Genomic DNA, 57,671 nt, shown 5'->3' with positions numbered 1-57,671 from the left:
TGCTCTACATCGTGTCGGTCGGCGCGGTGAAGGGCTTCGCCTTCGCGCTCGGCCTGGCGACCGTGCTGGACCTGGTTGTCGTGTTCCTCTTCCGCCACCCGATCATGACGATGTTCGCCCGTACCCGGGCGTTCCTGTCCCCGCGGGTCAGCGGTCTGGGCCGGGCGCTGCCGGCCCGGTCGGCCGAGTCGGGCACCGCCCGCAACCCGCGCGTCAAGGAGGCCTGAGATGGCTAAGAGTGGTCTGGCCGCCCGGCTCTACCGTGGCGAGGCCGATCTCAACATCGTCGGCAAGCGCAAGCTGTGGTTCGGCGTCGCCGGCGCGCTGGTGCTGATCGCGGTGCTGAGCTTCGCGTTCAACGGCTTCAAGCTCGGCATCGAGTTCGCCGGCGGCAACTCGTTCCAGGTGCCGGCCAGCGTCGGCACGCTGGACCGGGCCGAGACGGTCGTCGACGACGCGCTCGCCAAGGAGGCGCCCGGCGTCGAGGTGGTCACCGCGCAGAAGGTCGGCGGGGCCGGCGGCGAGACCTACGAGATGCGCACCGGGCAGCTGAGCCAGGAGCAGGCCAACGCGGCCAAGACCGCGATGGCGCAGGAGTTCGGCATCCAGGCCGACCAGATCAGCGGCAGCCAGGTCTCCGAGGCGTGGGGCAGCCAGGTCACCTCCCGGGCGTTCCTCGGCCTGCTGATCTTCCTCGCCGTGGTGTCGATCTACCTGGTGCTGCGCTTCGAGTGGCGGATGGCGGTCGCCGCGATCGTCTCGCTGCTCACCAACCTGGTCCTCACCTCCGGCATCTACTCGCTCGTCGGCTTCGAGGTCACCCCGTCGACGATCATCGGCTTCCTCACCATCCTGGGCTTCGCGCTCTACGACGTGGTGGTGGTCTTCGACAAGGTGCAGGAGAACACGCGCGGCATCACCGCGAACAACAACCTGACCTACGGCGAGGCGTCCAACCTGGCCCTCAATCAGAGCCTCATGCGTTCGTTGAACACCTCCGTGGTGGCGCTGCTCCCGGTCGGCGGCCTGCTCTTCATCGGCGCCGGGCTGCTCGGCGCGGGCACCCTGAAGGACCTCGGCCTGGTGCTCTTCGTCGGCATGGCGGTCGCGTTCCTGACCTCGATCCTGCTGGCCACCCCGCTGCTGGTGCTGCTGAAGAACCAGGACCCGCGGATCAGCGCGCACAACAAGCGGGTGCTCTCCCGCCGGGCGGCCGTCGCCCGCGGTGAGGTCACCCCGAAGGGCGCCCCGCGGCCCGCGCCGACCGGCGACCAGCCGGTCGACCCGGACGCGGCGCTCGCCGGCGTCGCCCCGAAGGTCGGCGCCCGGCCGACCGGCAAGCGTCCCAGCGGCGCCCGGGGCGGTCGCCCCGGTGGTGGCGGGGGCAACCGGCCGGGCGGCGCGAAGCGCCGCTGACCACCGGCCCGGACGGAATCGACCCGACGGCGTCCGTCATGCTGTTGCCACGGCGTGACGGACGCCGTCGTCGTTTCGAGAGGACATGGGACGCACCATGACGGAGACCCACACCACCGGCGTACGGGGAGACAGCGGCCCGGAGGCCGCCCAGCTGGTCGCCAGCCGGATCCTGGACGTGCCGGACTTCCCCAAGCCGGGGGTCCTGTTCAAGGACCTGATGCCGCTCTTCGCCGACGGCGTCGCGTTCCGCGAGGTGATCGACGGGATCATCGCGTTCCACGGGCCGGAGTCCTTCGACGTGGTCGCCGGCATCGAGGCGCGCGGGTTCGTGCTCGCGGCGGCGGTGGCCTACGCCACCGGCGTCGGGGTGGTGCCGGTGCGCAAGGCCGGCAAGCTGCCCCGCGCGACCCACTCGGCCTCCTACGCCCTGGAGTACGGCGAGGCGACGCTGGAGGTGCACCAGGACGCGTTCACCGCCGGCCACCGGGTGCTGGTGCTCGACGACGTGCTCGCCACGGGTGGCACGGCCGAGGCCACGCTCGACCTGGTGGAGCGGGCCGGCGGCACGGTCTCCGGGTTCACCGTCCTGCTGGAGCTGGGCTTCCTCAAGGGGCGTGAGCGCCTCGCGCCGCGCCCGGTCCATGCCCTGTTGACCGTTTGAGCCCCGTCCGTCGGTCCGGCCCGCCGGCACCGACCGTCCGGCGGAGCGGTGGCGTACCCTCCGGGCGGGTAGCATTGCCCTTTGCCTGACCCGGCGGGCGACCGTCCACCGGCGGCGGAGGCCGCCGGGGGCGCAGCCCCGGTGACCGGCGCGGAACAACACCGGCCCCCGGGTCGGTTGGACCAGACGTCGGCCGGACGGCCGGCGCATCCCGGCGAACGGTGAGGAGGCCGGTGTCCCACGATGTCGTCCCTCCGGTGGAGGGCACGGTGCACCCGACAGGCGACGCGGACGGCTCGGTGACCGAGCACAGCGGCAACCCGCCGGCCCGGGCGACCGGCGCCACCGACGGCACGCCGGACGCGACGGCCGACGGCGGCGCGGTCGTGGTGCCGTTCCCGACCGACGGTGACCCCACGTCCAGCGGCGGCTTCGCCCTCTCCAACGCGCCCACCGGCCGACGGGTGCGCGCCCGGCTGGCCCGGTTCAACGCTCCCTGGCAGACCTCGCAGGTCAGCGAGGTGCTGGAGCCGTTGATCGCGTCGCACCGTGACGCCCATCCCAAGGCCGACGCCCGGCTGCTCCAGCGCGCCTTCGACACGGCCGCGCGCTGGCACTCGGGGCAATATCGCAAGTCCGGCGACCCCTACATCACCCACCCGCTCGCGGTGGCGACCATCCTCGGCAACCTCGGCATGGACACCACCACGCTGGTGGCGGCGCTGCTGCACGACACGATCGAGGACACCGAATACACCCTCGACGCGATGCGCGCCGACTTCGGCGGTGAGGTCGCGCTGCTGGTCGACGGCGTGACCAAGCTCGACAAGGTCAAGCTGGGCGACGCCGCCAAGGCGGAGACGATCCGCAAGATGGTCGTGGCGATGGCGAAGGACCCCCGGGTCCTGGTGATCAAGCTGGCCGACCGGCTGCACAACATGCGGACGCTGACCTTCCTGCCCCGCCCCAAGCAGGAGCAGAAGGCCAAGGAGACGCTGGAGATCCTCGCCCCGCTGGCGCACCGCCTCGGTATGAACACGATCAAGTGGGAGCTGGAGGATCTGGCCTTCGGCACGTTGTTCCCGAAGCGGTTCGAGGAGATCAACCGGCTGATCGGGGAGCACCAGCCGCAGCGTGAGGCGCTGTTGCGTCAGGTGACCCAGAAGGTGCAGACGGACCTGAAGGCCGCCAAGATCAAGGCGGAGACCACCGGGCGGCCGAAGCACCTCTACTCGATCTACCAGAAGATGATCGTGCGGGGGCGCGACTTCAACGACATCTACGACCTGGTCGGGGTGCGGATCCTGGTCGACACGGTGCGCGACTGCTACGCGGCGTTGGGCGTCATCCACGCCAACTGGCAGCCGGTGCCGGGCCGGTTCAAGGACTACATCGCCATGCCCAAGTTCAACATGTACCAGTCGTTGCACACGACGGTCATCGGGCCCACCGGCAAGCCGGTGGAGATGCAGATCCGCACCTACGCGATGCACCGCACCGCCGAGTTCGGCATCGCCGCGCACTGGAAGTACAAGGAGCACAAGGGCACCCAGGTGGTGGGCCCGCCGGCGCACATCGACGAGATGACCTGGCTGCGGCAGCTGCTGGACTGGCAGCGCGAGGCGGCCGACCCGAGCGAGTTCCTGGACGCGCTGCGCTTCGACCTGTCCAGTCAGGAGGTGTACGTCTTCACCCCCAAGGGCGACGTCATCCCGCTGCCGACCGGGTCGACCCCGGTGGACTTCGCGTACGCGGTGCACACCGAGGTCGGGCACAAGTGCATCGGGGCGCGGGTCAACGGCAAGCTGGTGCCGTTGGAGTCGACGTTGTCCAACGGCGACGTGATCGAGATCTTCACGTCGAAGTCCGACACGGCCGGCCCGACGCAGGACTGGTTGGGCTTCGTCAAGAGCCCGCGCGCCCGCACCAAGATCCGGCAATACTTCAACAAGGAGCGCCGCGAGGAGGCGATCGAGGCCGGCAAGGACGCGATCGTCAAGGCGATGCGCAAGCAGGGCATGCCGTTGCAGCGGATGCTCACCTCGGACGCGCTGATGGCGATCGCCCGGGACCTGCACCTCGCCGACGTGGCCTCGCTCTACGCGGCGGTCGGCGACAGCCAGGTCTCCGCGCAGTCGGTGGTGCAGAAGCTGATGGCCTCCTACGGCGGCGAGGAGGGCGCGGCGGAGGACATCGCCGAGACCGCCGTGGCCACCCGGCCGCCGCGCAGCCGGCAGAGCAGCGCCGACCCGGGCGTGGTGGTCCGGGGCGTCAGCGACGTCTGGATCAAGCTGGCCCGCTGCTGCACGCCGGTGCCGCCGGACTCGGTGTTCGGCTTCGTGACCCGCTCCGGCGGGGTCAGCGTGCACCGCGACGACTGCGCCAACGCCGAGGACCTGCGGGCGCAGCCCGAGCGGGTGGTCGAGGTGAGCTGGAAGCTGACGTCGGCGTCCACGTTCCTGGTCGCCATCCAGGTGGAGGCGCTGGACCGGCACAAGCTGCTCGCCGACGTCACCCGGGTGCTCTCCGAGGAGCGGGTGAACATCCTCTCCGCGACCGTGACCACCACCCGGGACCGGGTGGCGGTCAGCCGGTTCAGCTTCGAGATGGCCGACCCGAAGCACCTCGGGCACCTGCTGGCCGCGGTGCGCAAGGTCGACGGCGTCTTCGACGCGTACCGGGTCACCTCGGGCGCCTGAGCGCACACGAGAAACGCCCGCCGGTTGATCCGGCGGGCGTTTCTCAGTGAATCGGGTCAGCCCTGGATGTCGCTCATCGTCACCTTGGTCATGACGATCTCCTTCTTCGGGTGACCGCCGCCGGCCTGCTTCGCGAAGGCGCCGTCGTCACCGGCCGCGGCGACCTGCTTCACCACGTCCATGCCGCCGGTGATGGTGCCCAGCACGGTGTAGTTCGGGTCGAGCTGGGAGTCGCCGTACACGATGAAGAACTGGCTGCCGGTGCTGCCGGGCTGGCCGGAGTTGGCCATCGCGATGACGCCCTCCGGGTACGGCGGCCGCTTGTTGGTCGGCAGGTTCTCCTCGGCCAGGTTGTAGCTCGGCCCGCCCGTGCCGTCGGTGTCCCGCCAGCCCTTGCCGGTGGCGCTCGGGTCGCCGCACTGCAGCACCTTGATGCCCTCGGTGACCAGTCGGTGGCACTTGGTGTTGTCGAAGAAGCCCTTGCTGGCCAGGTGGGTGAAGCTGCCGGCGGTGCAGGGCACCGCGGCCCGGTCGAGCTTGGCGGTGATGGGGCCCAGGTTGGTGTCGATCGTCATCGTCTGGCTGCCCTTGTTCGCCTGCTGCGTCGGCGGCAGCCCGACGTCCTTGATCTGCGCCGGGCGGCCCTCCTTGGGCACCTCGGTGTAGGCGCACTGGGCGTTCCCGGCGGCGGTGCCGGTCTGCTTCTGGTCGTCGTCGTCGCCGAGCGACGTGGCGAGCCAGACGGTGCCGGCCACGACGAGCACCAGCACGGCCGCGGCACCGACGATCGCCTGCGTCTGCCGGCGCTTGCGGGCCCTGCCGGACCGCTCGGCCATCTCCCGCTCGAGCCGGGCCCGCGCCGCCGCCCGCTGGCGGTCTCTCGTGGACGTCACGCTCACTCCTCACCTGCTGCTTATCGGGGGGCGGCGCCGCGCGCCGCCGAGTCAACGGTGGATCAACCGGCGCTGGGGCTGCTCGCCGGCGCGCTGGTCGCGCCCGCGGCGGCCTTCGGCTCGCCGACGGTCAGGCTCTGGATCACCACATCCGTCTTCGGCTTGACCTTGACGCCGCCGCCGTTGTCCACGGTCGGCAGGGCGCCGATCTTCTCCACCACGTCCAGCCCGCCGGTGACCTTGCCGACCACGCTGTAGGCCGGCTTGGCCGGGTTGAAGTCCTTGAAGAAGATCAGGAACTGGCTGCCGTTGCTGCCGGGCGGATTGCCGATCATGGCGACCGTGCCCTTCGGGTACGCCGGCGGCTGCCCCGGGGCCGGCGAGGCCGACGGGCTGGGCTCGGTCGCGTCGGGCACGTTCTCGTCGTAGAACGAGTAGGTCGGGCCGCCGACGCCGGTGCCGCTCGGGTCGCCGCAACGCAGCGCGCCCTCGGTGGTGATCTCGTGGCACTTGGTGCCGTCGTAGAACGACCGGCTCGCCAGGTGGGCGAGGCTCGCGCCGCCGCAGGGGGCGGCGCTCAGGTCCAGGTCGACGGTGATCGGCCCGCCCTGGTTGGTGGTGACCGTCATCGGTCGGGTGCCCGAGGTGGGCAGGTCCTTGGTGGCCGGGGTGCCGACGTCCTTGAGGTTGGTGTTCGCGGCGCCGTCCTGCGGCGTCCAGAGGCAGGTGTCCTCGGCGGCCTGCTTCTTCGGCTCCGAGTCGAACGCGCCGAGCGCCCAGGCCGAGCCGGCCACGATCAGCGCCAGCACCACCGCGGCGCCCACACCGGCCTGGATCTGCCGGCGACGCTTCGTGGCCGCGGCCCGCCGGGCGAGCTGCCGGTCGAGCTTGGCGCGTGCCAGTTTGCGCTGCCGGTCCCTGCTGGAAGCCACAGGTGCTCCTCTTCCTCTGCCTGATCGTCGCCGGCGTCCGGGCGCTGCCCGCCGCCGGAGTCGGGGTGCGCCACGCCACACGCCCGCCAGAGTGTACGGGTACGGACTGTGAATGTGGTGTACGAGGTCCCGCCTGCGCTTATCGGATGTTGTCACTGGGCCGGCTGGGGCCGGTGGGTCGGTGCGGGCGAAACCGGCTCGCCGGTACGACTAGGCTGCTGGGCGAGGACGACGACCGGACGGAGAGGGGACGGACGTGCTCGTGGCGGGCTTTCCCGCGGACGCCTTCGGCACCAACTGCTACGTGGTGGCGACCGGGCCGGGGGAGCAGTGCGTGGTGGTCGACCCCGGCATCGGGGTGCTCGACCGGCTCGACGCCGTGCTCGCCGAGCATCGCCTGCACCCGGCCGCGGTGCTGCTCACCCACGGCCACCTCGACCACACCTTCTCGGTCGCGCCGGTGTGCGGCGCGCGGGGCATCGCGGCCTACGTCCACCCGGAGGACCGGGAGCTGCTGGCCGACCCGTCCAAGGCGCTCTCGATGGACCTCACCGCGCTCTTCGGCGGGCGGCTGCCCTACGCCGAGCCGGACGACGTGGCCGAGCTGACCGACGGCGCGACGCTGTCGCTCGCCGGGTTGGAGATCACCGTCGACCACGCCCCGGGCCATACCGGCGGGTCGGTGCTGTTCCGGATGCCCGGCGCCGGCTCGCCCTGGGAGGCCGACCAGGTCTGTCTCTCCGGTGACGTGCTGTTCGCCGGCTCGATCGGCCGCACCGACCTGCCGGGCGGCAGCATGCCCCGCATGCTGGCCAGCCTCCGGGAGAAGGTCCTCCCGCTGGCCGACGACACCGTCGTCCTGCCCGGCCACGGCCCCGCGACCACCATCGGCCGCGAGCGCGCGAGCAACCCCTACCTCGTCGAGGTGGCGGATTCCGCGCGCCCGGCCGCGCCCACCCGAGGCCTCTAGACCCGCACCCGCGCCCGGCGCGGGATCGCAAGGAGTACGCCATGAGCAAGCCCACGCCCATCTCCGGCTTCCCCGAGTGGACGCCGGCACAGCGGATGATCGAGCAGTCCGTGCTGGACCGGATCCGCGCCACGTTCGAGCTGTACGGCTTCGCGCCGCTGGAGACCCGGTCGGTCGAGCCGCTGGACCAGTTGCTGCGCAAGGGGGAGACCTCGAAGGAGGTCTACCTGCTGCGCCGGTTGCAGGCCGACGCCGACGGGCCGGCCGGCGACGACGCGCTCGGCCTGCACTTCGACCTGACCGTGCCGTTCGCCCGCTACGTGCTGGAGAACGCCGGCAAGCTGCAGTTCCCGTTCCGCCGCTACCAGATCCAGAAGGTCTGGCGGGGGGAGCGCCCGCAGGAGGGCCGCTACCGGGAGTTCCTCCAGGCCGACATCGACATCGTGGACCGGGACACGTTGCCGGCGCACTACGAGGCCGAGATGCCGCTGGTGATCGGCGACGCGCTGCGCGCGCTGCCCATCCCGCCGGTCCGCATCCAGGTCAACAACCGCAAGATCTGCGAGGGCTTCTACCGGGGCATCGGGCTGACCGACCCGGAGGCGGCGCTGCGCGCGGTGGACAAGCTCGACAAGATCGGGCCGGCGAAGGTGGCCGAGTTGCTGGCCGAGACCGCCGGGGCGAGCGAGGCGCAGGCCAAGGCGTGCCTGGCGCTGGCCGAGATCTCCGCGCCGGACGCGTCCTTCGCCGACGCGGTACGGGCCCTCGGGGTGAGCGACCCGCTGCTCGACGAGGGCGTCGCGGAGTTGACCGCGGTGGTGGAGACCGCCGCGGCGCACGCGCCCGGCCTCTGCGTCGCCGACCTGCGCATCGCCCGGGGGCTGGACTACTACACCGGCACCGTCTACGAGACGCAGATGGTGGGCTACGAGCGGTTCGGCTCGATCTGCTCCGGCGGCCGCTACGACAACCTGGCCAGCTCCGGCACCGTCCGGTTCCCCGGGGTGGGCATCTCGATCGGGGTGACCCGGATGCTCGGCCTGCTCTTCGGCGCGGAGGCGCTGTCGGTGTCCCGGTCGGTGCCGACCTGTGTGCTGGTCGCCGTCACCGCCGAGGAGGACCGCGCGGCCAGCGACGCGGTCGCGGCGGCGTTGCGCTCGCGGGGCGTGCCGACCGAGGTGTCGCCGTCCGCGGCGAAGTTCGGCAAGCAGATCCGGTACGCCGAGCGGCGCGGCATCCCGTACGTCTGGTTCCCCGGCGCGGACGGCGACGAGGTGAAGGACATCCGGTCGGGGGAGCAGGTGGCCGCGGCGGCGGGCGAGTGGACGCCGCCCCGGGCGGACCTGGCGCCGCTGGTCGCCGGCACTGGCGCCTGACGACGATTCGACCTACGGTGGCGTAAGTTACGCCACCGTAGGGAGAACGTCGTGACCGTGCTCAGCCAGACCGCCCTGCTCGTCGAACTCGAGCCCGTGGTCGAGAAGAACCTCGACCGGCACCTGTCGCTGGCGAAGGAGTGGTTCCCGCACGAGTACGTGCCGTGGAGCGCCGGGCGCACGTTCGACGGCCCGCTCGGCGGCGAGGCGTGGTCGGAGACCGACTCCACGATCCCCGACGTGGCGCGCACGGCGCTGATCGTCAACCTGCTCACCGAGGACAACCTGCCCTCCTACCACCACGAGATCGCCACGCTGTTCGGGCGCGACGGCGCGTGGGGCACCTGGGTGCACCGGTGGACCGCCGAGGAGGGCCGGCACGGCACCGCGATCCGCGACTACCTCACCGTGACCCGGGCGGTCGACCCGGTGGCGCTGGAGCGGGCCCGGATGGTGCACATGTCCGCCGGCTACCACAACGTCCACGACGACGAGGTGCTGCACTCGCTGGCGTACGTGTCGTTCCAGGAGTTGGCCACCCGAATCTCGCACCGCAACACCGGCCGGGCCACCGGTGACCCGGCCTGTGAGGCGCTGCTGGCCCGGGTGGCGGCGGACGAGAACCTGCACATGGTCTTCTACCGCAACCTGCTCGCCGCGGCGTTCGAGCTGGCCCCGAGCCAGGCCATGCGGGCGGTCGCCGACGTGCTCGCCGACTTCCAGATGCCGGGGGTCGGCATCGACGGCTTCGCCCGCAAGTCGGTGGCGATCGCCCTGGCCGGCATCTACGACCTGCGCCAGCACCGGGACGAGGTGGTGCTGCCGGTGCTGCGCCAGTGGAACCTGTTCGAGGTGACCGGCCTGACCGCCGACGGCGAGACCGCCCGCGACCAGATCGCCGCCCACCTGGACACCCTGGACACCCAGGCGTCCCGCTTCGAGGAGCGCCGCGCCGCCCGAGCCGCCCGCCTGACCACAGCCCGCTGACCCCACCCCCACCCCCACCCCGGCGATCTTGCACTTACTGCCCCGGCAAAAGACGTGATCCGGACATCCGGGGGGCCGAAAGTGCAAGATCGCGGCGTAGGAGGGGAGGGAGGGCGGTTCGGGGTCAGGTGGGGAGGTTGAGGGGGAACAGGAGGCAGGTGGAGGTGGCGTGGGCGACCAGGCGGTTTGCCGGGTCGGTGAGGCGGGCCTCGGCCAGGGCGGTACGACGGCCGCGTTGCAGCACGGTGCCCTCGCAGCGCAGGGTGCCGCTGGCCACGGTGACCGGGCGCAGGAACTTCACGCTCAGGTCGAGCGAGGTGTAGCCGACGCCGGCCGGCAGCGTGGTGTGCACCGCGCAGCCGGCGGCGGTGTCCAGGAGCGTGGACAGGACGCCGCCGTGCACCGTGCCGAGCGGGTTGTAGTGGAACTCCTGCGGCAGTAGCTCGACCACGACCCGGCCCTCGTCGGCCTCCATCCGGGCGATGTCCATCAGGCTGGTGATCGGCGGGGCGGCCAGCTCGCCCGCGATCATCGCGCGCATCAGGTCCAGTCCGCTGCGCCGGCCGAGGTGGGCGGCGCCGGCGACCGGGTCGGACCAGGTGAAGGTGCGGCTGCGCTCCTGCGTCTCAGTCATGGACCCAGCCTCCCAGCGCGTTGCTGAGTCTGTCAATCAGACCTAGCCTGGTCGGCATGAGGCCCGCGGCACTGGACTGGTCGGTGGAGAACTGCACGATCGGGCGCGCGATGGAGATCCTCGGCGAGCGCTGGACCGTGGTCGTGCTCCGCGAGGTGTTCAGCGGCGTGCGTCGCTTCGACGACATGCGGGTGCGCACCGGCGTACCGCGCCAGGTGCTGACCAACCGGCTGTCGATGCTCGTGGAGCGCGGGGTGCTGCGGCGGGAGCCGTACCGGGAGCCGGGCAGTCGGCCGCGGCACGAGTACCGGCTCACCGAGATGGGCCTGGACCTGTGGCCGGTGCTGGTCGCGCTGCTCGGCTGGGGCGACCGCCATCTCGCCGACCCGGAGGGTGCCCCGCTCGCCGTGACGCACCGCGACTGCGGCGCCGAGGTGCGGGTGGCGTTGCGCTGCGCCGAGGGGCACGACGTGACGGCGCCCCGTGACGTGGTGCCGCGGCCCGGGCCGGGCGCCCGCCGTCGCGCCTGAGCGGGCCGGTTCAAGCTCTGACACCCGGTGACGATCTTGTTGCTCAGGTGTTACATCCGGTGGCGGTGCGAATCCGGGCAAACGCATGTCTTGCTTACGATCTTAAATATGTGAATACTTTGGTCAGCCCGGACGGTTTCCCCAGGTCGCCCGGGTTGCCCTCGGGCGTTTTCCCATGACGACGCCCGTTCACCCCCGTTCGGAGGTTGTTACATGCGACCCACGAGGTCCACGCTCCGTCGCGCCGCCGCCGTCGCCGTGGCCGGTACCCTGGTCACCGGTTCCCTGCTCGGCGCACCCGCCCAGGCCGCCCCCGCGTCGCCCGCCTCACCCGACGCCGCCGCCGGCCTGGTCGCCAAGCTCGGCGACCGCGCCGCCGGCACGTACGCCGACGCCAGCGGCAAGATGGTCGTCACGGTGACCGACACCGCGGCCGCCCGCCAGGTGCACGCCGCCGGCGCCGTCCCGAAGCTCGTCACCCGCGGCGCCAACCAGCTCAAGGCCGCCACCAGCGAGCTGGAGCGCTCCGCCAAGATCCCGGGCACCGCCTGGTGGACCGACGCGGCGACCAACCAGGTCGTCGTCTCGGTCGACAGCACCGTCACCGGCGCCAAGCTGGAGCGGGTCAAGGCCGCGGCCGCCCGCACCGGCGGCGCGGTCCGGATCGAGGCCGAGGCCGGCACGCTGACCACCCGGATCTCCGGCGGCCAGGCCATCTACACCGGCGGCTACCGCTGCTCGCTCGGCTTCAACGTGCGCAGCGGCTCGACCTACTACTTCCTCACCGCCGGGCACTGCACCAACCTCGGCTCGACCTGGTACTCGAACTCCGGCCAGACCTCCGTGCTGGGCACCCGGGCCGGCACCAGCTTCCCGGGCAACGACTACGGCATCGTCCGGCACAGCAACTCGGCCAACGCGGCCGGCAACGTCTACCTCTACAACGGCAGCTACCAGGACATCACCTCGGCCGGCAACGCCTACGTGGGCCAGTCGGTCCGGCGGTCGGGCAGCACCACCGGCCTGCGCAGCGGCTCCGTCTCGGCCACCAACGCGACGGTCAACTACGCCGAGGGCAGCGTCTCCGGCCTGATCCGCACCAACGTCTGCGCCGAGGGTGGCGACAGCGGCGGCTCGCTGTTCTCCGGCACCACCGCGCTCGGCCTCACCTCCGGCGGCAGCGGCAACTGCTCCTCCGGCGGCACCACCTACTTCCAGCCGGTCACCGAGCCGCTCAGCGTCTACGGCGTGAGCGTCTTCTGATCCGTACCCCACGAGCGGGCCGCCGGGTGACCGGCGGCCCGTTCCGCGTGTGCGGGCCGCCCGACGGGTACGCCTCGACGGGTGCCGGGGAGCCGGCCGGCCCGCCCTGACAGAATGCGGGGAGCAGTCGTGGACAGATGAGGAGTCGCCAGCCGTGATCCGTACCCACAATGCCGGAAGCCTGCGCGCCGCGGACGCCGGCTCGACGGTGACGCTCGCCGGGTGGGTGGCCCGCCGGCGCGACCACGGCGGTGTCATCTTCGTCGACCTGCGCGACGCCTCCGGCGTCGTGCAGGTGGTCTTCCGCGAGGAGGACGCGCACGCGCTGCGCAACGAGTTCTGCGTCAAGGTCACCGGCGAGGTGACCCGCCGCCCCGAGGGCAACGAGAACCCCGAGCTGCCGACCGGCGAGGTCGAGGTGACCGCCACCGCGCTGGACGTGCTCTCCGAGGCCGCGCCGCTGCCGCTGCCGGTGGACGACCAGGTGGAGGCCGGCGACGACATCCGGCTCAAGTACCGCTACCTGGACCTGCGCCGGGGCGGCCCGGCGAAGGCGATGCGGCTGCGCTCGCGGGCCAACCAGCTCGCCCGCACGGTGCTGCACGAGCGGGACTTCCTGGAGATCGAGACGCCCACGCTCACCCGCTCCACCCCGGAGGGCGCGCGCGACTTCCTGGTCCCGGTGCGCCTGCAGCCGGGCAGCTGGTACGCGCTGCCGCAGTCGCCGCAGCTGTTCAAGCAGCTGCTCATGGTGGGCGGCATGGAGCGCTACTACCAGATCGCCCGCTGCTACCGGGACGAGGACTTCCGCGCCGACCGGCAGCCGGAGTTCACCCAGCTCGACATCGAGATGTCGTTCGTCACCGAGGACGACGTGATCGACCTCGGCGAGGCGATCGTCGCCTCGCTCTGGAAGGACCTGGCCGGGCACGAGATCAGCCGGCCGATTCCGCGTATCACCTGGCACGACGCGATGGCCCGCTACGGCTCCGACAAGCCGGACCTGCGCTACGGCGTGGAGCTGACCGAGCTGACCGACTACCTGCGCGGCACCGCGTTCCGGGTGTTCGCCGGCGCGATCGACGCGGGCGGCTACGTCGGCGCGGTGGTCATGCCGGGTGGCGCGGGCCAGACCCGCAAGGAGCTGGACGGCTGGCAGGACTGGGCCAAGGCGCGCGGCGCGCGCGGCCTGGCGTACGTGGTCCTCGACGCGGAGACCGGCGAGGCGCGCGGCCCGGTGGCGAAGAACCTGTCCGAGGAGCACCTGGGCGGGCTGGCCGACGCGGTCGGCGCGAAGCCCGGCGACGCGGTCTTCTTCGCCGCGAGCACGAACACCCGGGAGGCGCAGGAGCTGCTCGGCGCGGCCCGGATCGAGATCGCCAAGCGGGCCGGGCTGGTCGACGAGAGCGCCTGGGCGTTCTGCTGGGTGGTCGACGCGCCGATGTTCGAGAAGACGGACGAGGGCGGCTGGACGGCCGTGCACCACCCGTTCACCTCGCCGAACGCCGAGTGGGTGGACCGGTTCGAGGAGGCGCCGGACCGGGCGCTGGCCTACGCGTACGACATCGTCTGCAACGGCAACGAGATCGGCGGCGGCTCGATCCGTATCCACCGGGGCGACGTGCAGCAGCGGGTGTTCGACCTGCTCGGCATCACCCCGGACGAGGCGCAGGACAAGTTCGGCTTCCTGCTGGAGGCGTTCAAGTACGGCGCCCCGCCGCACGGCGGCATCGCGTTCGGCTGGGACCGGGTCTGCATGCTGCTGGCCGGCGCGGACTCGATCCGCGAGGTGATCGCGTTCCCGAAGACCCGTGGCGGCTTCGACCCGCTGACCGGCGCGCCGACCCCGATCACCGGGCAGCAGCGCGCCGAGGCCGGCATCGACGCCAAGCCGAAGGCGCCGGCCGCCCCGCACGCCGGCACCGCCGGCCCGGCCGCGCCGGTGGCCGACCCGACCTGATCCTCGCGTCGTCGATGGGCCCGCGTCATGATGACGCGGGCCTTTTCGATCATCAGGGGGACGGATGAACCTGCTCGTGGTGGGTGCCAGCGGCTTTCTCGGCGCCGAGGTGTGCCGGCAGGCGGTCGCCGCCGGGCACCGGGTGGTCGGCACGCACCACTCGGCCGCCGTCGCGGTGCCCGGCGTCGCGCCGCGCCGGCTCGACGTGACCGACCGCGCCGCGGTGCGCGCGCTGCTGACCGGGGTACGCCCCGACGCCGTGGTCAGCACCCCGTACCGCTTCGACGACTGGGCGGTCACCGCCGACGGGGCGGCCCACGTGGCGTCCGCCGCCGCCGAGGTGGGCGCGCGGTTGGTGCACCTGTCCAGTGACGCGGTGCACGCCGGGCGGCCCGAGCCGTACGCCGACGCCGAGGCGCCCACGCCGGTGTACCCGTACGGGGCGGCGAAGGCGGCGGCCGAGACGGCGGTGCGGGCGGTCGACCCGGGCGCGCTGCTGGTGCGGACCTCGCTGATCCTGGGGGAGGGGAGCAAGCAGATCCAGCGCTGCCGGGACGCGCTCGTCGGCCGGGCCACCCTGTTCAGCGACGAGATCCGCTGCCCGGTCGACGTCGCCGACCTGGCCGCGGCGGTCCTGGAACTGCTGCCCACCGAGCTGGCCGGTCCGCTCAACGTGGCCGGCCCGGACGAGGCCAGCCGCGCCGACCTCGGGCGGCTGCTGGCCCGCCGGCTCGGCGTCGACCCGGCCGGGCTGCAGACCACCACCACCGTCGCCGCGGGCCTGTTCCGCCCGATCGAGGTACGCCTCGACTCGACCCGGGCGGCCGGCCTGCTCCGGACCCGCCTGCGCGGCGTCGCCGAGCTGTTCGGCTGAGCCTCACCGGTTGCACAGTTTCTTTGCACGGGTCTTGTGCACAGGTAGTGTGCACAGATATTGTGCACCGCATGGAGAGTGAACCGACCCGTCCCGAGCCGCGCCGGGTCCGCCTCGACCACCAGCAGGTGCGGGTGCTGGCGCATCCGCTGCGGATGCGCCTGGTCGGCGCGCTGCGGGTGAACGGGCCGTCCACCGCCACCCGGCTGGCCGAGCTGCTCGACACCAACACCGGCGCGACCAGCTACCACCTGCGCCAGCTCGCCGAGGTCGGCATGGTCGTCGAGGACCCCGACCTGGGCACCGGCCGGCAGCGCTACTGGCGCGCCGCGCACGAGGTCACCCAGTGGGAGGCCAGCGACTACGACGACGACCCGGACGCCCGCGCCGCCATCGAGTGGATCGAGGCGGACTACATCCGCTTCTTCAGCCACCACGCCGAACGGTGGGCCGCCCGGCGGCACGAGTGGTCGCCGGCCTGGCGCGACGCGTTCGGCATGGGCGACTTCTTCATGCGCATCCCGGCCGCCCGCCTGGAGGCGATCAAGGCGGAGGTGTTCGCGCTCCTCGAGCGCCACCGCGACGAGACCGACCCCGACGACCCCGACGGCGAGCTGGTGCAGCTCTACCTCGCCGCCTTCCCGCTGAGCCCGGTCCTGCCACCCGCCGAGGAGAAGCCGTGAGCACGCTGTCCGTACGCCAGGTCCGGTTCCGCTATCTCACGCTCTACGGCCTGCGCTGGCTGCCCAGCGGCCTGCTGATGACCGTGATGATCCTGCTCATGCAGGAGCGCGGCCTGTCGCTGTCCCAGATCGGCCTGGTCGCCACCGCGCAGGGCCTGGTGGTGCTGGCGCTGGAGCTGCCCACCGGCGGGTTCGCCGACGCGCTCGGCCGCAAGCCGGTGCTGCTGGTCGCCTGGGCGGTCGCCCTGGCCTCGCTGGCGCTGATGGCGGTGGCCGACTCGTTCTGGATGTTCTTCCTGGTCTGGGCGTTGCAGGGCGTCTACCGGGCCCTCGACAGCGGCCCCCTGGAGTCCTGGTACGTCGACGCCACCCTCGCCGCCGACCCGGACGCCGAGTACGAGCGGGGCCTGGGCTGGGCCGGCACCGTCATCGGTGTCGCCATCGGCGCCGGCGCGCTGCTGGGCGGCGGTCTGGTCGCGCTCGGCCCGGTCGGGCCGGTCAGCGCGCTGACCCTGCCGGTGCTGGTCGCGGTGGTGTTCCAGGCGGTCTCGATCGTGGCGCTGCTGCTGCTGATGACCGAGCAGCGGCCCGCCTCCGGCCCGGCCGCGCTGCGCGCCTCGATGGTGCAGGCACCCCGGATGGTCGGCCAGGCCGTCGGGCTGCTGCGCCGCAACCGGGTGCTGCTCGCGCTGGTCTCGGTCGAGCTGTTCTGGGGCTTCGGCATGGTCACCTTCGAATCGCTGCTGCCGGTGCGGCTGTCCGAGGTGGTCGGTGACGCCGACCGGGCGGCGGCCCTGCTCGGCCCCGCCGGCACCGCGGCATGGCTGGCCAACGCGGCCGGCGCCGCGCTCACACCGTTCCTGCTGCGCCGCCTCGGCGCCGCGCCGGCCGCCGCGCTGATGCGGGTGCTCCAGGGCGTCACAGTGGTCGGCATGGGCCTGCTCGCCGGCCCGATCGGCGTGCTGATCGCCTACCTGGCCTGCTACGCCGTGCACGGCGCGTCGAACCCGCTGCACATGGGGCTGCTGCACCGGCAGGTCGACGGCCCGTACCGGACCAGCGTGCTGTCGCTGAACTCGATGATGGCCCAGCCGGCCGGCGCGCTCGGCGCGGTGGTGCTGACCGCGCTGGCGGACGCCACGAGCGTCGGCACCGCCATGCTGGTCGGCGCCGTGATGCTGGCCGTGGCCGCGCCGCTCTACCTGCCGGCCTGGCGGGCCGGCCGGGTCGCCGCGCGGTCGGGGCCGGCGGAGTCCGGCGTGGGCCCGGTCCTCCCGACCGGTCCCGCCGGGAGTCCCGCCGGCCCGCCTCCGGTGGCCGCTCCGGCGTCGGCGTCAGCCGCCGGTGCCGGCGGCCGGTCCGCTTGACGGATCCCGCGCGGCACCGGGCGACGGGGTCGCCGGAGGCTACAAACCTGATGGCACGAATGAGTCAACCCCGGGAGCTGGCGCGGGCAGCGTCGATCCATCCGTGACATCACGTTTGTCGGCAACCCCACGCTCACCCGGCGGCCGCCGTCGGGCCGCACCGCCGGTGGAGCCCTTACCGGGTCACCAACCAGTCACACGCCGTTTGCCGCCAGGAGGAGAGTCATGACCCCGATCCGCTCCGTCCGGACGGTCCACCTGTCCGGCCCCCGGTGCGCGCTGCGCGAGTGGACCGACGCCGACGCGCCCGTCCTGCACGCCTTCCTGACCGAACCCGCCGTGGCCGAGGGCCTGCTGGACGACGAGACGCCCACCCCGGAGGCGGTCCGCGCCGCGCTGCCGGCGTGGCGGAAGACGGCCGCCGGCGAGCCGCGCCCGGAGTACCGGTTGGCCGCGGTCGACGGTGACCGGCTGGTCGGCCTCGGCGGGCTCTCCGTGACGTCGGTGGAACACCGGCGCGGTGAGATCGGCTACGCGGTGCGGACCGCGCACCAGGGCGCCGGCCTCGGAACGGAGATCACCCGGCTGCTGCTGGACCTGGCGTTCGAGCAGGTGGGACTGCACCGGGTGGAGGCCACCACGCGGCCCGACAACGTCGCCTCCCGCCGGGTGCTGGAGAAGGCCGGGCTGCGGCCGGAGGGAGTGAGCCGCGACCATCTGCGTGTTCGTGGCGTCTGGCGGGACTCGGCCCGGTACGCGATTCTCGCCACCGACCGGTTCCACGGTGGAGATTGACGAACAGACCGATCGGGTACATCCGTCGCCGACCTACTGGGAACCCCCACCGGAGGAACCACATGCTCGCCATTCTCGCGGCCATCGTGTTCGGCTTCGCGCTGCTGCTCGATTTCATGAACACGGACCTCGGCGCCCCCGACTTGTTCAGCACCTCGACCCTCATGCTGATCGGCTTCCTGCTGCTCTCGCTCTACCTGGCCGGGGTCGGCTCCGGCCCGCGCGGCGGTGGGGGCGGCCGTTGGTACCGCGGTCGCCGTCCGGGCCGCGGCTGACCGGAAACGACCACCCGGGTCGGGTCGGCGGCGCGATTCCGGCGCCGCCGGTCCGGCCCGGTACTGTTCTCGTGATGGAATCCGACGCCCTCTTCACCCTCGGCGAGCCCGCCGGAGCGCCCGGCGCACCCGCGGGCTCCGGCGGCGTCGACGGGTTCACCGCCACCCGGGCGGATTCGCCGCTGCCGGTCCGGATGCGGCCGGCCGGCATCGACGAGCTGGTCGGCCAGGACCATCTGCTGGCCCCCGGCGCGCCGCTGCGCCAGCTGGTCGAGGGCGCGACGCCGATGTCGGTCATCCTCTGGGGCCCGCCCGGCAGCGGCAAGACCACCATCGCCCACCTGGTGGCGCGCGCCACCGACCGGCGCTTCGTGGCGATGTCCGCGCTGACCGCCGGGGTGAAGGACGTCCGCGCCGTCATCGAGACCGCGCGGCGGCAGCGCCGCTCCGGCGGGCCGCCGACCGTGCTCTTCATCGACGAGGTGCACCGGTTCAGCAAGACCCAGCAGGATTCCCTGCTCGCCGCCGTCGAGGACCGCACGGTCACCCTGCTCGCGGCGACCACGGAGAATCCCTACTTCTCGGTCATCTCGCCGCTGCTGTCCCGCTGCGTGCTGCTCACGCTCCAGGCGCTCGGCGACGACGCCGTACGGGGGCTGCTGCGCCGCGCGGTGACGGACGAGCGAGGGCTCGACGGCGCGCTGGTCCTCACCGGGGAGGCGGAGGACCACCTCGTCCGGCTCGCCGGCGGCGACGTCCGCAAGGCGCTCACCGCGCTGGAGGCGGCGGCGGCCACCGCGAGCGCCACGGGCGCCGACCGGATCGATCTCGCCGTGGCCGAGCAGGCGGTCGACGTGGCGGCCGTGCGCTACGACCGGGACGGCGACGCGCACTACGACGTCACCAGCGCCTTCATCAAGAGCATGCGCGGTTCGGACGTGGACGCCGCGCTGCACTGGCTGGCCCGGATGCTGGTCGCCGGCGAGGACGCCCGGTTCATCGCCCGCCGGATGGTGATCTTCGCGAGCGAGGACGTCGGCATGGCCGATCCCACCGCGCTGACCGTGGCCACCGCCGCGGCGCACGCGGTGGAATACGTGGGCCTGCCCGAGGCGCAGCTCAACCTGGCCCAGGCGGCGATCCACCTCGCCACCGCCCCGAAGTCGAACTCGGCCACCAGCGCCATCGGCGCGGCCGTCGCCGACGTACGTGCCGGTCGCGGCGGCCCGGTGCCGCGCGGGCTGCGCGACGCCCACTACTCCGGAGCGCGCGGGCTCGGGCACGGGGCGGGCTACCGCTACCCGCACGACGACCACCGGGGGGTGGTCACCCAGCAGTACGCTCCGGACGATCTCGTCGGGACGGACTACTACCGGCCCAGCGGGCACGGCGCGGAGCGGGCGGTGGCCACCCGGTTACCGGTGCTGCGCCGGATCGTGCGGGGGCTGCCGGCACCGGTGACGCGGGGGGAGGCCGGCGCGCCGGCAGCCGCGAACGGGGGCCGGGCGGGCGGCACCGAGCAGGTCGGCGGGGCGAGCGAGGGCGGCGGCGACGCCACCGAGGGGGGTCAGTAGTGATGGCGCGTGGTCCGGAGCGGCCGGCGGACGGCCCCGACGAGCGGCGCGATCCGAAGGCCAGGGGCCGCCGGTGGGGCCGCGGCCGGGCCGAGGCCGAGCCGGAGCCGGCTCCGGCCGGCGAGGAGTTCGGCTGGATCGACGACCTCCGCACCGCCAAACAGCAGCGCGGCGAGCTGGGCCCGGAGGGGCCCGGTCCGGTCGCCGACGCCCCGGGCGGTCCGGCGCCGCGCCCCCAGGGCCCCGGCGCGCCTCCGCCGGGAACGGCTCGGCCGGGCGCGCAGCCCTCACCCCCCGGCCGGGCGGGGCCGCAGCCGCCGGTGACGGCGGGGCCGGGCGCCCAGCCCCCGGGCCCCCGGCGGTCGGGGCCGCAGCCCCCCGGAGCGGACCGGCCGGTGCCACCGGCTGCGGCGGGCCGCTCCGGGCCGCCACCGGCCGCCGGTGCGCCCGGACCCGCGCCGCAGGCTCCGGGCCGACCGCACCCGACGGCTCCCGGGGCCGCCGGTCGCACCGGTGCGACGATGCCGGCGGTGGCCGGTCGTCCCGGCCCAGGGCCGCAGCCGGGCCCCGGCCGTCCCGGCGGGGACCTTCCCCCCGGTGCCGTTCGTCCCGGCCCGCCCGCGCCACCCCCCGGTGGCCGACCCGACCCCCGTGCCGCGGGCGCGCGCCGCGGTCCGGACGCGCCCGCGGCGCCGCCCGCCCGGCCGGCTGGTCCCGACGCGGGTGCCTCCCGTCGTCCGGTGGACGGGCCGTGGCCGGGCCTGCCCGAGACGCCCCGGCCGGGCGCGGACGGCCCCACCGGCCAGCAACCCCCGGTCCCCGGCCGCCCGGGCGGTCCCCGGGCCACGCCGCCGGCCGGTCCGGGCTCCGCACGCCGCGGACCGGTGGAGCCGGGCGGCGGCCGACCGCCGTCCGGGGACGGTGACGACGTCCGGGTGGTGACCCCACCCACCCCCCGGGGCCGGCACGGCGCGGAGGCACCTGAGGCGCCCCCGGTGGGATCCGGTCCCGCGGGTCGGCCCGCCTCCGGCGGACGCCGCCCGCTGCCCGACGACTCCGGTGCCGTCCGGCCGGTCTCCGGCGCGGGCCGGCGGGCCCGTCCCGACGACGTGCCGGCCGGCATGCCACCCGGCGTGGCCGGGGGCCGGCGGGCCCGTCCCGACGACGTGCCGGCCGGTGTACGGCCGGTTTCCGGTGCCGGTCGCCGCGCACGGCCGGACGACGCGCCGACCGGCGGTGGCCACCGGTCGGCGTCCGGCGGGGGCGAACCCACCGCCCGAGCCGTCCCGGGCGTCGGCCGGCGGGCCGCCCCGGAGCCGGACCGGCCGGTGGTCGTGCCGCGCACCGGGAACGCCCCCGGCCTGCCCGGCGCCGCCGCACCCGTCTCCGGTGGCCCGGTGGAGGGGGCGGGCCCGCCCACCCCCCGTCGCGACCCGGGCCGCGGCCGGCGCGCCGCGCCCGGCGAAACCGACCCCGGCACCGAGCCGGGCCGCACCCGGCGCCGCGCTGCCGCCGAGGGCGGGGAGCCACGCCCGCAGCGGCCGGAGCGCCCCGCCGACTGGCTGCGGCAGGCCGGTCGTACGCCGCACACCGACCCGGCCATGCCAGCCGCCCGACGTCCGGCCGGCCCGCCGCCGGTGGACGAGCCGTCGGCCCGTCCCGCCGGCGCCGCCCGTGGGCCGGGCGGCCGGGCCGGCGCGGCGGTGCCGCCGGTCCGCTCCGACCAGCCCCACCAGCCCGGCCCGGCCGTACCGTCGAACCGGGCCGAGCCGCCCGGCGCGGCCGTGCCACCGGCCCGGGCCGCGCAGTCCGGCCCGTCCCGCGGCACGGCGCGCCCCGTCGTGCCGCCGCCCGGCGGTGAGCGTGCCGGTGGCGGTCCGGGCCGCCCGGTCGTGCCGGCGTCCGGCGGTGAGCGTGCCGGTGGCGGTCCGGGCCGGCCGGTCGTGCCGGCGTCCGGCGGTGAGCGTGCCGGTGGCGGTCCGGCCCGTGGCGCTGTGCCGTCGGGTCCGGGGGCGCCGGACCCGCACGGCGACCCCGAGCGCAGCGGTGGCATGCCCATCGGCGCCGGCCGTCCCGGTGGACACGGCCCGGCCGACCACCCGACGCGTGGGGGAGGTCGCCCGCCCGGTGGCGGGCGTGCCGCTCCCGCCCCGGGGACGGCGGCGGTACGCCCGGCCGGTGACGGACCCGGCCCGGCCCGGCCCGACGGGGCCGTCCCGCCCGGCGGCGTACCCGGGCCGGCGGCCGCTCCGGGACCGCGTGGCTCCGCCGGACCGGTGACGGCCCGGGCGGCGGCGGGCGTGGCGCGCCCGCCCGCCCCGGACGAGCAGACGAGCGGGCGAGGCGTTCCGTCCACCCCGGACGCGGCCCGACCCGCTGCCGCGGCTGCCGCCGCGCCGGCGGTGGCGCGGGCGGCCGCGGTCGTACCGCCGCCGGGGGAGCCGGTGGGGGCACGGCCCGGTGCGGGCGACGGACCGGCGCCGCGCCCGGCCGGCCCGGATCCGGCCGAGCCCGGGACGGAGCCCGGCGGCCCGCGCGGCGCCCGCTCCGACCTGCGGCGGCAGCTACGTGAGCGACGCCGGCTGCGGATGGCCGTGCTCGCTCTGGTCAGCCTCGTGCTGCTGGGCGCCGTCCCGCTCTACTTCGGGTTGCGGACGCTCAGCCGCGACCCGGTCTTCGACACCCTCGACGCGCTCGACGTGCCGTCCTGGGCGGCGACGAAGACGGTCGACAACGTCAGCGGCAGCCGCTGGTGCCTGCAGGACTGCCGGTTGCGGGAACGCGCGGTCGAGTCGGAGCAGGGCTGGAAGCAGACCGTCACGGTCTACGAGCAGGCGCTGGCCAAGGACGGCTGGCGCCGCTGGAAGGTCGACCGCTGCCCGGAGGAGAAGGTGGAGGGCAGCTACACCTGCTGGCGTCGGGACGAACTCACGCTCGACCTGTGGGTACGCGACCCCACCTGCACGCCCCCGCCGGTGGACGGGGAACCGGCGCCGTCCGCGCCGCCCGCGACCGCAGCGGGGAAGTGCGCCGGCTCGTTGGTGTCGGTGAAGGTGCGCAACGCGATCGACGACGAGCGCACCGGCCCGACACCGACCACCGATCCGTCACTCACCGGTGAGGATCCGTACCCGACCTTGACCGACGACCCGCTCGGTGAGCCGACCCCGTCACCGTCGTGAGCCGACTTCCATCACGGACGGTAGGGTCTGGGGCTGGCGCCCCCCCGCTGCCCGGTGACCGGGTCGAGGTGGGGCGCGGTGGGCAGGTACGGTCGCGCGTCCCGGGGCGTCTGTCCCGGAACACTGGTTGAGGAGGACATGCGTGAGTTTTGGAGAGGTCGCGGCGCTCGTCGCGGCGATCGCGTTCGCGATGCTCGTGTTGATCCTGACGCTGCCGATCCTGGGGCTCCGGCACACCGTCGACGCCGCAACCCGCATGATCAACGACCTCAACGACCGCAGCGGGCCGCTGCTCGGTGACGTCAACACCACGGTGAAGAACGTCAACACCGCGCTGGAGCAGGTGCAGACCTCGCTGGACGGGGTCAACCTCCAGCTCGCCAAGGTGGACACCATGACCAGCCACGCGCAGAACGTCACCGCGAACGTGGCGAACCTGGCCACCGTGGTCTCCGCCGCCGCGGCGAACCCGCTGGTGAAGGTGGCCGCGTTCGGTTACGGCGTGCGCAAGGCCGCCTCCGCCCGCCGGCACGCCGAGACCGAGCGCGAGGTCCGCGACACCATCAAGCAGCAGCGTCGGGCCGCCAAGCGCGGCAACCGCTGACCCGACCGGCGTACGCGGGAAGGATGAGAGCATGAGGCGGTTGTTCTGGCTGGGCATCGGCCTGGCCGTGGGCGTCCTGGTGGTGCGCAAGGCCACCCGGACCGCGCAGGCGTACACCCCGGCGGGCATCGCCAGTGGGCTGTCCGAGTCCGCCGGTGGGCTGGTCGAGTCGGTGCGCGCGTTCGTGGACGACGTCCGGGTCTCGATGGCCGAGCGCGAGCAGGAGATCCACGAGGCCTTCGCCCGCGGCGAGGCGTACCAGGACGAGTTCGCCGAGCTGCGGGAGGACCCGCGCATCGGCGACCGAGAGATTTTCCCGGAGGAGCACCAGCGATGAAGACGGCGGAGATCAAGCGGCGGTTCCTCGCCCACTTCGAGGCGAACGGCCACGCCGTGGTGCCGTCCGCTCCGCTGCCCGCCATCAGCGACCCGAACCTGCTGTTCATCAACGCGGGCATGGTGCAGTTCGTGCCCTACTTCCTGGGCCAGCAGACCCCGCCGTACCAGCGCGCGGCGAGCGTGCAGAAGTGCATCCGGACGCCGGACATCGACGAGGTCGGCAAGACCAGCCGGCACGGCACGTTCTTCCAGATGAACGGCAACTTCTCCTTCGGCGACTACTTCAAGTCCGGGGCGATCCCGCTCGCCTGGGACCTGGTCACCAAGTCGGTCGAGGCGGGTGGCTTCGGGCTGGACCCGGAGCGGATCTGGGCGACCGTCTACCTCGACGACGACGAGGCGTACGACATCTGGCGCGCCACCGGCGTGCCGGCCGAGCGGATCGTGCGCCGGGGCAAGGCCGACAACTTCTGGTCGATGGGCATCCCCGGCCCGTGCGGCCCGTGCTCGGAGCTCTACTACGACCGCGGCCCGGAGTACGGCCGCGAGGGCGGCCCGGAGGTCGACGAGGACCGCTACCTGGAGTTCTGGAACCTCGTCTTCATGCAGTTCGAGCGTGGTCCGGGCACCGGCAAGGAGGACTTCCCGATCCTCGGCGACCTGCCGGCGAAGAACATCGACACCGGCATGGGCCTGGAGCGGATGGCCTCGCTGCTGCAGGGCGTGGACAACCTCTACGAGATCGACGAGGTCAAGCCGATCCTGGACCGGGCGGCCGAGCTGACCGGGAAGCGCTACGGCGCGCACTCCGGGCACGCCGCCAACCAGTCGCACCCGGACGACGTGCGGCTGCGGGTGGTCGCCGACCACGTGCGCACCGCGCTGATGCTGATCGGCGACGGGGTGACCCCGTCGAACGAGGGGCGCGGCTACGTGCTGCGCCGGATCATGCGCCGGGCGATCCGGGCGATGCGGCTGCTGGGTTACCAGGACCGGGCCCTGCCGGAGCTGCTGCCGGTGGCGCGGGACTGCATGGCGCCGTCGTACCCGGAGGTGGCCGAGGAGTTCGGCCGGATCTCCCAGTACGCGTACGCCGAGGAGGACGCGTTCCTGGCCACGCTGCGCGCCGGCACCACGATCCTGGACACCGCGATCGCCGAGACGAAGTCGGCCGGTCAGCCGGCGCTCTCCGGTGACAAGGCGTTCCAGCTGCACGACACGTACGGCTTCCCGATCGACCTGACCCTGGAGATCGCGGCCGAGCAGGGCCTGCAGGTCGACGCGGACGGCTTCCGCCGGCTGATGGCCGACCAGCGCAGCCGGGCCAAGGCCGACGCGCAGGCCCGCAAGACCGGGCACACCGACGTGTCGGCGTACCGGTCGGTGCTCGACGGTGGCGGGCCGGTGGAGTTCACCGGCTACACCGAGCTGAACCGGGAGTCCCGGGTGCGCGCGCTGCTCTCCGGCGGTGCGGCGGTCGGCGCGGCGGTCGAGGGCGACACGATCGAGCTGGTGCTGGACACCACCCCGTTCTACGCCGAGGGCGGCGGGCAGCAGCCCGACCAGGGCCTGATCACGGTCGGCGGCGGCCAGGTCGAGGTCTTCGACGTGCAGCAGCCGGTGCCCGGCCTGATCGTGCACCGGGCGCGGGTGGTGCGCGGCGAGGTGCGTGCCGGGGAGACCGGGTACGCGGAGATCGACGTCTCCCGCCGTCGGGCGATCTCGCGGTCGCACACGGCGACGCATCTGGTGCACCAGACGATGCGCAACTTCCTCGGCGAGTCGGCGACCCAGGCGGGCTCGCTGAACGCGCCGGGCCGGCTGCGGTTCGACTTCAACACCCCGACCGGGGTGGCGCCGAGCGTGCTGCACGACGTGGAGCAGCAGGTCAACGAGGTGCTCCTGGCCGACCTGGAGGTGCACGCGTTCGTCACCAGCCAGGAGGAGGCCCGTCGGATCGGCGCGATGGCGCTGTTCGGCGAGAAGTACGGCGAGCGGGTGCGGGTGGTCGAGGTCGGCGACTACGCCCGGGAGCTGTGCGGCGGCACCCACGTGGCCCGCTCGGCCCAGCTCGGTCTGGTCAAGATCCTCTCCGAGGCGTCGGTGGGTTCCGGGGTCCGCCGGATCGAGGCGCTCGTCGGCATGGACGCGTTCGGCTTCCTGGCCCGCGAGCACCTGCTGGTGTCCCGGCTGGCGGAGATGTTCCGGGTGCCGGGCGAGCAGGTGGCCGACCGGGTGGAGCAGACCGTCACCCAGTTGCGCGACGCGGAGAAGGAGCTGGAGAAGCTCCGCGCCCAGCTCGTGCTCGGCGGGGCCGGCGCGCTCGCGGCGCAGGCGAAGGACGTGCGCGGGGTCGCGTACGTGGGCACCGAGGCGCCCGAGGGCGCGGCGGCGAACGACGTGCGGACGCTCGCCCAGGAGATCCGGGGCCGGATCGACGCGGCCCGCCCGGCGGTGGTCGCGGTGGCCGCCCGGGCCAACGGCAAGGCCTCCCTGGTGGTGGCGGTCAACCAGGCCGCCCGGGGCCGGGGCCTGAGCGCCAAGGACCTGGTGAAGGCGGCGTTCTCCGGCCGGGGCGGCGGCAGCGACGACCTGGCCCAGGGTGGTGGCCTGCCCGCCGCGGAGGCGCCGAACCTGCTGCTCACCGTGGAGAAGGCGGTCGCTGACGCGGCCTGACCGATCGATGCCAGGGCGGACCGCCGGGTCCGCCCTGGTCCGTACCTGCTGAAGGAGTGTCCGGGAGATGGCTGAGCTGCCCGTCGGCGTGCGGCTGGGCGTGGACGTCGGCCAGGTCCGGGTGGGCGTGTCCCGCTCCGATCCGCACGGCATCCTGGCCACCCCGCTGGTCACCCTGGCCCGGGACCTGACCGCCGAGCCGGACGCGGTGCCCGCCGACATGGCCGAGCTGGTCCGGTTGGCGGCCGAGCACGAGGCGGTCGGGATCGTGGTCGGGTTGCCGGTCAACCTTGCCGGAAAGCACGGTCCGGCGGCGGCGAACGTATCGGCATATGCCACCCGTTTGGCCGATGTAATGGGGCCGATTCCGGTGACGCTGACGGACGAGAGGATGTCGACCGTCGTCGCGAGTCGTAGGCTGGCCGAACGGGGCGTCCGGGGAAAGCGCCAACGAGCGGTGGTCGACCAGGCCGCCGCGGTGGAGATTCTGCAGAGCTGGCTGGACGCACAGCGGAGGCGGACGCATGATCGACGATCTTGACCTGGGGTTCGACGAGCAGGAGAGGGGGGAGAAGGGCCGGCACCGACGCGGCGCCGTGCTGCGCCGGCAGGGCAAGTCCGGCGGTGGCCGGGGAAAGACGGTCTTCGCCCTCCTGATGGCGTTCGTCCTGCTGGGCGGCATCGGCGGCGGCGCGTACGTCGGCTTCGACCGGATTCGTAACTACCTGGTCACGCCCGACTACGACGGCCCGGGCACCGGCGAGGCGCTCGTCGAGGTGAAGACGGGTGAGTCGCTCACCGACATCGGCAACACGCTCTACGACGCCGGCGTGGTGAAGAGCACCAAGGCCTTCATCGAGGCCGCGGACGCGAACCCGCTCAGCAAGAACATCCAGGTGGGCCGCTACAAGGTCCGCAAGGAGATGAAGGCCGCGGACGCGATCACGCTCATGCTCGACCCGAAGAGCCGGGTGGTCAACGGCGTGACGATCCCCGAGGGGACGATCACGCTGAACGTCTACCAGATCCTCTCGAAGCAGACCAAGATCCCGGTCAAGGAGTTCCAGGCCGCGGCGAAGGACCCGGTCAAGCTGGGCGTGCCGGCTTTCTGGTTCACGCGTGGGGACGGCAAGAAGGGCCCGAAGAGCCTGGAGGGCTTCCTCTACCCGTCGACCTACGAGATCCCGCCGAAGGCCACCGCCGAGCAGATCCTGTCGCTGATGGTGGATCAGTTCCTGGCCGTGACCAAGCAGCTCGACTTCGTCGACCGGGCGAAGAACGACCGCAAGATCTCCCCGTACGAGGCGTTGATCACCGCCTCGATCGCCGAGGCGGAGTCGGTGAACGCGGTCGACCTGCCCAAGGTCTCCCGGGTGATCTACAACCGGATCTACGCCGGCAAGATCGGCTGCAACTGCCTGGGCATCGACAGCGGCATCAACTACTACCTCCGGTTGCAGGGCAAGGACCCGAAGGACTCGGACGACCTGCTGCAGAGCGAGATCAATGACCTGAAGAACCCGTACAACACGCACAACGTGGCGGGCCTGCCGCCCACCCCGATCAGCAACCCCGGCGAGGCCGCCCTCAAGGGCGCGCTGGAGCCGCCGCCCGGTGACTGGATCTTCTTCATGACGGTGGACCAGAAGGGCACGATGGGCTACGGCTCCAACGACGCCGACTTCCTCAAACTGAAGCGGCAGATGTGTGACAACAAGGTCCTCAGTGGGGAGAACTGTCGATTTTGAGAGCCGCCGTCGTGGGTAGGCCCATCGCCCATTCGCTCTCCCCGGCGATCCACTCCGCCGGGTACGCGGCGGCCGGGCTGACCGGGTGGTCGTACACCCGGATCGAGGCCGGCGCGGACGAGCTGCCCGGCCTGGTCGCGGGCCTCGGCCCGGAGTGGGCCGGGCTGTCGGTGACCATGCCCGGCAAGGAGGCGGCGCTCGCGCTGGCCGACGAGGTCTCGCCGGTCGCCGCCGCGGTCGGCGCCGCCAACACGCTGGTACGCCGGCCCGACGGCACCTGGTACGCGGACAACACCGACGTCACCGGCATGGTCGAGGTGCTGACCGACGTCGGGTGCGTGGCCGGGGCGGTGGTCACGGTGCTCGGCGCCGGCGGCACCGCCCGGGCGGCGATCGCGGCGGCGGCCCGGGTCGGGGCGGCCGAGGTAACAGTGGTGGCCCGCCGGCCCGAGGCGGTCGACGAGCTGCGTCCGGTGGCCGCGGCGGTCGGCGTGCCGCTGGCCGGCGCCGAGTGGGACGGCGCGCCCGCGCACGCCCGCGCCGACCTGGTGATCTCCACGGTGCCGAGGGGTGTGGCGGATCTGCTCGGGGAGAGCTTCGACTGGCGGCCGGGAACGGTTTTCTTCGACGTCGTCTACGACCCTTGGCCCACCCCGATGGCCGCCGCGGCCCTCGCAGCCGGGTGCCGCGTGATCTCCGGGCTGGATCTGCTGTTCGCCCAGGCGATCGGGCAGTTCGAGCAGTTCACCGGACTGGCTGCGCCGCGTGAGGCGATGCGGGCCGCTATTCGGTGAAAGGTGACATCGGGGTCGGAGGGACAACGAGCCGAGATGTCCCGGTGCTATGGTCGAAATTCATCGACCCCGGGGGATGTCATGGCGAAGATCAAATTGGCGGCGCGGGCCGCCACTGTCGCGGGCAGTGCTCTGCTGTTGCTCGGCGTGGCCGCGGCGCCCGCCTACGCGGCTACTCTCTCGACGACTGGTGCCAAGGGGCGCTACGAATACTTCAAGAACGGCACCTATCAGATGTGGCTGACCGACACGTTGTCCGACGGGCATTGCGCTCAGTGGCAGGAGAAGGCATCGGGCGGCAGTTGGACCTGGGTCGGCGAGCGGAACTGCTCGTCGGGTGAGATCAACGCCGTGTGGCTGGGACGGTTGGGCTACCAGATTCGCATCTGCCGTACTGGCGTCGGCAACTGCTCGACCGCCGTCAAGCTCTGATACCACGGCGAGGGTCCCGTTCGACACTTCGTGATTGAGCGGGGTTTTCGCCTGTCCACATGTCCGCAAGGCGGGACGCCGCCGGCACCGCGCCGGTGCGGACCGGGGGCGTGACAGACTGTCCGCTGTGTTGCGCTGGCTGACCGCAGGTGAATCGCACGGACCCGCCCTCGTCGCGATGCTCGAGGGGGTGCCCGCCGGGATCGAGGTGACCACCACCGAGATCGGTGGCGAGCTGGCCCGCCGCCGGCTCGGCTACGGCCGGGGCGCCCGGATGGCGTTCGAGCGGGACGAGATCGAGATCATCGGCGGGCTCCGGCACGGCGTGACGCTGGGCAGTCCGGTGGCGATCCGGGTCGGCAACTCCGAGTGGCCGAAGTGGCGCACCGTGATGGCCGCCGACCCGGTCGACGCCGACGAGCTGGCCAACCAGGCCCGTAACGCCCCGCTGACCCGCCCCCGCCCGGGCCACGCCGACCTGGCCGGCATGCAGAAGTACGGGCACACCGACGCCCGGCCGATCCTGGAGCGGGCCAGCGCCCGGGAGACCGCCGCCCGGGTGGCCGTCGGCACGGTCGCCAAGGCCCTGGTCCGACAGGCGCTCGGCATCGAGATCGTCTCGCACGTGGTGGAGTTGGGCCCGGTCGCCGCCAAGCCGGGCCTGCGGCCCACCCCCGAGGACGCGGCGCGCATCGACGCCGACCCGCTGCGCTGCCTCGACCCGGAGGCGAGCGCCCGGATGGTCGCCGAGGTCGACGCCGCGAAGAAGGCCGCCGACACGCTCGGCGGCGTGGTCGAGGTGCTGGCGTACGGGGTGCCGCCGGGCCTGGGCAGCCACGTGCAGTGGGACCGCAAGCTCGACGCCCGCCTCGCGACCGCGCTGATGTCCATCCAGGCGATCAAGGGTGTGGAGATCGGCGACGGCTGGCAGCAGGCGCGCTCGCGTGGCTCCGAGGCGCACGACGAGATCATCCCCACCGCCACCGGGGTGCGCCGGGTGACCGACCGCGCCGGTGGCCTGGAGGGCGGCATCACCACCGGCGAGCCGCTGCGGGTGCGGGCGGCGATGAAGCCGATCTCGTCGCTGAACCGCGCGCTGGCGACGATCGACGTCACCACCGGCGAGCCGGCCACCGCGATCAACCAGCGCTCCGACGTGTGCGCGGTGCCGGCCGCGGCCGTGGTGGCCGAGGCCATGGTGGCGCTGGTGCTGGCCGAGGCGGCGGTGGAGAAGTTCGGTGGTGACTCGGTCGCCGAGATGCGCCGCAACCTCGCTGGCTACCTCGACCACCTGGTGATCTCATGAGCACCCGGCCGGTCTGCGTGCTGGTCGGGGCGCCCGGCTCCGGCAAGACCACGGTGGGCGCGGCCCTCGCCGACGCGCTCGGCGTCGACTTCCGGGACACCGACGCCGACATCGAGCGCCTCGCCGGCAAGCCGATCCCGGAGATCTTCGTCGACGAGGGCGAAGACCATTTCCGTACGCTGGAACGGGCCGCGGTGGCGGCGGCGCTGGCCTCGCACGCCGGGGTGCTCGCGCTCGGCGGCGGCGCGGTGCTGGCGGAGGAGAACCGGGCCGCGCTGATCGGCCACACCGTGGTGCACCTGTCGGTGGAGCTGCCGGACGCGATCCGGCGGGTCGGGTTGGGCGCCGGCCGGCCGCTGCTGGCGCTGAACCCCCGGGCCACCCTGAAACACCTGCTGGACCAGCGCCGTCCGCTCTACGCCGAGGTGGCCACCGCGACGGTGGTCACCGACGGCCGCGACCCGCAGGAACTGGCCACCGAGATCGCCGCCCTGCTCAAGCCCTGACCGCCGCGCCGCCCCCGTGGAACGCCCTTGACACCCACCACGTTCCACCCACGGCCGACGATGCTCGTGAGTGGAACGCCATGGGTGCCACCGGGGCGCTTTGACACCCAAGGCGTTCCACCCGAGGTGGACGACGCCGGTGAGTGGAACGGGGTGGGTGGCAGGCGGTTTGGGGCACGCGGGAGTGGGCCGGTCGGGGGTCAGGCGCTGACCGGGTGGGTCTGGCCGGGCGGCGGGCCGGGCGCTCCGGTCGCCAGGTGGCGAGCAGCGCGAGCGCGAGGGCGATCTCGGCCAGGTCGCCGAGGTAGTACATCACTGTGGCGCCGGCCCGCAGTTCGGCGCCGGTGGCCGGGACGTCGACGAGCGCGCCGGCGTAGAGCAGTTGGGCGATCGTGGCGTGCGCGGCCACCCCGGCGCCGAGCACCACCAGTCGCACCGGCACCCGGGGCCGGTGCGGGCCGGGGTCCGGCCCGGCGATCGACCAGGCGAACAGGCAGCCGCTGAGCAGGAAGTGGGCCTGCACCACGGTGTGCAGCACCGGGCTGTCGAGCGTCGCGCGGTAGAGCGGGGTCAGGTAGAGCAGCCACAGGCCGCCGGCGGTGAGCAGCAGGCCGGTCACCGGGTGCCCGAGCACTCGCGCGACCGGGTGCCGCAGCAGGTGGACCAGCCGGTGTCCGGTGCGGCGGTCCAGGGTGCGCAGCAGCAGCGTGACCGGCGCGCCGAGGACCAGGGCCAGCGGCGCGAGCATGCCGATCAGCAGGTGCTGCCACATGTGCCCGACGAAGTCGCCGGCCGGCCGGAGCAACCCCACGGTCACCAGCAGCGTGCCCAGGCCGAAACTCGCGGTCCGGCCGTGCGCCCAGCCCGGACCGCCCGGGTCGCGCAGCCGCAGCGCGGCGGCGAGGTAGGCCCAGAACACGACCGCCGGCAGCAGCGCGGTCGCCGGGAAGCCGCCCGCGTGCCCGGCGTGACTCACCGCGGCTCCGGCGCGCACAGGTCGATCTCGGCGGCCCGCCGCTGGATGGCCCAGCCGGCGGCGGCCAGGACCACGCCGAGGGCGAGGAAGCCGAGGTCCCACCAGGCCTGGTGCGGACCCGAGCGGACGTGGTGGATGCCGAGCAGGTGGTGGTCGACGACGCCCTCGACCAGGTTGAACAGGCCCCAGCCGACCAGCACCCAGCCCCAGAGCATCGGCGAGCGCCAGAGCCGCCCCCGGGAGCGGGTGACCCGGGAGTAGAGCATGGCCAGCCCGGTCAGCACCGCCACCCAGGTGACCACGTGGAAGAGACCGTCCCACAGCGTGTTCATCTGCAGGCCGGGGACGGTGTCGACCGGGTAGTCGCGAATTCCGACGCGGTCGGTGGCGGTGCTGCTGAGCATGTGGTGCCACTGGAGGACCTGGTGCAGCGCGATGCCGTCGACGAAGCCACCGAGACCGACGCCGAGGATCGTCGCGGGAAGACGGATGCTCATTCCGCCGCCCTACCCGGGGCGCGGGGGGACAAACACCCCACGGAGTGGACTAGGCTGCCGGCGATGGACGAGGTGACCCGGATCCCGGTCGGCGGCGAGCGGCCGTACGACGTGCTGGTGGGACGTGACCTGCTCGACCCGCCGCCCGGGCTGCTGCCCGACGCCGAGCGGGTGGCCTACCTGTACGCGCCGCCGCTGAAGGCCCTCGCCGAGCGGCTCGCCGAGCGGGCCCGCGCCGCGGGCGTGACGCCGCTGCCGGTGGAGGTGCCGGACGCGGAGGCGGGCAAGCACGTCGACGTGGCCGCCGCGTGCTGGGACCGGCTGGGCGAGGCCGGGTTCACCCGTACCGACACGGTGGTCGGGGTGGGCGGCGGCGCGGTCACCGACCTGGCCGGCTTTGTCGCCGCGACCTGGCTGCGCGGGGTGCGCTGGGTGCCGGTGGCGACCTCGCTGCTCGGCATGGTCGACGCCGCCGTCGGCGGCAAGACCGGCATCAACACGGCCGCCGGCAAGAACCTGGTCGGCGCGTTCCACCCGCCGGCCGGCGTGCTCTGCGACCTGGCGACGCTCGACGGCCTGCCCCCGGTCGACCTGGCCGCCGGCATGGCCGAGGTGGTCAAGTGCGGCTTCATCGCCGACCCGGTGATCCTCGACCTCGTCGAGCGGGACCCGGCCGCCGCGCTGGACCCGACCGGCCCGGTGCTGCGCGAGCTGGTCGAGCGGGCGGTGCGGGTGAAGGCGGACGTGGTCGCCGGTGACCTGCGCGAGTCCGGGATGCGCGAGGTGCTCAACTACGGCCACACGCTCGCGCACGCGATCGAGAAGGTGGAGGGCTACCGCTGGCGGCACGGCCACGCGGTGTCGGTCGGTCTGGTCTACGCGGCCACCCTCGCGCGGCTCGCCGGCCGGCTCGACGACGCCACCGCCCGGCGGCACCGCGACGTGCTGGCCGCGCTCGACCTGCCCACCGGCTACCGGGCGGACGCCTGGCCGGAGCTGCTCGCCGCGATGCGGGTGGACAAGAAGGCCCGGGGGAGCCGGCTGCGCTTCGTGGTGCTGGACGACCTGGCCCGCCCGGCGATGCTGGAGGGGCCGCCGGACGAGCTGCTGGCCGCGGCCTACCGGGAGGTCGGCGCGTGAGGGTGTACGTGCTCAACGGGCCGAACCTGGGCCGGCTCGGCACCCGGCAGGTCGACGTCTACGGCGTGACCAGCTACGCCGATCTGGTCGCCATGTGCGAGCGGACCGGGCGCGAGCTGGGGCTGGACGTGGTGGTCCGGCAGACCGACGCCGAGCACGAACTGCTGGGCTGGCTGCACGAGGCGGCGGACGAGGCGGCGGCGGTGGTGCTCAACCCGGCGGCCTGGTCGCACTACTCGATCGCGGTGCGGGACGCGTGCGCGATGCTCCGCGCCCCGCTGATCGAGGTGCACATCTCCAACATCCACGCCCGGGAGGAGTTCCGGCACCGTTCGGTGGTCTCCGCGGTGGCCACCGGGGTGATCTGCGGGCTGGGCGTGGACGGCTACCGGCTGGCGCTGCACCACCTGGCGCAGCCCGGGAGTCCGATTCGACACGGCGAGTAGACTCGACAGGTCTGTCCGCCAATTGATGATCAAGGCAGGAAATGGCCTCCACCAACGACCTGAAGAACGGCCTGGTACTCAACCTGGACGGCGAGCTGTGGGCCGTCGTCGAGTTCCAGCACGTCAAGCCCGGTAAGGGTGGTGCGTTCGTGCGTACCACGCTGAAGAACGTGCTGTCCGGCAAGGTGGTCGACAAGACCTTCAACGCGGGCACCAAGGTCGAGACCGCGACCGTGGACAAGCGCACCATGCAATACCTGTACGCCGACGGTGAGGACTACGTCTTCATGGATCTGGAGACGTTCGACCAGATCACCGTGCTCGGTGGCACGGTCGGCGAGGCCGCCAACTACCTCCTCCCGGAGGCCGAGGCGACCGTCGCCACCCACGAGGGCGTGCCGCTCTACATCGAGCTGCCGACCTCGGTCGTGCTGGAGGTCACCTACACTGAGCCGGGCCTGCAGGGCGACCGGTCGACCGGTGGCAACAAGCCGGCCACCGTCGAGACCGGCGCCACCGTCCAGGTGCCGCTGTTCATCACCACCGGTGAGAAGATCAAGGTCGACACCCGCGACGGCCGTTACCTCGGCCGAGCCTGATGGCCGAGGGTCCGAAGCAGCAGATGCCGGCGCGCCGCAAGGCGCGCAAGCGGGCGCTGGACGTGCTCTTCGAGGCCGACCTGCGGGACCGTCCGCCGGTCGAGGTGCTCGCCGGCTACCTGGAGCGGATCGAGCAGCCCCGTCCCGACCACCTCGGCTACGCGGTCGGGCTGGTCGAGGGCGTCGCGGCGCACCTCGACCGGATCGACGAGACGATCGCCAGCTACGCCGAGGGGTGGACGCTGGACCGGATGCCGGTGGTCGACCGCAACCTGGCCCGGATCGCCGTGTACGAGCTGCTCTACGTCGACGAGATCGACGACGCGGTGGCGATCAGCGAGGCCGTCGAGCTGGCCCGGCAGATGTCGACCGACGACTCGCCCCGCTTCCTCAACGGCATCCTCGGCCGGATCGCCGAGTACGCCAGCCGCTGAGGCCCGGAGGCAGGAACGACGAAGGGCCCGTGCCGGACGGCACGGGCCCTTCGTGCGGGCGTCAGGAGGCGAAGAACGCGCGCGGGTCGGCGACCAGCACACCGTGCTCGGTGAGCCGCTCGATCAGGCCCGACGGTGAGGCGTCGTAGACGATCGCGAGGGCGCGCAGGTCGTCGGCGCGGATGGAGAGCACCCGGCCGTTGTAGTCGCCGCGCTGCTGCTGGATGGCGCGGGCGTACCGGGCGACGTACGCGAGGTCCTCGGAGGCCTCGTCGTAGAGCCGCTCCAGGTCCAGCACGATCTTGCTGGTCGGCTCGTGACGCACCCCGCTGCCGTCGGGCAGCAGCTCCGAGACGGGAACGCGGTAGAAGTCGGCCAGCTCCGCCAGGCGGGACACGGTGACGGCGCGGTCGCCGCGCTCGTACGAGCCGACCACCACGGCCTTCCACCGCCCGTTCGACTTCTCCTCCACCCCCTGCAGGGACAGGCCCTGCTGCTGGCGGATGGAGCGCAGGCGGGCGCCCAGCGACTTGGCGTATTCAGAGGGCATTCGGACACTCCCAGTGCTGCTCGGGGTTCTCCCAGCTATCGCTACGGAGCGTGACGGTACGGGGATTGCGACACGTGGTCAAGTGTTGCGGTCCACGAGGTCCGGGGGGCCGGTGTGGCTTGTCCGCATTTCTCCGGGCTGACCAGCAGGTCAGGACCGGCGGCGGTCGACCCGGTGACCGCTGGTAACGTGGCGTGGAGCCCCGGTCCGGGCCCCTCGCGGGTCCGCCGGAGTCGATAGACGTCCTTTAACGACCCGTCCCGTGAGGCGGGGAAGGAGGTCCGCCGTGGCCTACCCACCGGCTGCCCATTCGTCGCCGCCGCGACAACCCTCGGTGAAGGTGATCCTCGCCGCCGCCGACGTCTCGCGGGTGGTCGACCGCATCGCCCACCAGATCCTGGAGAAGACCCAGGGCGCCGCCGACACCGTGCTGCTCGGCATCCCCACCCGGGGTGTTCCCCTGGCCCGCCGCCTCGCGGCCCGGATCAGCACGTTCGAGGACGTGACCGTCCCGGTCGGCGTGCTCGACATCACGCTCTACCGTGACGACCTGCGCCGGCACGCCACCCGCGCGGTCGGCCCGACCGACCTGCCGCCGGGCGGCATCGACGGCCGCCGGGTGGTGCTCGTCGACGACGTGCTCTTCTCCGGCCGCACCGTGCGGGCCGCGCTGGACGCGCTCAGCGACGTCGGCCGCCCGGCCTCCGTGCAGCTCGCCGTCCTGGTCGACCGCGGCCACCGCCAGCTGCCGATCCGCGCCGACTACGTCGGCAAGAACATCCCCACCGCGCTGGCCGAGAACGTCAAGGTCACCCTCGCCGAGACCGACGGCGAGGACGAGGTACGGCTGTTCGGAGGTGAACCGGCATGATCCGGCACCTGCTCTCCGGCGCGGACCTGGACGCCGACACCGCCACCCTGGTCCTGGACACCGCGGCCGAGATGGCCACCGTGGCCGGCCGGGAGGTCAAGAAGCTGCCCGCGCTGCGCGGACGCACCGTGGTCAACCTCTTCTACGAGGACTCCACCCGGACCCGGATCTCGTTCGAGGCGGCCGCCAAGCGGCTCAGCGCCGACGTGATCAACTTTTCGGCCAAGGGTTCCAGCGTGACCAAGGGTGAGAGCCTGAAGGACACCGCGCTCACCCTGCAGGCGATGGGCGCCGACGCGGTGGTCGTCCGGCATCCCGCCTCCGGCGCCCCGCACCGGCTGGCCGACTGGGTCGACGGGTCGGTGGTCAACGCCGGCGACGGCACCCACGAGCACCCCACCCAGGCGCTGCTCGACGCGTACACCATGCGCTCCCGCCTGGGGCGGCTCGCCGGCCTGCACGTGGCGATCGTCGGCGACGTGCTGCACTCCCGGGTGGCCCGCTCGAACGTGCTGCTGCTCACCACGCTGGGCGCGAAGGTCACCCTGGTCGGCCCGCCGACGCTCATCCCGGTCGACATCGCGACCGCGCTCGCGCCCGGCATCGACGTCTCCTACGACCTCGACACCGTTGCACCCGGTGTGGACGTGGTGATGATGCTGCGGGTGCAGCGGGAACGGATGAGCGACTCCTACTTCCCGTCGGCCCGGGAGTACGCCCGCCGCTACGGGCTGGACGGGCCGCGCATGCGCCGGCTGCCCGAGCACGCGATCGTCATGCACCCCGGGCCGATGAACCGGGGCATGGAGATCACGCCCGAGGTCGCCGACTCGCCCCGCTCCACCATCGTCGAACAGGTCGCCAACGGGGTCTCCGTGCGGATGGCCGTCCTCTACCTGCTGCTCGGAGGGAGCAACCGGTGACCGCGTACCTGATCAGAAACGTCAGCCCGGTCGGCGGCGAGCCGACCGACCTGCTCATCCGCGACGGCGTGGTGGCCGAGGTCGGCGCCGGCCTGACCGCGGACGGCGCCACGGTGGTCGACGCGACCGGCCTGGTCGCGCTGCCCGGCCTGGTCGACCTGCACACCCACCTGCGCGAGCCCGGCCGGGAGGACGCCGAGACGGTCGAGTCCGGTTCCCGGGCGGCGGCGCTCGGCGGCTACACGGCGGTCTGCGCGATGGCCAACACCTCGCCGGTCGCGGACACCGCCGGCGTGGTCGAGCAGGTGTGGCGGCTCGGCCGGGAGGCCGGCCTGGTCGACGTGCAGCCGATCGGCGCGGTCACCGTCGGGCTGGCCGGCGAGCGCCTGGCCGAGCTGGGCGCGATGGCCGACTCCGCGGCCCGGGTGCGGATCTTCTCCGACGACGGGCACTGCGTGGCCGACCCGCGGCTGATGCGCCGGGCGCTGGAGTACGTCAAGGCGTTCGACGGGGTGATCGCCCAGCACGCCGAGGAGCCCCGGCTCACCGAGGGCGCGCAGATGCACGAGGGTGAGGTCTCCACGCGGCTCGGCCTGACCGGCTGGCCGGCGGTCGCCGAGGAGGCGATCATCGCCCGGGACGTGCTGCTGGCCGAGCACGTGGGCAGCCGCCTGCACGTGTGCCACGTCTCCACCGCCGGCAGCGTCGAGGTGCTGCGCCAGGCGAAGGCGCGCGGGGTGCGGGTGACCGCCGAGGTGACGCCGCACCATCTGCTGCTCACCGACCAGCGGGCCGAGAGCTACGACCCGGTCTTCAAGGTCAACCCGCCGCTGCGTACCGCCGCCGACATCGCCGCGCTGCGGGCCGCGCTGGCCGAGGGCGTGATCGACGTCATCGCCACCGACCACGCGCCGCACGCGGTGGAGGACAAGGAGTGCGAGTGGGCGTACGCCCGGCCGGGCATGCTCGGCCTGGAGACCGCGCTCTCCGTCGCGCTCGACGTGCTCGGCCCACGGTGGGACCTGATCGCCGAGCGGATGTCGCGCGTACCGGCCCGCATCGCCGGGCTGACCGGGCACGGCCTCGACCCGGCGCCCGGCGTGCCGGCCAACCTGACAGTGGTCGACCCGGCCGCCCGCCGGGTGATCGAGCCGGCCGAGCTGGCCAGCCGCAGTCGCAACACCCCGTACGCCCGCATGACGCTGCCGGGTCGCATCGTGGCGACCTTCCTGCGCGGCGAGCCGACGGTCCTGGACGGAAAGGCTGTCAAGTAAATGGGTAAGCGGAGAAGCGCGATCCTCGTCCTGGAGGACGGGCGCACGTTCCACGGCGAGGCGTACGGCAGCGTCGGCGAGACCTTCGGCGAGGCGGTCTTCAACACCGGCATGACCGGCTACCAGGAGACGCTCACCGACCCCTCCTACCACCGTCAGGTGGTGGTGCAGACCGCGCCGCACATCGGCAACACCGGCGTGAACGGCGAGGACGACGAGTCCGGCCGGATCTGGGTGGCCGGGTACGTGGTGCGCGACCCGGCCCGGATCGGCTCGAACTGGCGCGCCACCGGCGGACTGGAGGACCGGCTCGCCGCCGAGGGCGTGGTCGGGATCAGCGGGATCGACACCCGGGCGCTCACCCGGCACCTGCGCGAGCGCGGCGCGATGCGGGTCGGCGTCTCCAGCGTCGAGGACGACCCCGCCGCCCTGCTGGAGCGGGTCCGCCGCTCGCCGGGAATGGTCGGTGCGGACCTGTCGACCGAGGTGACCACCGCCACGCCGTACGTGGTCGAGGCGCAGGGCGAGCACCGGTTCACGGTGGCCGCGCTGGACCTGGGCATCAAGCGCAACGTGCCGCGCCGGCTCGCCGCCCGCGGCGTCACCACCCACGTGCTGCCCGCCGGCTCGACCATCGGGGACCTGCTCGCCACCGGCGCGGACGCGGTGTTCCTCTCGCCCGGCCCCGGCGACCCGGCGACCGCCGACGCCCCGGTGGCCCTGGCGCGGGAGGTGCTCACCCGGCGGATCCCGCTGTTCGGCATCTGCTTCGGCAGCCAGATCCTCGGCCGGGCGCTCGGCTTCGGCACCTACAAGCTCGGATACGGTCACCGCGGCATCAACCAGCCGGTGCTCGACCGGGCCACCGGCAAGGTCGAGGTGACCAGCCACAACCACGGCTTCGCCGTGGAGGTCCCCGGGGTGCGCTCCGGCGCGGTCGTCCCCGACCAGGTGGTCGACACCGACTTCGGCGGGGTGCGGGTCTCCCATGTGTGCCTCAATGACAACGTGGTCGAGGGGCTGCGGGCCGAGGACGTGCCCGCCTTCACCGTCCAGTACCACCCGGAGGCGGCGGCCGGCCCGCACGACGCGGACTACCTGTTCGACCGCTTCGCGGAGCTCATCGAAGGCGGAAAGAATGCCTAAGCGCACCGACCTGAAGCACGTCCTGGTGATCGGCTCCGGGCCGATCGTGATCGGACAGGCCTGCGAGTTCGACTACTCCGGCACCCAGGCCTGCCGGGTGCTGCGCAGCGAGGGGATCCGGGTCAGCCTGGTCAACTCCAACCCGGCGACGATCATGACGGATCCGGAGTTCGCCGACGCCACCTACGTCGAGCCGATCACGCCCGAGTTCGTCGAGCTGGTGATCGCCAAGGAACGCCCGGACGCGCTGCTGCCGACCCTGGGCGGGCAGACCGCGCTGAACACCGCGGTCGCCCTGCACTCCGCGGGCGTGCTGGAGAAGTACGGCGTCGAGCTGATCGGCGCCAACATCGAGGCGATCAACCGGGGTGAGGACCGGCAGCTGTTCAAGGACATCGTGGCCCAGGCCGGCGTACGCCTGGGCGTCGACGACCCGTCCACGCTGACCCCCCGCTCGCGCGTCTGCCACTCCATGGACGAGGTCCGCGACACGGTCGCCGAGCTGGGCCTGCCGGTGGTCATCAGGCCGTCGTTCACCATGGGCGGCCTCGGTTCCGGGATGGCGCACACCGACGCCGACCTGGAGCGCATCGCCGGCGCCGGCCTGGCCGCCAGCCCGGTGCACGAGGTGCTGATCGAGGAGAGCGTGCTCGGCTGGAAGGAGTACGAGCTCGAGCTGATGCGCGACCGGCACGACAACGTGGTGGTGGTCTGCTCGATCGAGAACGTCGACCCGATGGGCGTGCACACCGGCGACAGCGTCACCGTCGCCCCGGCCATGACCCTCACCGACCGGGAGTACCAGCGCCTGCGGGACCTGGGCATCGCGGTGCTGCGCGAGGTCGGCGTGGACACCGGCGGCTGCAACATCCAGTTCGCGGTCAACCCGGTCGACGGCCGGATCGTCGTGATCGAGATGAACCCGCGGGTGTCGCGCTCCTCGGCGCTGGCCTCGAAGGCCACCGGCTTCCCGATCGCCAAGATCGCCGCCAAGCTCGCGGTCGGCTACACGCTCGACGAGATCCCCAACGACATCACGCTCAAGACGCCGGCCGCGTTCGAGCCGACGCTGGACTACGTGGTGGTGAAGATTCCCCGGTTCGCGTTCGAGAAGTTCCCCGGCGCCGACCCGGAGCTGACCACCACCATGAAGTCGGTGGGCGAGGCGATGAGCCTGGGCCGCAACTTCTCCGAGGCGCTGAACAAGGCGATGCGCTCGATGGAAACCAAGTCGTCCGGTTTCTGGACCGTCCCGGACCCGGAGGGCGCCACCCGGGAGAACACCCTGGCGGCGCTGCGCGTGCCGCACGACGGCCGGCTCTACACCGTCGAGCGGGCGTTGCGTCTCGGCGCGTCCATCGCCGAGGTGGCCGAGGCCTCCGGCGGCATGGACCCGTGGTTCCTCGACCAGATCGCCGGGCTGATCGAGTTGCGCACCGAGATCGTCGACGCGCCGGTGCTCGACGCCGGCCTGCTGCGCCGGGCCAAGCGGGCCGGCCTGTCCGACCGGCAACTCGCCGCGCTGCGCCCCGAGCTGGCCGCCGAGGGCGGCGTCCGGACGCTGCGGCACCGGCTCGGGATCCGGCCGGTCTACAAGACGGTGGACACCTGCGCGGCCGAGTTCGAGGCGACCACGCCCTACCACTACTCGACGTACGACTCCGAGACGGAGGTGGCGCCCTCGGCCCGGCCGAAGGTGCTCATCCTCGGCTCCGGGCCGAACCGGATCGGGCAGGGCATCGAGTTCGACTACTCGTGCGTCCACGCCGTCCAGGCGCTGCGGGACGTCGGCTACGAGACCGTGATGGTCAACTGCAACCCGGAGACCGTCTCCACCGACTACGACACCGCCGACCGGCTCTACTTCGAGCCGCTGACCTTCGAGGACGTGCTGGAGGCGTGGCACGCGGAGGACTCGTCCGGCAGGGCGGCCGGCGGCCCCGGCGTGGTCGGGGTGGTGGTGCAGCTCGGCGGCCAGACCCCGCTCGGCCTGGCCCAGCGGCTCAAGGACGCCGGCGTGCCGGTGGTCGGCACCTCCCCGGAGTCGATCCACCTGGCCGAGGAGCGGGGCGCGTTCGGCGCGGTGCTGGCCCGGGCCGGGCTGCGCGCGCCCGCGCACGGCATGGCCACCTCGTACGAGGAGGCCAAGGCGATCGCCGAGGAGATCGGCTACCCGGTGCTGGTCCGGCCCTCGTACGTGCTCGGCGGGCGGGGCATGGAGATCGTCTACGACGACGCCACGCTGCGTGACTACATCGGCCGGGCCACCGAGATCTCGCCCGACCACCCGGTGCTGGTGGACCGGTTCCTCGACGACGCCATCGAGATCGACGTGGACGCCCTGGTGGACGCCGACGGCGACGTCTACCTGGGCGGCGTGATGGAGCACATCGAGGAGGCCGGCATCCACTCCGGCGACTCGTCCTGCGCGCTGCCGCCGATCACGCTGGCCGGCTCGCACCTCACCCAGGTGCGGCGCTACACCGAGGAGATCGCCCGCGGCGTCGGGGTGCGTGGCCTGCTCAACGTCCAGTACGCGTTGCAGGGCGACACGCTCTACGTGCTGGAGGCCAACCCGCGCGCCTCCCGGACCGTGCCGTTCGTGTCGAAGGCGACGGCGGTGCCGCTGGCCAAGGCGGCGGCCCGGATCGCGCTCGGCGCCACGATCGCCGAGCTGCGCGCCGAGGGGATGCTGCCGCCGACCGGCGACGGCGGCACGATGCCGGCGGACGCGCCGATCGCGGTCAAGGAGGCGGTGCTGCCGTTCAAGCGGTTCCGCACCCCGTCGGGCCGGGGCATCGACGTGCTGCTCGGCCCGGAGATGCGGTCCACCGGCGAGGTGATGGGCATCGACACCGGCTTCGGTCAGGCGTTCGCGAAGTCGCAGGCCGCCGCGTACGGGTCGCTGCCGACCGCCGGGAAGATCTTCGTCTCGGTGGCGAACCGGGACAAGCGCGGCATGATCTTCCCGATCAAGCGCCTGGCCGACCTGGGCTTCCAGATCGTCGCCACCACCGGCACGGCGGAGGTGCTGCGCCGGCACGGCATCGCCTGCGAGCAGATCCGCAAGCACTACGAGTCGGGCGAGGGCGCGGACGCGGTGTCGCTGATCCTCGGCGGCGACGTGGCGCTGGTGGTGAACACGCCGCAGGGCTCCGGGGCGAGCGCCCGCTCGGACGGCTACGAGATCCGCAGCGCCGCCGTCACGGCGGACATCCCCTGCGTCACCACGGTTCCGGGCGCGGCGGCGGCGGTGATGGGCATCGAGGCGCGCATCAACGGCGACCTCCGCGTCCGTCCCCTCCAGGACCTGCACGCCGCCCTCCGGGCCGGCGAGTGACCACCCCGACCTCCGCGTCGATCATGAAGTTGGCGGCGATGTGGATCTCCTCCGCCGCCGCCAACTTCATGATCAACAGACCGGAGGGCGCGCGGTGATCTTCGAGCGGGTGGTGCGGCCCCGGCTGTTCGCGCGGGGAGGCGGGGACGCGGAGACGGCGCACGAGTGGACGCTGGCGCGGCTCGCCGCGCTGTCGCGGCGGCCGGGGGCGCTGGCGGCGCTGCGGCGCGTCTACTTCCGGGCGGCACCGCGTGGGGTGTTCGGGGTGCGGTTCCCGAACCCGGTCGGGCTGGCGGCCGGGATGGACAAGAACGGGGTGGCGCTGCCGGCCTGGCCGGCGCTGGGCTTCGGCTTCGTCGAGGTCGGCACCGTCACCGCGCACGCCCAGCCGGGCAACGACCGGCCCCGGCTGTTCCGGCTGCGCGACAGCGAGGCAGTGGTCAACCGGATGGGCTTCAACAACGCCGGCGCCGAGGCCCTCGCGGCCCGGCTGTCGGCGCTGCCCCGCCCGCTCGGCGTGCCGCTGGGGATCTCGCTGGGCAAGTCCAAGGTGACCCCGCTGGACGAGGCGGTCGAGGACTACCTGGCCTCCTACCGGGCGCTCAGAGGGCACGGTGACTACTTCGCGGTCAACGTGTCCTCACCGAACACCCCGGGCCTGCGCTCGCTTCAGGACCGGGCGCACCTGGACGCGCTGCTCGCCGCGCTGGTGGGGGAGAAGCCGGTGCTGGTGAAGATCGCCCCGGACCTCACCGAGGCGGCCGTGGCCGAGCTGCTGGAGGTCTGCCTCGACCGGGGCGCGGCGGGCGTCATCGCCACCAACACCACGCTCGGCCGGGACGGGCTCGCCCCGGCCGACCGGGCGCGCGGCGCCGAGGCCGGCGGCCTGTCCGGCCGCCCGCTGACCGCCCGCTCCCGGGAACTGGTCGCCTTCGTGCACCGGGAGACTGGGGGACGGCTGCCGGTGATCGGCGTGGGCGGCATCCTCGACCCCGACGACGCGACCCGGATGTTCGACGCCGGCGCCGCCCTGGTGCAGCTCTACACCGGCTTCATCTACCGCGGCCCCGCCCTGACCCGCGCCATCACCACCCGCACCCGCACCACTCCCTGACCTCCGCGATCGTGCAGCTGCCGCCCCGGCACACCGCCCGAACCGGTCGGACGGCGGGCCGAGACCGCACGATCGCGGGGGAGGGATGAAGGAGGAACCGTGACGCCCGAGGAGATCCTCGCGGTGGACCGCCGGCACGTCTGGCATCCCTACGCGGCGATGCCGTCGGGCAGCGCGCCGCTCGTGGTCGACAGCGCTGCCGGGGTACGGCTGCGGTTGGCGGACGGTCGGGAACTGGTCGACGGCATGTCGTCGTGGTGGGCGGCCATCCACGGCTACCGGCACCCGGTGCTGGACGCCGCGGTGACCGACCAGCTCGGCCGGATGAGTCACGTGATGTTCGGCGGGCTCACCCACGAGCCGGCCGCGCGCCTGGCCGCCACCCTGGTCGAGCTGGCCCCGGACGGCCTGGAGCACGTCTTCCTGGCCGACTCCGGCTCGGTGAGCGTCGAGGTCGCGGTGAAGATGTGCCTGCAGCACCAGCGCGCCGTGGGGCGCCCGGAGCGGCGCCGCCTGGGCACCTGGCGGGGCGGCTACCACGGCGACACGTTCCACCCGATGAGCGTCTGCGACCCGGAGGGCGGCATGCACCACCTCTGGGGCGACGTGCTGCCCCGGCAGGTCTTCGCGCCGTTGCCGCCGGCCGGCTTCGACGCCCCGCCGGACCCGGCGTACGAGGCGGCGCTCGTGGACGCGGTCGAGCGGCACGCCGACGAGCTGGCCGCGGTGATCGTCGAGCCGGTGGTGCAGGGCGCCGGCGGGATGCGGTTCCACCACCCGCACTACCTGCGGGTGCTGCGCGAGGTGACCCGGGCGCACGGCATCCTGCTGGTCTTCGACGAGATCGCCACCGGCTTCGGCCGGACCGGGCGGATGTTCGCCGCCGAGCACGCCGGCGTCACGCCGGACGTGCTCTGCGTCGGCAAGGCGCTCACCGGGGGCTACCTGACGCTGGCCGCGGCGCTCTGCACCCCGGAGGTGGCCGGCGCGATCTCCACCGCCGGGGTGCTGGCACACGGCCCGACGTTCATGGGCAACCCGATGGCGTGCGCGGTCGCCAACGCCTCGCTGGGCCTGCTGCGCGCCGGAGACTGGGCCGGGCGGGTGGCGGGGATCGCCGAGGGGCTGCGGGCCGGCCTGGCGCCGCTGCGCGGCGTGCCCGGGGTGGCCGACGTGCGGGTGCTGGGCGCGATCGGCGTGGTGCAGCTGGACCACGAGGTGGACCTGCCGCGGGCCACGGCCGCCGCGGTGGCCGAGGGGGTGTGGCTGCGCCCGTTCCGGGACCTCGTCTACACCATGCCGCCGTACGTGTCCGACGCCGCGGACGTGGCCCGGATCGCGGCCGGTGTGGCGGCGGCGGTGAAGGCCGGCTGAGTCCGGCCGCAGCGGGGCGACGGAGGGCCCGTCGTGGGACACGGAGGCGGCCGGGGCCGCCGGGAGAGGGAGGGACCGATGGAGACGTTCGGGGTACGCCTGCACCGGGCGGTGGCGGGGCGGGGACCGCTCTGCGTGGGGATCGACCCGCATCCGGGCCTGCTGGCCGACTGGGGGCTGCCCGACGACGTCGGCGGGCTCGAGCGGTTCTGCCGCACGGTGGTGGAGGCGATCGGTGACCGGGTCGCCGTGGTGAAGCCGCAGTCGGCGTTCTTCGAGCGCTTCGGCGCGCGCGGGGTCGGCGTGCTTGAGTCAACTATCCGACAGTTGCGAAATGCGGGCGCGCTCGTTCTCCTCGACGTCAAGCGTGGGGACATCGGTTCGACGGTCCGCGCGTACGCCTCGGCGTACCTCGATCCATCCAGTCCGCTGTATGCCGACGCGATCACCGCGAGCCCCTACCTGGGAGTAGGTTCACTCGCGCCGATGATCGAAACGGCCGCCGCGCACGGTGGCGGGGTCTTCGTCCTGGCCCTCACCTCGAACCCCGAGGGCGCCGCCGTGCAGCGTGCCGTCGGGGCCGACGGTCGCACCGTGGCGCAGACCGTGATCGACGAGATTTCCCAGCTCAACCGGGGTGTGGAGCCGCTCGGCAGCTTCGGTCTGGTGGTCGGCGCGACGATCGGCGAGACCGGCCACGACCTCGGCTCGGTCAACGGCCCGCTGCTCGCGCCGGGGCTGGGCGCACAGGGCGGCACCCCGGCCGGGCTCCGTACCGTGTTCGGTGCCGCGCTGCCGTCGGTGCTGCCGTCGTACTCCCGGGAGGTGCTGGGCGCCGGGCCGGAACCGGCCGCCCTGCGGGCCGCCACCGAGCGGGTGCTGGCGGAGTGCCGGGCCGCCCTGGCCACCGCCTGACTGACTGACGGCTCGGTCACTTTACGTTGATCATCGCGCGTCCACGTTGCCGAAAGCTCCGTCGACCGCTAGTTTTCCCCGCGCTGGGAACCACGGACCCCTTTGGTTGCCAGCGACACCACGTTTCACAGCTGCGGTGGGGCTCCGCCCGCCGTACTAGGGACCTGAGGAGAACTGGTGCCGCTCCCGTCACTGACCCCCGAGCAGCGCGCTGCCGCGCTGGAGAAGGCTGCGGAGATCCGCAAGGCCCGCGCTGAGCTGAAGGAGCAGCTCAAGCAGGGCAAGACCACCCTCGCCACCGTCCTTGAGCGGGCCGAGTCCGACGACGTCGTGGGCAAGCTGAAGGTTTCGGCAGTGCTCCAGGCGATGCCGGGCATCGGCAAGATCCGGGCCACCCAGATCATGGAGAAGCTCAAGATCGCGGACAGCCGTCGCCTGCGTGGCCTCGGCGAGCAGCAGCGCAAGGCGCTGCTCGGTGAGTTCGCCGCCAACTGAACGGCCCACCGTGTAGAAACAAGCGGTGAGCACGGATGACGAGGCGCGCTCGGCGGCTCGGCTCACTGTCCTGTCCGGCCCTTCGGGGGCCGGCCGGGGCAGTGTCGTCGAGCAGGTCCGGGCGCGTCTCGCGTCGGTGTGGGTGCCGGTGGTCGCCACCACCCGACCGCCGCGCCCGGGCGAGCGCCACGGCGTGGACCGGCTCTTCCTCGACCCGGCCGCCTTCGACCGGCTGATCGCCTCGGGCGGGCTGCTGGAGTGGTGCCGGATCGGGCCGTACCGCCGGGGGGTGCCCCGCGCGGACGTGTGGTCCCGCCTCGCCGAGGGGCGGCCGGTGCTGCTGCCGCTGGACCTCGCCGGCGCGCTCACCGTGCGGGCCGCCGCGCCGCAGGCCCGCCTGGTGCTGCTCGTGCCGCCGGCGTACCGGGCCGCCCCGGCGGTCGCGGACGCGTTCGCCCACGCCGTCACGCACGACCGGACCGAGCGTGCCGTGGCGGAACTGGTAGGATTGGTCGGTTCGTCAGTCCTGGCTCCGGCCCGACCGCCCGCGAGCGGTTGAGCGGCCACCGACCGCCCGCGTGGCGGCGCACGAGACGCAGAGGTCAAATTTCGTGGGATCCATCGCCACCAACCCCGAGGGCATCACCAACCCGCCGATCGACGAGCTGCTCGAGAAGACCACCTCGAAGTACGCGCTGGTGATCTTCGCCGCCAAGCGTGCCCGTCAGGTCAACGCCTACTACAGCCAGCTCGGCGAGGGCCTCCTGGAGTACGTCGGCCCGCTGGTGGAGACCACCCCGCAGGAGAAGCCGCTCTCCATCGCCATGCGCGAGATCAACTCAGGCCTGCTCACCGCCGAGCCGACCGACCAGCCGTAACCGCGCCCGCGTCGATGCCCGCCGAGATCGTCCTCGGGGTCGGCGGCGGCATCGCCGCCTACAAGGCGTGTGAGCTGCTCCGGCTTCTCACCGAGTCGGGTCACCGGGTCCGGGTCGTGCCGACCGCCTCGGCGCTCCGCTTCGTCGGCGCGCCGACCTGGGCGGCGCTCTCCGGCCAGCCGGTGGCCGACGACGTCTGGTCCGACGTGCACGAGGTGCCGCACGTGCGGCTCGGGCAGCACGCCGACCTGGTCGTGGTCGCGCCGGCCACCGCCGACCTGCTCGCCAAGGCCGCCCACGGCCTCGCCGACGACCTGCTCACCAACACGTTGCTGACCGCGCGTTGCCCGGTGGTGCTGGCGCCGGCCATGCACACCGAGATGTGGGAGCACCCGGCCACCGTCGCCAACGTGGCCACCTTGCGGTCCCGGGGCGTCCGGGTCGTCGAGCCGGCGGTCGGCCGGCTCACCGGGCAGGATTCCGGCAAGGGCCGGCTGCCCGACCCGGCGGAGATCTTCGCGGTCGCCCGGCGGGCGCTGGCCCGCGGCGTCGCCGCCCCGGCCGACCTGGCCGGCCGGCACGTGGTGGTCACCGCCGGCGGCACCCGCGAGCCGCTCGACCCGGTCCGGTTCCTGGGCAACCGGTCGTCCGGCAAGCAGGGGTACGCGTTCGCCCGCGCCGCCGTGGCGCGGGGCGCGCGGGTGACACTCGTCTCGGCCAACGTGGCGCTCGCCGACCCGGCCGGGGTGGACCTGGTCCGGGTGGGCACCACGGCGGAGTTGCGCACCGCGACGCTGGCGGCCGCCGACGTCGCCGACGCCGTGGTGATGGCCGCCGCGCCCGCCGACTTCCGCCCGGCCGACTACGCCACCGGGAAGATCAAGAAGTCGGAGGACGGCAGCGCGCCGACCATCGAGCTGGTCACCAACCCGGACATCGCCGCCGAGTTGGGTCGGCGACGCCGGCCCGGGCAGGTGCTGGTGGTGTTCGCCGCGGAGACCGACGACGCGGAGCGCAACGGCCGGGCCAAGCTGGCCCGCAAGCGCGCCGACCTGATCGTGGTCAACGAGGTCGGCGTCGACAAGGTCTTCGGCGCGGAGACCAACGCGGCCACCGTGATCGGTGCCGACGGCGCCGTGCACCGGTTCCCCGAACAGCCCAAGGAGGTCCTGGCCGACGCCGTCTGGGACCTCGTGGTCGCCCGGCTGGACCCGCCGTCCTGACGGTTGGTCGACTCGCGTTCCCGGGGCCACGGCGCGACGGGGACGACTAAACTGCCGCCGAGCGACCTTTAGAAGTCTTCACATGCTTAGGAGTGCCGTGACACGTCTCTTCACGTCCGAATCGGTCACGGAGGGCCACCCGGACAAGATCGCCGACCAGATCAGCGACGGCATTCTCGACGCGCTGCTCGACCAGGACCCGCACAGCCGGGTCGCGGTGGAGACGTTGATCACCACCGGGCAGGTGCACGTGGCCGGTGAGGTGACCACGAAGGCGTACGCCGACATCCCGACCCTCGTGCGGGAGACCATCCTCGGCATCGGCTACGACTCGTCGAAGAAGGGCTTCGACGGCGCCTCCTGCGGGGTGAGCGTGTCCATCGGCGCGCAGTCGCCGGACATCGCGCAGGGCGTCGACAACGCCTTCGAGCTGCGGACCGGTGGGTCGGAGAGCGCGTTGGACGCGCAGGGTGCGGGCGACCAGGGCATGATGTTCGGCTTCGCGTGCTCCGAGACGCCCGAACTGATGCCGCTGCCGATCGCGTTGGCGCACCGGTTGGCCCGCCGGCTGTCGCAGGTGCGCAAGGACGGCACCATCCCCTACCTGCGGCCGGACGGCAAGACCCAGGTCACCATCGAGTACGACGGGCTGCGCCCGGTGCGGCTGAACACCGTGGTGGTGTCCAGCCAGCACGCCGCGGACATCTCGCTGGAGTCGCTGCTGACGCCGGACGTGCGGGAGCACGTGATCACGCCGGAGCTGGAGGGTCTCGGGCTGGAGACCGAGGGCTACCGGTTGCTGGTGAACCCGACCGGGCGGTTCGAGATCGGCGGCCCGATGGGCGACGCCGGGCTGACCGGTCGGAAGATCATCGTGGACACCTACGGCGGCTACGCCCGGCACGGCGGTGGCGCGTTCTCCGGCAAGGACCCGTCGAAGGTCGACCGGTCGGCGGCGTACGCGATGCGCTGGGTGGCCAAGAACGTGGTCGCGGCCGGGCTGGCCGAGCGGTGCGAGGCGCAGGTCGCGTACGCGATCGGCAAGGCGCACCCGGTGAGCCTGTTCATCGAGACCTTCGGCACCGAGACGGTGCCGGTGGCCTCGATCGAGAAGGCCGTCGCCGAGGTGTTCGACCTGCGCCCGGCCGCCATCATCCGGGACCTCAACCTGCTGCGCCCGATCTACCGGCAGACCGCCGCGTACGGCCACTTCGGCCGCGAGCTGCCGGACCTGACCTGGGAGGGCACCGACCGGGCCGCCGACCTCAAGTCGGCCGCGGGAGCCTGACCACCGCCACGCGCCGCGACCGGCGACCCGCCGAGGGGTCGCCGGTCGCTCGCGTCTGCGTCGACGTGCCGCTGCCGCACCTCGACCGCCCGTTCGACTACCTGGTCCCCGAGACGCTGGACGCCGACGCGCGGCCCGGGGTGCGGGTGAAGGTTCGCTTCGCCGGGCAACTCGTCGACGGCTGGTTGCTGGAGCGCGTCGACGAGTCCGACCACCCGAAGCTGGCGTACCTGGAGAAGGTCGTCTCCCCGGTGCCGGTGCTCTCGCCGGAGGTGGCCCGGCTGGCCCGGGCCGTCGCCGACCGGTACGCCGGCAGCCTGGCCGACGTGTTGCGGCTGGCCGTGCCGCCGCGGCACGCCCGCGCCGAGAAGTCCGTCACCGCCGCCGACGTCCCGGCCGAGGCCGCCGGTCCGGTCCCCGAGGCGGGCGCGGCGCCGACCGTCGCCCCGACCGCCGCCGCCCGGGCCGACGGTGCCGCCCGGGCCGACGGTGGGACGCGGGCTGACGGCGCCGACCCGCTGCCCGCGACCGGCGTCCCGATCGACCCGCGCGGCTGGCGGGACTATCCGGCCGGGCCGGCGCTGCTGCGCGCGCTCGCCGACGGCCGCACGCCGCGCGCGGTGTGGTCCGCGCTGCCGGGGGAGGACTGGGCCGACCGGTACGCCGACGCGGTGGCCGCGACCGTGGCCGGCGGCCGGGGCGCCGTGGTGGTGGTCGCCGACGGCCGGGACCTGGACCGCCTCGACGCCGCCCTGACCGCGGTGCTCGGCCCGGACCGGCACGCCTGTCTCGCCGCCGCAGCCGGCCCGGCCCGCCGCTACCGGGCCTTCCTGGCCGCCCGGCGGGGCGAGGTGCCGGTGGTGATCGGCACCCGGGCGGCGATGTTCGCCCCGGTCGAGCGGCTCGGTCTGGTGGCGGTCTGGGACGACGGGGACGACCTGCACGCCGAGCCCCGGGCGCCCTACCCGCACGCCCGCGACGTGCTGCTCACCCGGGCGCGGCTCACCGGCGCGGCCGCCCTGGTCGGCGGCTACGCCCGCACCGCCGAGGCGCAACTGCTGGTGGAGACCGGCTGGGCCCGGGAGGTGGTCGCCGACCGGGCCACGGTGCGGGCGCGGATGCCGGCGATGGCACCGACCGGCGACGATCCGCAGCTGGCCCGGGACCCGGGTGCGGCCTCCGCCCGGCTGCCCAGCCTGGCCTGGACCACCGCCCGCGACGCCCTCCGGGCCGACCTGCCGGTGCTGGTGCAGGTGCCGCGCCGTGGCTACCTGCCCTCGGTGGCCTGCGCCGACTGCCGGGCCCCGGCCCGCTGCCCGCACTGCGCCGGTCCGCTCGGCCTGCCGTCGGCGCAGGGCACGCCCGCCTGCCGCTGGTGCGGTCGGGTCGCCGCCGCGTACGCCTGCCCGGAGTGCGGCGGGCGGCGGTTGCGGGCCTCCGTCACCGGCGCCCGGCGCACCGCCGAGGAGCTGGGCCGGGCCTTCCCGGGGGTGCCGGTGCGGACCTCCGGGCGCGAGGAGGTGCTGGCCACCGTGCCCGGCGGCGCGGGTCTGGTGATCGCCACCCCGGGCGCCGAGCCGGTCGCCGAGGGCGGCTACGGCGCGGTGCTGCTGCTCGACTCGTGGGCGCTGCTCACCCGGGCCGACCTGCGGGCCGGGGAGGAGGCACTGCGTCGCTGGCTGGCCGGCGCCGCGCTGGCCCGGCCCGGCGCGGCCGGCGGTCGGGTGGTGGTGGTCGCCGACGGCGCGCTCGCCCCGGTGCAGGCGTTGCTGCGGTGGGACGCGGCCTGGTTCGCCGCCCGCGAGCTGGCCGAGCGCCGCGAGCTGGGCTTTCCACCCGCGGTGCGGATGGCCAGCGTCACCGGGGCGGCCGACGCGGTGGCGGACCTGCTGGCCGGTGCCCGACTGCCCGACGACGCCGAGATCCTCGGCCCGGTGCCGGCCGACGAGGGCCGGGAACGGATGCTGGTCCGGGTGCCGCGGGCCCGGGCCGCCGCCCTCGCCGACGCGTTGCACGCTGCGGCCGGGCAGCGCAGCGCCCGCAAGGCCGCCGATCCGGTCCGGCTCCAGGTGGACCCGCTCAGCCTGTTCTGACCGGCCCCGACCGCCGTGACCCAGCGCACCCGGCCCCTCGCGCACGGTCGTGACCTGCGGTTTACCGCACACCTGGTCCGGCAATTGGGTAGCGCGCGGTGATAGCATCGCCCGTCATGCCCAGCCGTGCGGTTTTCCGCGCGGGACGCGGCGCGGCGGGTGCTCAGGGCACGTCGGGCCACACGGATTCGATCTCGTCAGTCAGCCGGTGAGCAGGGGTGGACCAGTCGTGACCGTTCGTCAGTCGATCGTCTTCAACGGTGATCTCGGCAGCGGCAAGAGCACCGTTTCCGTCGAGATCGCCAAGCGGCTGGGGCTGCGCCGGGTCAGCGTCGGCGACCTCTACCGTCAGATGGCGCAGGAGCGGCAGATGACCGCGCTCCAGCTCAACCTGCACGCCGAGCTGGACCAGGCCGTCGACGGTTACGTCGACCAGCTCCAGCGCGACATCGCCGCCTCCGGGGAGTCGCTGGTGATGGACTCCCGCCTGGCCTGGCACTTCTTCACCGACGCGCTCAAGGTGCACATGATCACCGAGTCGACCGAGGCGGCCCGCCGGGTGCTCGCCCGCCCGTCCGGTCCGGCCGAGAGCTACACCACGCTGGAGGAGGCGCGCGCCAAGCTGCGCGAGCGCAGCGAGAGCGAACGCAACCGCTTCATCGTCCGCTACGGCGTCGACAAGGCCCGGCTGCGCAACTACGACCTGATCTGCGACACCACCCGGGCCACCCCGGAGCAGGTGATCGAGCACGTCGTCGACGTCTACGAGGGCCGCCTCGGCGCCGACGTGCTGCGCGCCGGCCAGCCGCTGCTGCTGCTCGACCCGACCCGGGTCTACCCCACCGAGGACGTCGCCACGCTGCGCGGCTCCTGGGACCCGGAGGCCGCCCGCGACGGCGCCGGCGACACCGCGGTGCAGCCGCTGAGCATCGGTTACACCGGTGAGTACTTCTTCGTGGTCGACGGGCACCGGCGGCTCAGCGCCGCGGTGCGCGGCGGCGTGCCGATGGTCGCCGCCCGGCTGGTCGCCGAGGTCGACGAGCCGGTGGTCGGCGGGATGAGCGCGGTGGACTTCTTCGCCGCCCAGGCCCGGCCGGGCCTGATCCACGACTGGCAGGACGCGCACGGCATCGCGCTGCCGCTGCCCGAGCACGCGCTGCTCGGCGGCGGTCCGGTGCTGGCCGGCGAGCCGGGCGCCGGCGCCTGAGCGCACCCACGGGATCGCCCGATCCGGTCCACCGGAGCATGATGGAGGCTTCCGGACCCCTGGGGAGGCCGACCGTGGATCCTGCCGACGCCCTCGCGCTGCTGATGTCCCCCGCGGGCCGGGTCGATCCCTACCCGACCTACGAGCGGCTGCGGGCACACGGCCCGGTGGTCCAGGCCGGCCCGGTCTTCTACGCGGTGACCGGCTACGCCGAGGCCGACGCCATCCTGCGCGACGCCCGGTTCGGGGTGATGGACGACGGCCTTCGTGACCAGTTCATGCCCGGCTGGCGGGAGAGCCCGGCCGTGCTGTCGATCTCCCGGTCGATGCTGCGCACCAATCCGCCCGACCACAGCCGGATGCGGCGGCTGGCCGCCGGGGCGTTCACCCCGCGGCGGATCGCCGCCATGCGCGGCGTGGTCGAGGCGCAGGCCGACGCGCTCGTCGACGCGATGCTGGCCGGCGGCCGGGGCGGGGCCCCGGTCGACTTCATGGCCGAGTTCGCCTACCCGTTGCCGGTCGGGGTGATCTGCGCGTTGCTCGGCGTCCCGGCGGCGGACCGGCCGCTGTTCCGGCGCTGGGCCACCGACCTGACCGGCGTGCTGGAGCCGGAGATCACCATGGACGAGCTGGCCGTGGCCGACCGGGGTGCGGCGGAGCTGCGGGCCTACTTCACCGAGCTGGTGGCGGCCCGCCGCCGCGCGCCGGCCGACGACCTGACCACCGCGCTGGTCCAGGCGCACGACGGCGGTGACCGGCTGACCGGCGACGAGCTGCTGGCCAACCTGATCGTGCTGCTGGTGGCCGGCTTCGAGACCACCACCAACCTGCTCGGCAACGGCCTGGTGGCACTGCTCGACCACCCCCGGGCGGCGGCGACGCTGCGCGAGCACCCGGAGTTCGCCCCGGCGTACGTCGACGAGCTGCTGCGCTACGACTCGCCGGTGCAACTCACCTCGCGGATGAGCACCGCGCCGTCGACGTACGGCGGTGTCGACCTGCCGGCGGAGAGCTGGGTCATCGTGATGCTCGGCGCGGCCAACCGGGATCCCCGCCGCTATCCGGAACCGGGCCGCTTCGACCCCTGGCGCCCGCAGATCCACCCGCTGTCCTTCGGCGCGGGGCCGCACTACTGCCTCGGCGCGGCGCTGGCCCGGCTGGAGGCGCAGGTGGCGGTCCCGCTGCTGCTGCGCCGGCTGCCCGAGCTGGCGGTGGCCGGCACGCCCGAGCGGCGGGTCCGGCTCACCCTGCGTGGTTACGCCACGCTGCCGGTCACGCCGGGGCGCGAGGCGGCGCCGGTCACCGTTGCCGGTACGCCGCCGGGGGCGGCCGGGCCGACTCCGTAGACTGGGGTCGCACCGCCCGTCCCAGACAAGGAGCCACGCCGCGTGACCGTTCAGCCCATCCGTCTGTTCGGCGATCCGGTGCTGCGCACGCCGGCCGACCCGGTGGTCGACTTCGACGCCGAGCTGCGCAAGCTGGTCGCCGACCTGACCGACACGATGCGTGAGCAGAATGGCGCCGGCCTGGCCGCGCCGCAGCTCGGGGTGGGCCTGCGGGTGTTCACCTTCGACGTCGACGACATGCTCGGCCACCTGGTCAACCCGGTGTTGGAGTTTCCCGACGAGGAGGAGCAGGACGGCCCGGAGGGCTGCCTGTCCATCCCCGGGCTCTACTTCGACACGAAGCGCCGGCAGAACGTGATCGCCAAGGGCTTCTCCGCCCACGGCGACCCGATGCAGATCGTCGGCACCGGGCTGATGGCCCGCTGCCTGCAGCACGAGACCGACCACCTCGACGGGGTGCTCTTCGTCGACCGCCTCGACCCGGCCGGCCGCAAGGAGGCCATGAAGGCGATCCGCCAGGCCGACTGGTACGACCAGGGCGCGCCGCCCACGGTCAAGCTCAGCCCGCACCCCGTGAGCAACCCCTTCGGCCTGGGGCGGTGACCGGGATGCGCCTGGTCTTCGCCGGCACGCCGGCGGTCGCCGTACCGGCCCTGGACGCGATCGCCGCCTCCGGCCACGAGCTGCTCGCCGTGGTCACCCGCCCGGACGCCCCGGCCGGTCGTGGCCGCGGGCTGGTCCGCTCGCCGGTCGGCGCGTGGGCCGACGCGCACGGCGTCGAGGTGCTCACCCCGGCCCGGCCGCGGGAGCCCGAGTTCCTCGACCGGCTGCGCGCGCTCGCGCCGGACTGCGTGCCCGTGGTCGCCTACGGCGCGCTGGTGCCGCCGGTGGCGCTGGAGATCCCCCGGCACGGCTGGATCAACCTGCACTTCTCGTTGTTGCCCGCCTGGCGGGGCGCGGCGCCGGTGCAGCACGCCGTGCTGCACGGCGACGAGCTGACCGGGGCCAGCGTCTTCCAGTTGGAGGAGGGGCTGGACACCGGCCCGGTCTTCGGCACCGTCACCGACGAGATCCGACCCGCCGACACCTCCGGCGACCTGCTGGAGCGGCTGGCCCACTCCGGCGCGGGCCTGCTGGTCGCGGTGCTCGACGCGATCGACGCCGGCTCCGCCCGGGCCGAGCCGCAGCCGGCCGACGGGGTCTCCCTGGCGCCGAAGCTGACCGTGGAGGACGCGCGGGTGCGCTGGGGTGACCCGGCGTTCGCGGTGGACCGGCGGGTGCGCGCCTGCACGCCCGCGCCCGGCCCGTGGACCACGTTCCGCGACGACCGGGTCAAGCTCGGCCCGGTCACCCCGCTGGCGAACGGCCCCGAGCTGAAGCCGGGGGAGCTGCTGGTGGAGAAGTCGCAGGTGCTGGTCGGCACCGCCTCCGGGCCGGTGCGGCTCGGCGAGGTGCGCGCGGCCGGCAAGAAGGCCATGTCGGCCGGCGACTGGGCGCGCGGCGCCCGGGTCGCCGCGGGCGAGGCGTTCTCGTGACCGGCCCGGACCGGCCCGTCGAGGGTGAGCGTCCCCGGGGGTACGCGCGTGAGCACGGCGACCGCGGGCGCGGCGACGACCGCTTCGGCGGCGACCGCCGGCGTGGCGACCGGCCCGGCGCGGACCGGCGCGGCGGGGACCGCTTCGGCGGCGACCGGCGGGGCGGGCCGCGTCCGGCCCGACCGGCCGTGGACCTGCCCCGGCACGTCGCGTACGAGGCGCTCGCGGCGGTGCACCGCGACGACGCGTACGCCAACCTGGTGCTGCCGGCGATGCTGCGCGAGGCGGGGCTCAGCGGTCGGGACGCCGCGTTCGCCACCGAGCTGACCTACGGCACGCTGCGGCACACCGGCACGTTGGACGCGATCGTCACCGACGCGGCGGGGCGGGACGTGCAGCGGATCGACCCGCCGGTACGCGATGCGCTGCGGCTCGGCGCCTACCAGTTGCTGCACACCCGGGTGCCGGCGCACGCCGCGGTGTCGTCCACGGTGGACCTGGTCCGCACCGTGGGCCCCGGCGCGACCG

General features: G+C 73.7%; 55 protein-coding genes (2 of these 55 running past the window's edge). 49 read left to right on the top strand and 6 right to left on the bottom strand.

Annotated elements, in window-relative coordinates:
• From secD to GA0070213_RS20830, 4 genes are all read left to right on the top strand, one after another.
• Positions 1-227, top strand: partial view of a protein translocase subunit SecD gene (gene secD, locus GA0070213_RS20845; protein WP_175441423.1) — the 3' end only. The gene continues 1,705 nt to the left of window position 1, outside the view; the window shows 227 of its 1,932 coding nt (coding positions 1,706-1,932); its start codon lies beyond the left edge, outside the window; its stop codon occupies positions 225-227.
• 1 nt (position 228) lies between these two features.
• Complete coding sequence (secF, locus tag GA0070213_RS20840) at positions 229-1,416, top strand: protein translocase subunit SecF (protein WP_091067245.1); 1,188 nt, start codon at positions 229-231, stop codon at positions 1,414-1,416.
• A gap of 97 nt (positions 1,417-1,513) precedes the next feature.
• Complete coding sequence (locus GA0070213_RS20835; protein ID WP_091067242.1) at positions 1,514-2,080, top strand: adenine phosphoribosyltransferase; 567 nt, start codon at positions 1,514-1,516, stop codon at positions 2,078-2,080.
• Between the two features lie 257 nt (positions 2,081-2,337).
• A complete protein-coding gene (locus tag GA0070213_RS20830; RefSeq protein WP_175441430.1) occupies positions 2,338-4,779 on the top strand; it encodes a RelA/SpoT family protein in 2,442 nt (813 codons plus the stop codon).
• A 56-nt stretch (positions 4,780-4,835) separates the two neighbouring features.
• Here GA0070213_RS20830 and GA0070213_RS20825 read toward each other — a convergent pair whose 3' ends face one another.
• Both GA0070213_RS20825 and GA0070213_RS20820 read right to left on the bottom strand, forming a co-directional pair.
• Complete coding sequence (locus GA0070213_RS20825) at positions 4,836-5,672, bottom strand: peptidylprolyl isomerase (RefSeq protein WP_091067672.1); 837 nt, start codon at positions 5,670-5,672, stop codon at positions 4,836-4,838.
• A 62-nt stretch (positions 5,673-5,734) separates the two neighbouring features.
• Positions 5,735-6,604, bottom strand: coding sequence for a peptidylprolyl isomerase (locus GA0070213_RS20820; RefSeq protein ID WP_091067233.1), 870 nt, complete (start codon positions 6,602-6,604; stop codon positions 5,735-5,737).
• A 256-nt stretch (positions 6,605-6,860) separates the two neighbouring features.
• On the opposite strand from GA0070213_RS20820, the gene GA0070213_RS20815 reads away from it, so the two are divergent.
• From GA0070213_RS20815 to GA0070213_RS20805, 3 genes are read left to right on the top strand one after another with little or no spacing between them, the layout of a single operon-like run.
• Entirely contained in the window at positions 6,861-7,574 is a 714-nt protein-coding gene (locus tag GA0070213_RS20815; RefSeq protein ID WP_091067231.1) for an MBL fold metallo-hydrolase, read from the top strand.
• Between the two features lie 41 nt (positions 7,575-7,615).
• Complete coding sequence (gene hisS, locus GA0070213_RS20810) at positions 7,616-8,950, top strand: histidine--tRNA ligase (protein ID WP_091067228.1); 1,335 nt, start codon at positions 7,616-7,618, stop codon at positions 8,948-8,950.
• Positions 8,951-9,001: 51 nt separating this feature from the next.
• A complete protein-coding gene (locus GA0070213_RS20805) occupies positions 9,002-9,937 on the top strand; it encodes an acyl-ACP desaturase (protein ID WP_091067224.1) in 936 nt (311 codons plus the stop codon).
• Between the two features lie 124 nt (positions 9,938-10,061).
• On the opposite strand, the gene GA0070213_RS20800 is transcribed toward GA0070213_RS20805, so the two are convergent.
• Positions 10,062-10,571, bottom strand: coding sequence for a PaaI family thioesterase (locus tag GA0070213_RS20800; protein WP_091067220.1), 510 nt, complete (start codon positions 10,569-10,571; stop codon positions 10,062-10,064).
• A 56-nt stretch (positions 10,572-10,627) separates the two neighbouring features.
• Here GA0070213_RS20800 and GA0070213_RS20795 point away from each other — a divergent pair, with 56 nt between their 5' ends.
• From GA0070213_RS20795 to GA0070213_RS20695, 19 genes are all read left to right on the top strand, one after another.
• A complete protein-coding gene (locus GA0070213_RS20795; protein ID WP_091067217.1) occupies positions 10,628-11,101 on the top strand; it encodes a winged helix-turn-helix transcriptional regulator in 474 nt (157 codons plus the stop codon).
• 213 nt (positions 11,102-11,314) lie between these two features.
• The gene (locus GA0070213_RS20790) at positions 11,315-12,364 is read left to right on the top strand and encodes a S1 family peptidase (RefSeq protein ID WP_091067213.1); all 1,050 of its coding nucleotides are present in this window, start codon (positions 11,315-11,317) and stop codon (positions 12,362-12,364) included.
• 154 nt (positions 12,365-12,518) lie between these two features.
• Positions 12,519-14,324, top strand: a complete 1,806-nt coding sequence (gene aspS / locus GA0070213_RS20785) for an aspartate--tRNA ligase (RefSeq protein ID WP_091067210.1) — start codon at positions 12,519-12,521, stop codon at positions 14,322-14,324.
• 64 nt (positions 14,325-14,388) lie between these two features.
• Positions 14,389-15,198, top strand: coding sequence for an SDR family oxidoreductase (locus GA0070213_RS20780; protein ID WP_091067207.1), 810 nt, complete (start codon positions 14,389-14,391; stop codon positions 15,196-15,198).
• 71 nt (positions 15,199-15,269) lie between these two features.
• Positions 15,270-15,881: an ArsR/SmtB family transcription factor gene (locus GA0070213_RS20775; protein WP_091067204.1), complete on the top strand. Its 612-nt coding sequence runs from the start codon at positions 15,270-15,272 to the stop codon at positions 15,879-15,881.
• Positions 15,878-17,248 carry an MFS transporter gene (locus GA0070213_RS20770; RefSeq protein WP_091067202.1) on the top strand — a complete coding sequence of 457 codons (1,371 nt, stop codon included), beginning with the start codon at positions 15,878-15,880 and terminating at the stop codon, positions 17,246-17,248. Before GA0070213_RS20775 ends, GA0070213_RS20770 begins: the two co-directional genes overlap by 4 nt.
• Before the next feature lie 225 nt (positions 17,249-17,473).
• A complete protein-coding gene (locus GA0070213_RS20765) occupies positions 17,474-18,043 on the top strand; it encodes a GNAT family N-acetyltransferase (RefSeq protein ID WP_091067198.1) in 570 nt (189 codons plus the stop codon).
• Between the two features lie 62 nt (positions 18,044-18,105).
• Positions 18,106-18,318 (top strand): hypothetical protein, encoded by a 213-nt coding sequence (locus GA0070213_RS20760; protein ID WP_018785054.1) that lies wholly within the window; start codon positions 18,106-18,108, stop codon positions 18,316-18,318.
• Positions 18,319-18,392: 74 nt separating this feature from the next.
• Positions 18,393-19,892 carry a replication-associated recombination protein A gene (locus GA0070213_RS20755; RefSeq protein WP_091067195.1) on the top strand — a complete coding sequence of 500 codons (1,500 nt, stop codon included), beginning with the start codon at positions 18,393-18,395 and terminating at the stop codon, positions 19,890-19,892.
• Positions 19,893-22,336: 2,444 nt separating this feature from the next.
• On the top strand, positions 22,337-23,074 hold the full coding sequence (locus GA0070213_RS20740; protein ID WP_425412850.1) for a hypothetical protein: 738 nt from the start codon (positions 22,337-22,339) through the stop codon (positions 23,072-23,074).
• Positions 23,075-23,216: 142 nt separating this feature from the next.
• On the top strand, positions 23,217-23,678 hold the full coding sequence (locus GA0070213_RS20735; protein ID WP_091067184.1) for a DUF948 domain-containing protein: 462 nt from the start codon (positions 23,217-23,219) through the stop codon (positions 23,676-23,678).
• A 31-nt stretch (positions 23,679-23,709) separates the two neighbouring features.
• Positions 23,710-24,015, top strand: a complete 306-nt coding sequence (locus GA0070213_RS20730; RefSeq protein ID WP_091067180.1) for a hypothetical protein — start codon at positions 23,710-23,712, stop codon at positions 24,013-24,015.
• Complete coding sequence (gene alaS, locus GA0070213_RS20725) at positions 24,012-26,693, top strand: alanine--tRNA ligase (RefSeq protein WP_091067178.1); 2,682 nt, start codon at positions 24,012-24,014, stop codon at positions 26,691-26,693. Before GA0070213_RS20730 ends, alaS begins: the two co-directional genes overlap by 4 nt.
• 67 nt (positions 26,694-26,760) lie before the next feature.
• Positions 26,761-27,234, top strand: a complete 474-nt coding sequence (gene ruvX / locus GA0070213_RS20720; protein ID WP_091067175.1) for a Holliday junction resolvase RuvX — start codon at positions 26,761-26,763, stop codon at positions 27,232-27,234.
• Positions 27,218-28,441 carry an endolytic transglycosylase MltG gene (mltG, locus tag GA0070213_RS20715; protein ID WP_091067171.1) on the top strand — a complete coding sequence of 408 codons (1,224 nt, stop codon included), beginning with the start codon at positions 27,218-27,220 and terminating at the stop codon, positions 28,439-28,441. Before ruvX ends, mltG begins: the two co-directional genes overlap by 17 nt.
• Complete coding sequence (locus GA0070213_RS20710) at positions 28,438-29,235, top strand: shikimate dehydrogenase (protein ID WP_091067168.1); 798 nt, start codon at positions 28,438-28,440, stop codon at positions 29,233-29,235. The genes mltG and GA0070213_RS20710 overlap by 4 nt, the downstream gene beginning before the upstream one ends.
• An 81-nt stretch (positions 29,236-29,316) precedes the next feature.
• Positions 29,317-29,667 (top strand): hypothetical protein, encoded by a 351-nt coding sequence (locus GA0070213_RS20705; protein ID WP_091067164.1) that lies wholly within the window; start codon positions 29,317-29,319, stop codon positions 29,665-29,667.
• A gap of 127 nt (positions 29,668-29,794) precedes the next feature.
• The gene (aroC, locus tag GA0070213_RS20700; RefSeq protein WP_091067161.1) at positions 29,795-30,973 is read left to right on the top strand and encodes a chorismate synthase; all 1,179 of its coding nucleotides are present in this window, start codon (positions 29,795-29,797) and stop codon (positions 30,971-30,973) included.
• Complete coding sequence (locus GA0070213_RS20695) at positions 30,970-31,479, top strand: shikimate kinase (protein WP_091067158.1); 510 nt, start codon at positions 30,970-30,972, stop codon at positions 31,477-31,479. Before aroC ends, GA0070213_RS20695 begins: the two co-directional genes overlap by 4 nt.
• Here the strand turns inward: GA0070213_RS20695 and GA0070213_RS20690 are convergent.
• The gene (locus GA0070213_RS20690; protein ID WP_245716489.1) at positions 31,469-32,455 is read right to left on the bottom strand and encodes a cytochrome c oxidase assembly protein; all 987 of its coding nucleotides are present in this window, start codon (positions 32,453-32,455) and stop codon (positions 31,469-31,471) included. The genes GA0070213_RS20695 and GA0070213_RS20690 overlap by 11 nt on opposite strands.
• Positions 32,452-32,952, bottom strand: coding sequence for a DUF2243 domain-containing protein (locus tag GA0070213_RS20685; protein WP_091067154.1), 501 nt, complete (start codon positions 32,950-32,952; stop codon positions 32,452-32,454). Before GA0070213_RS20685 ends, GA0070213_RS20690 begins: the two co-directional genes overlap by 4 nt.
• 63 nt (positions 32,953-33,015) lie before the next feature.
• On the opposite strand from GA0070213_RS20685, the gene aroB reads away from it, so the two are divergent.
• Genes aroB through nusB form a run of 4 tightly spaced genes read left to right on the top strand, consistent with a single transcriptional unit; the run spans position 33,016 to position 35,571 of the window.
• On the top strand, positions 33,016-34,092 hold the full coding sequence (aroB, locus tag GA0070213_RS20680) for a 3-dehydroquinate synthase (protein WP_091067151.1): 1,077 nt from the start codon (positions 33,016-33,018) through the stop codon (positions 34,090-34,092).
• Positions 34,089-34,538, top strand: a complete 450-nt coding sequence (gene aroQ, locus GA0070213_RS20675; RefSeq protein ID WP_091067148.1) for a type II 3-dehydroquinate dehydratase — start codon at positions 34,089-34,091, stop codon at positions 34,536-34,538. The genes aroB and aroQ overlap by 4 nt, the downstream gene beginning before the upstream one ends.
• A 41-nt stretch (positions 34,539-34,579) precedes the next feature.
• Positions 34,580-35,137, top strand: a complete 558-nt coding sequence (gene efp, locus GA0070213_RS20670; RefSeq protein ID WP_091067144.1) for an elongation factor P — start codon at positions 34,580-34,582, stop codon at positions 35,135-35,137.
• A gap of 23 nt (positions 35,138-35,160) precedes the next feature.
• Positions 35,161-35,571, top strand: coding sequence for a transcription antitermination factor NusB (nusB, locus tag GA0070213_RS20665; protein WP_174534511.1), 411 nt, complete (start codon positions 35,161-35,163; stop codon positions 35,569-35,571).
• 61 nt (positions 35,572-35,632) lie between these two features.
• On the opposite strand, the gene bldD is transcribed toward nusB, so the two are convergent.
• Positions 35,633-36,121: a transcriptional regulator BldD gene (bldD, locus tag GA0070213_RS20660; protein WP_013285505.1), complete on the bottom strand. Its 489-nt coding sequence runs from the start codon at positions 36,119-36,121 to the stop codon at positions 35,633-35,635.
• 286 nt (positions 36,122-36,407) lie between these two features.
• On the opposite strand from bldD, the gene pyrR reads away from it, so the two are divergent.
• The 19 genes from pyrR to GA0070213_RS20565 form a co-directional block, all read left to right on the top strand.
• Complete coding sequence (pyrR, locus tag GA0070213_RS20655; RefSeq protein ID WP_091067141.1) at positions 36,408-36,992, top strand: bifunctional pyr operon transcriptional regulator/uracil phosphoribosyltransferase PyrR; 585 nt, start codon at positions 36,408-36,410, stop codon at positions 36,990-36,992.
• A complete protein-coding gene (locus GA0070213_RS20650) occupies positions 36,989-37,915 on the top strand; it encodes an aspartate carbamoyltransferase catalytic subunit (RefSeq protein ID WP_091067137.1) in 927 nt (308 codons plus the stop codon). The genes pyrR and GA0070213_RS20650 overlap by 4 nt, the downstream gene beginning before the upstream one ends.
• Positions 37,912-39,189: a dihydroorotase gene (locus GA0070213_RS20645; protein ID WP_091067133.1), complete on the top strand. Its 1,278-nt coding sequence runs from the start codon at positions 37,912-37,914 to the stop codon at positions 39,187-39,189. Before GA0070213_RS20650 ends, GA0070213_RS20645 begins: the two co-directional genes overlap by 4 nt.
• Positions 39,190-40,335: a glutamine-hydrolyzing carbamoyl-phosphate synthase small subunit gene (carA, locus tag GA0070213_RS20640; RefSeq protein ID WP_091067130.1), complete on the top strand. Its 1,146-nt coding sequence runs from the start codon at positions 39,190-39,192 to the stop codon at positions 40,333-40,335.
• Entirely contained in the window at positions 40,328-43,675 is a 3,348-nt protein-coding gene (gene carB / locus GA0070213_RS20635) for a carbamoyl-phosphate synthase large subunit (protein WP_091067127.1), read from the top strand. The genes carA and carB overlap by 8 nt, the downstream gene beginning before the upstream one ends.
• A 94-nt stretch (positions 43,676-43,769) precedes the next feature.
• Positions 43,770-44,789: a quinone-dependent dihydroorotate dehydrogenase gene (locus GA0070213_RS20630; protein WP_091067124.1), complete on the top strand. Its 1,020-nt coding sequence runs from the start codon at positions 43,770-43,772 to the stop codon at positions 44,787-44,789.
• A gap of 99 nt (positions 44,790-44,888) precedes the next feature.
• On the top strand, positions 44,889-46,163 hold the full coding sequence (locus tag GA0070213_RS20625; protein ID WP_091067121.1) for an adenosylmethionine--8-amino-7-oxononanoate transaminase: 1,275 nt from the start codon (positions 44,889-44,891) through the stop codon (positions 46,161-46,163).
• A gap of 78 nt (positions 46,164-46,241) precedes the next feature.
• A complete protein-coding gene (pyrF, locus tag GA0070213_RS20620) occupies positions 46,242-47,078 on the top strand; it encodes an orotidine-5'-phosphate decarboxylase (RefSeq protein WP_091067117.1) in 837 nt (278 codons plus the stop codon).
• 177 nt (positions 47,079-47,255) lie between these two features.
• Positions 47,256-47,573, top strand: coding sequence for an integration host factor, actinobacterial type (mihF, locus tag GA0070213_RS20615; RefSeq protein WP_013285515.1), 318 nt, complete (start codon positions 47,256-47,258; stop codon positions 47,571-47,573).
• Between the two features lie 25 nt (positions 47,574-47,598).
• Positions 47,599-48,132, top strand: coding sequence for a nucleoside/nucleotide kinase family protein (locus GA0070213_RS20610; protein WP_091067113.1), 534 nt, complete (start codon positions 47,599-47,601; stop codon positions 48,130-48,132).
• Positions 48,133-48,184: 52 nt separating this feature from the next.
• Positions 48,185-48,451, top strand: a complete 267-nt coding sequence (gene rpoZ, locus GA0070213_RS20605) for a DNA-directed RNA polymerase subunit omega (protein ID WP_025617742.1) — start codon at positions 48,185-48,187, stop codon at positions 48,449-48,451.
• 14 nt (positions 48,452-48,465) lie between these two features.
• The gene (gene coaBC / locus GA0070213_RS20600; RefSeq protein WP_091067110.1) at positions 48,466-49,674 is read left to right on the top strand and encodes a bifunctional phosphopantothenoylcysteine decarboxylase/phosphopantothenate--cysteine ligase CoaBC; all 1,209 of its coding nucleotides are present in this window, start codon (positions 48,466-48,468) and stop codon (positions 49,672-49,674) included.
• Between the two features lie 97 nt (positions 49,675-49,771).
• Complete coding sequence (gene metK, locus GA0070213_RS20595; protein WP_245716488.1) at positions 49,772-50,962, top strand: methionine adenosyltransferase; 1,191 nt, start codon at positions 49,772-49,774, stop codon at positions 50,960-50,962.
• 65 nt (positions 50,963-51,027) lie between these two features.
• The gene (locus tag GA0070213_RS20590) at positions 51,028-53,055 is read left to right on the top strand and encodes a primosomal protein N' (RefSeq protein ID WP_245716487.1); all 2,028 of its coding nucleotides are present in this window, start codon (positions 51,028-51,030) and stop codon (positions 53,053-53,055) included.
• A gap of 229 nt (positions 53,056-53,284) precedes the next feature.
• On the top strand, positions 53,285-54,262 hold the full coding sequence (locus tag GA0070213_RS20585; protein WP_091067103.1) for an AAA family ATPase: 978 nt from the start codon (positions 53,285-53,287) through the stop codon (positions 54,260-54,262).
• Positions 54,263-54,303: 41 nt separating this feature from the next.
• Positions 54,304-55,608 (top strand): cytochrome P450, encoded by a 1,305-nt coding sequence (locus GA0070213_RS20580; RefSeq protein ID WP_091067662.1) that lies wholly within the window; start codon positions 54,304-54,306, stop codon positions 55,606-55,608.
• A gap of 42 nt (positions 55,609-55,650) precedes the next feature.
• Positions 55,651-56,211: a peptide deformylase gene (gene def / locus GA0070213_RS20575; RefSeq protein ID WP_091067100.1), complete on the top strand. Its 561-nt coding sequence runs from the start codon at positions 55,651-55,653 to the stop codon at positions 56,209-56,211.
• 5 nt (positions 56,212-56,216) lie between these two features.
• Complete coding sequence (fmt, locus tag GA0070213_RS20570) at positions 56,217-57,143, top strand: methionyl-tRNA formyltransferase (RefSeq protein ID WP_091067659.1); 927 nt, start codon at positions 56,217-56,219, stop codon at positions 57,141-57,143.
• A protein-coding gene (locus GA0070213_RS20565; RefSeq protein WP_091067096.1) for an RsmB/NOP family class I SAM-dependent RNA methyltransferase crosses the window boundary here: on the top strand, positions 57,140-57,671 show its 5' portion. 1,013 nt of this gene lie beyond the right edge of the window; the window shows 532 of its 1,545 coding nt (coding positions 1-532); it begins with the start codon at positions 57,140-57,142; its stop codon lies beyond the right edge, outside the window. Before fmt ends, GA0070213_RS20565 begins: the two co-directional genes overlap by 4 nt.

The organism is Micromonospora humi (genome assembly GCF_900090105.1).
In the GTDB taxonomy this organism is placed as follows: domain Bacteria; phylum Actinomycetota; class Actinomycetes; order Mycobacteriales; family Micromonosporaceae; genus Micromonospora; species Micromonospora humi.
This window is presented reverse-complemented; position numbering and strand designations above follow the sequence as displayed.

Coding starts and splice junctions, on each gene's coding strand:
- secF (WP_091067245.1), top strand. CDS start 229: ATGGCTAAGAGTGGTCTGGCCGCCCGGCTCTACCGTGGCGAGGCCGAT.
- GA0070213_RS20835 (WP_091067242.1), top strand. CDS start 1,514: ATGACGGAGACCCACACCACCGGCGTACGGGGAGACAGCGGCCCGGAG.
- hisS (WP_091067228.1), top strand. CDS start 7,616: ATGAGCAAGCCCACGCCCATCTCCGGCTTCCCCGAGTGGACGCCGGCA.
- GA0070213_RS20800 (WP_091067220.1), bottom strand. CDS start 10,571: ATGACTGAGACGCAGGAGCGCAGCCGCACCTTCACCTGGTCCGACCCG.
- GA0070213_RS20795 (WP_091067217.1), top strand. CDS start 10,628: ATGAGGCCCGCGGCACTGGACTGGTCGGTGGAGAACTGCACGATCGGG.
- GA0070213_RS20790 (WP_091067213.1), top strand. CDS start 11,315: ATGCGACCCACGAGGTCCACGCTCCGTCGCGCCGCCGCCGTCGCCGTG.
- GA0070213_RS20780 (WP_091067207.1), top strand. CDS start 14,389: ATGAACCTGCTCGTGGTGGGTGCCAGCGGCTTTCTCGGCGCCGAGGTG.
- GA0070213_RS20775 (WP_091067204.1), top strand. CDS start 15,270: ATGGAGAGTGAACCGACCCGTCCCGAGCCGCGCCGGGTCCGCCTCGAC.
- GA0070213_RS20765 (WP_091067198.1), top strand. CDS start 17,474: ATGACCCCGATCCGCTCCGTCCGGACGGTCCACCTGTCCGGCCCCCGG.
- GA0070213_RS20760 (WP_018785054.1), top strand. CDS start 18,106: ATGCTCGCCATTCTCGCGGCCATCGTGTTCGGCTTCGCGCTGCTGCTC.
- GA0070213_RS20755 (WP_091067195.1), top strand. CDS start 18,393: ATGGAATCCGACGCCCTCTTCACCCTCGGCGAGCCCGCCGGAGCGCCC.
- GA0070213_RS20730 (WP_091067180.1), top strand. CDS start 23,710: ATGAGGCGGTTGTTCTGGCTGGGCATCGGCCTGGCCGTGGGCGTCCTG.
- alaS (WP_091067178.1), top strand. CDS start 24,012: ATGAAGACGGCGGAGATCAAGCGGCGGTTCCTCGCCCACTTCGAGGCG.
- ruvX (WP_091067175.1), top strand. CDS start 26,761: ATGGCTGAGCTGCCCGTCGGCGTGCGGCTGGGCGTGGACGTCGGCCAG.
- mltG (WP_091067171.1), top strand. CDS start 27,218: ATGATCGACGATCTTGACCTGGGGTTCGACGAGCAGGAGAGGGGGGAG.
- GA0070213_RS20705 (WP_091067164.1), top strand. CDS start 29,317: ATGGCGAAGATCAAATTGGCGGCGCGGGCCGCCACTGTCGCGGGCAGT.
- GA0070213_RS20695 (WP_091067158.1), top strand. CDS start 30,970: ATGAGCACCCGGCCGGTCTGCGTGCTGGTCGGGGCGCCCGGCTCCGGC.
- GA0070213_RS20685 (WP_091067154.1), bottom strand. CDS start 32,952: ATGAGCATCCGTCTTCCCGCGACGATCCTCGGCGTCGGTCTCGGTGGC.
- aroB (WP_091067151.1), top strand. CDS start 33,016: ATGGACGAGGTGACCCGGATCCCGGTCGGCGGCGAGCGGCCGTACGAC.
- efp (WP_091067144.1), top strand. CDS start 34,580: ATGGCCTCCACCAACGACCTGAAGAACGGCCTGGTACTCAACCTGGAC.
- nusB (WP_174534511.1), top strand. CDS start 35,161: ATGCCGGCGCGCCGCAAGGCGCGCAAGCGGGCGCTGGACGTGCTCTTC.
- bldD (WP_013285505.1), bottom strand. CDS start 36,121: ATGCCCTCTGAATACGCCAAGTCGCTGGGCGCCCGCCTGCGCTCCATC.
- GA0070213_RS20650 (WP_091067137.1), top strand. CDS start 36,989: ATGATCCGGCACCTGCTCTCCGGCGCGGACCTGGACGCCGACACCGCC.
- carA (WP_091067130.1), top strand. CDS start 39,190: ATGGGTAAGCGGAGAAGCGCGATCCTCGTCCTGGAGGACGGGCGCACG.
- carB (WP_091067127.1), top strand. CDS start 40,328: ATGCCTAAGCGCACCGACCTGAAGCACGTCCTGGTGATCGGCTCCGGG.
- pyrF (WP_091067117.1), top strand. CDS start 46,242: ATGGAGACGTTCGGGGTACGCCTGCACCGGGCGGTGGCGGGGCGGGGA.
- coaBC (WP_091067110.1), top strand. CDS start 48,466: ATGCCCGCCGAGATCGTCCTCGGGGTCGGCGGCGGCATCGCCGCCTAC.
- GA0070213_RS20580 (WP_091067662.1), top strand. CDS start 54,304: ATGGAGGCTTCCGGACCCCTGGGGAGGCCGACCGTGGATCCTGCCGAC.
- fmt (WP_091067659.1), top strand. CDS start 56,217: ATGCGCCTGGTCTTCGCCGGCACGCCGGCGGTCGCCGTACCGGCCCTG.